We start from the raw sequence: 57,358 nt of genomic DNA, 5'->3' as shown, positions 1-57,358 counted from the left end.
AATGTAAAAGAGACTTCAGAACTTAATGGGCGGACGGTCAAGGACATTGAGGAAATCCTTGACCTGACGCCCGTTTTGACGGAAGAGCTTCTCGAGCTGTCGGACTGGCTCACGGAAAAGACGCTTTCTTATAAAATCACGGCTTTGCAAGCGATGCTTCCGGCCGCGATGAAAGCGAAATACGCGAAAGAAATCAAAGTCATCGGAGATGAGCCGCTTCCAGAGCCATTAAAGAGCATGTTCTCAGCCAAAACGGCCCTATCTTATTCAGAGGTAGAAGATCACCGAACATTAAAGCTTATTCAGCGCCAGGTGCAAGCGGGAAACCTTGAAGTGACGTACAAGGTCAAGCAAAAAACGAGCAAGAAGATGCAGCGGACAATATCGGCCCTCTGCCCGAAAGCCGAGCTGAAAGAGGCGCTTGACGGACTTTCCCCGCAGGCTGTAAAGCAAAAAGCGATCCTCGAATATTTTATAGAGGGCGGGGAAGGGCTGACAGTGCCTGCCAAAGAACTTTTGGACAAAACCGGAGGGTCGTCCGCATCCTTAAAATCACTTTTAGAAAAAGGTCTGTTAATGGAAAGCGAGCAGGAGGTTTACAGAGATCCCTATCAGGACAGAATGTTCAAAAAAACCGAGCCGCTTCCGCTGACCGAAGACCAGGCGCATGCTTATGAAGCGATTATAGAAGCGGTGGAACACAATCGTCATGACGTGTTTCTTCTTCATGGTGTAACAGGAAGCGGCAAAACGGAAATCTATCTGCAATCGATAGAAAATGTGCTGAAGGCCGGAAAGGAAGCGATCGTCCTCGTTCCGGAAATTTCTCTGACCCCGCAGATGGTCCATCGTTTTAAAGGGCGGTTCGGCTCACAGGTAGCGGTGCTCCACAGCGGTCTTTCAACCGGAGAAAAATATGATGAATGGCGGAAAATCCACCGCAAGGAAGTCCGTCTTGTCGTAGGGGCGCGGTCGGCGATTTTCGCCCCTTTTGAAAATCTGGGCATGATCATCATTGATGAGGAACATGAAACATCCTATAAACAGGAGGAAATGCCGAGATACCATGCGAAAGAAGCGGCGATTAAACGGGCCGAATACCATCGGTGTCCGGTTGTCCTCGGGAGTGCAACGCCGACGCTTGAATCATTTGCAAGAGCAAAAAAAGGCGTGTACAAGCTTCTTTCCCTCAAACAGCGCGTCAACAGCCAGGTCATGCCGGATGTGTCTCTCGTCGATATGAGAGAGGAATTGAGAAGCGGAAACCGCTCGATGTTTTCCAAAGCGTTAATGGAAGAACTTGAAAAAACGCTGGAAAAAGGCGAGCAGGCGGTTCTGTTTTTAAACAAGAGGGGCTATTCCTCCTTTGTGATGTGCAGAGACTGCGGGTACGTCATCCAATGTCCGCATTGTGAAATTTCCCTGACATACCATAGATTCGGACAGCGCTTGAAATGCCACTACTGCGGCTTTGAAACGGGAATGCCGTCAAGCTGCCCGGAATGCAGAAGCGAGCATATCCGCTATTTTGGAACAGGGACGCAGCGGGTCGAAGAAGAATTGACGAAAATCCTTCCGGCAGCAAGAGTGATCCGCATGGATGTTGACACAACATCCAGGAAAGGGGCGCATGAAAAGCTGCTGACAGCCTTTGGAAAAGGAGAAGCCGATATTTTGCTCGGCACGCAGATGATCGCCAAAGGCCTCGACTTTGAAAACGTCACGCTCGTCGGTGTGCTGAGCGCAGACACAATGCTGCACATCCCGGATTTCAGGGCCGCTGAAAAGACGTTTCAGCTGATGACACAAGTCAGCGGGAGAGCGGGCCGCCATGAGAAGCCGGGCAGGGTGATCATCCAAACGTATACACCGTCACACTACAGCATTCAGCTGACGAAAACGCATGATTATGAAGCGTTTTTTCAGCAGGAGATGCTGCACAGAAGAGAACAGGCCTATCCGCCGTATTATTATTTGGCTCTTATCACCGTGTCCCACGAAGAGGTCGCCAAAACGGCTCTCGTCACAGAAAAAATCGCCCAATATTTAAAAGCGAACATTTCCAATGACGCAAAAATCCTCGGGCCTGTCGCTTCGCCGATCGCAAGGATCAAGGATAGATATCGCTACCAATGCGTGATAAAATACAAACAGGAAAACCAGCTTACATCTTTGCTGAAAAACATCATGGATCATTACAAGCGCGATATTGAACAAAAGCAATTGACGATATCGATCGATATGAATCCTTATATGATGATGTAGAATACAACCTGATGGAGGGCTTTTAGATTGACAGTAAAACCGATCGTGACGTACCCGGCGGCTGTTCTCGAAACACCTGCCGAGCCCGTTGCGGCTTTTGATAAATCATTAAAAAAACTACTTGATAACATGTATGATACAATGCTTGAACTGGACGGCGTCGGACTCGCCGCCCCGCAAATCGGCGTCTCCAAAAGAGCGGCCGTCGTCGATATCGGCGATGAAACGGGGAGAATCGACCTCGTCAATCCCGAGGTTCTCGAGGAACGCGGCGAGCAAACGGGGCCTGAAGGCTGTTTAAGCTTTCCTGATCTGTACGGTGAGGTCACGCGGTCCGACTATGTAAAAGTCCGGGCTTTCGACCGCCGCGGCAAGCCGTTTACCATTGAAGCGGAAGGCTTTTTGGCAAGAGCGCTGCTTCATGAAATCGACCATTTGGACGGCATTTTATTTACGTCAAAAGCAACGCGCTACTATGATGCGGAAGAACTTGAGGAAATGGAAGGATGATTGGATGACAAGGATTGTTTTTATGGGAACGCCGGATTTTTCCGTTCCTGTGCTTAACACGCTGATCAAAGACGGATATGACGTGGTGGGCGTCGTCACACAGCCCGACCGTCCGAAGGGCAGAAAAAAAGTGCTGACACCCCCGCCGGTCAAAGAAGAAGCACTGCGCCACGGCATCCCCGTGCTTCAGCCGGAAAAAGTGAGAGAGGAACAGGAGACGGACAAAATTCTTGAGCTCAAGCCGGATTTGATCGTAACAGCGGCTTTCGGGCAGATCCTGCCGAAAAAGCTGTTGGATTATCCGGCATACGGCTGCATCAATGTCCATGCTTCCCTTCTGCCTGAGCTTCGCGGAGGAGCGCCGATCCACTACGCCATCCTTGAGGGCAAACAGAAAACAGGCGTGACGATTATGTACATGGTCGAAAAACTTGATGCCGGAGATATGCTTTCAAAAGTGGAAGTTGACATCGAAGAGAATGATAATGTCGGCACGCTTCACGATAAACTGAGCAAAGCAGGGGCGGCGCTTCTTTCTGAAACGGTTCCGAAAGTCTTAGACGGCTCCGTGACTCCGGAAAAACAGGATGAAGAAAAAGCGACATATGCTCCAAACATTAAGCGGGAACAAGAGCGGATCGACTGGTCAAAGCCCGGTGAGGTTCTGTACAACCAAGTCCGCGGCTTGCATCCTTGGCCTGTCGCCTACACCACCCTCGGCGGACAAATCCTGAAAGTGTGGGCCGCGCAAAAGGTTCCCGCTGCAGAACAAGCCGAGCCGGGAGAGATCATCACGATTGAAAAAGACGGCATCGTGGTTGCGTCTGGAAACGGCACTGCGCTGAAATTAACGGAAGTGCAGCCGGCCGGCAAAAAAAGAATGAAAGGCGAAGACTTCGTCAGGGGAGCGGATCTTCAAGCCGGAATGAAATTAGGTCATGACGATGAAAAAAAGTAATGTCAGGGAAACCGCGCTCGATACATTGATTAAACTCGATCAGAATCAGGCATACAGCAACCTGCTGCTCCAATCTGTCATGAAAACAAACGACCTAAACGACAAAGACAGGGGCCTCTTGACAGAATTAGTATACGGAACCCTTCAAAACAAGCTTGCCCTCGACTATATGCTGAAACCGTTCATTAAGAAGCCGGAAAAGGTAAAGCCATGGGTCATTCACCTGTTGAGAATGTCGCTGTACCAAATGGAATATCTGGAGAAAATTCCGGATCGGGCCGCACTGTTTGAAGCCGTTGAAATCGCGAAAAAACGCGGCCATAAAGGAATTTCTTCATTTGTCAATGGGGTTTTGCGTTCAATACAGCGGGAAGGCGTTCCTTCATTTGCGGAAATTGACGATCCGGTTAAGCGTCTCGCGGTTGAAACAAGCCATCCGGAGTGGCTTGTCAAAGAATGGACTGACGCCTACGGGTTTGAAGCGGCCGAACAAATTTGCCGGATTCACATGATCCCGCCAAAGCAGACGATCCGCGTCAACAAGCTGAAACACGACAGGGAAACGATGCTGCACCGCTTGCGTGAGGCTGGCATCAAGGCGGAAGAAGGCGACCTTTCCCCCGACGGCTTGAAGCTGTTAAAAGGGACCATTGCAACAAGCCCGTTTTTCAAAGAGGGAGACGTGACCATCCAGGATGAAAGCTCGATGCTCGTTGCCAGGGCGCTCGGACCAAAACCGGGGGAAACCGTGCTTGATGCGTGCGCCGCTCCCGGCGGAAAATCGACCCATATCGGCGAACTTCTTGAAAACACCGGAAAAGTCGTTTCCCTTGATCTGCACCGCCATAAAGTGAAGCTGATCCAGGAAGCGGCCGGCCGTCTGGGACTTACCAATATTGACACCCGGGCAATGGATGCCAGGAAAGCGGCTGAAGCGTTTCAGCCGGAGCAATTTGACCGGATACTCGTTGACGCGCCATGCTCAGGGTTTGGCGTTATTCGCAGAAAGCCGGATCTCAAATACAGCAAAACACCAGAAGACAGCGCCCGCCTTGCCGGCATCCAGCTCGCGATTTTAAAAGAGATCGCGCCTTTGCTGAAAAAAGGCGGCACACTGGTCTACAGCACTTGCACGATGGACCGGACGGAAAATGAACAAGTCATGCGGGCTTTTTTAGAAGAACATGATGAATTTGAAGCTGACACGACGATACGAGAGCGGCTGCCGGAAAAAGCGGCGCCTTATGTGCAAGGCGGAAGCATTCAAATTCTTCCCCATTATTTCGGTACAGACGGCTTCTTTATCTGCAGCATGAGAAAGAGGGATCCCAATGATTGAATCAAAACGAAAAATAAGAAAAGAATTGCGGACTGAGAAACCGTCCATTTATTCTTTTGAAATAGATGACATCAAAAACTGGCTTGAAGAAAACGGTGAAAAGCCTTTCCGCGCAACACAAATATTTGAATGGCTTTATGACAAAAGAATCTCCTCATTTGATGAGATGACAAATCTTTCAAAAGAGCTTCGCACCAAGCTGAAAGAGCAGTTTGTCCTGACTACGCTGAAAACGGCCGTCAAGCAGACATCCCAGGACGGAACGATGAAATTTTTATTTGAACTTCATGACGGCTATACGATCGAAACCGTTTTAATGAGACATGATTATGGCAATTCTGTTTGTGTAACCACACAGGTCGGCTGCCGCATCGGCTGTACGTTTTGCGCGTCGACGCTCGGAGGTCTGAAACGGAACCTGGAAGCAGGGGAAATCGTCGCACAGGTTGTCAAAGTGCAGCAGGCCCTTGATGAAACAGATGAACGCGTCAGCTCAATCGTCATCATGGGAATCGGCGAACCGTTCGATAATTTCCAGGAGATGCTCGCATTTTTAAAAATCGTCAACCATGATAAAGGACTGAATATCGGCGCACGCCATATTACGGTTTCAACGAGCGGCATCATTCCGAAAATCTACGAATTCGCAGATGAAAAGCTGCAAATCAACTTCGCGATTTCGCTGCATGCGCCAAACACCGAAATCAGAAGCCGGCTGATGCCGATCAACAGGGCCTACAAGCTGCCTGAGCTGATGAAGGCTGTCGAATACTACATCAAGAAAACCGGCAGAAGGGTCACCTTTGAATACGGGCTTTTCGGCGGAGTCAATGACCAGGTTGAACACGCGGAAGAGCTCGCCGAACTGTTAAAAGGAATCAAATGTCACGTCAATTTAATTCCGGTCAACTATGTACCTGAACGAGACTATGTCAGAACACCTAAAGACCAGATTTTCGCCTTTGAAAAAACATTAAAGTCTCACGGAGTGAATGTTACGATCAGAAGAGAGCAAGGCCATGATATTGACGCTGCCTGCGGACAGCTTCGTGCAAAGGAGCGAAAAGAAGAGACGAGGTGAATCAAGGTTGAAGACAGCCTTAAAAACAGACAGGGGAAAAATACGCCAGCACAATGAAGATGATGCCGGCATTTTTACAGAAAAAGAGGATCGGGTGCTGGCTGTTGTTTGCGACGGGATGGGAGGCCATCTTGCCGGCGATGTGGCCAGCAGGATGGCGGTCTCCGCCCTTCGAGCCGTCTGGGAGCAGACGAAAGATATTCCGGCTTTGCCCGCTGAAAGCGAAGCATGGCTAAAGGAGCAGATTACCGCCGTCAACCAGAAAATTTTCGACCATTCCAGGGCGCATGAAGAATGTCAGGGAATGGGGACGACGGTCGTCTGTGCCTTATATACGGGGAAAACGCTGACGGTCGCCCATATCGGAGACAGCCGCTGCTATTTATTGCATAACGAAAGCTTCACACAGCTGACCGAAGATCATTCGCTTGTCAATGAACTTGTGCGGACGGGAGGGATTTCAAAAGAAGACGCCGAACATCATCCGCGGAAAAACGTGCTGACAAAAGCGCTCGGCACTGATCCAGAAGTGGCGGTTGAGGCCCATTCTTTTGAAATAGAGCCCGGGGACAAAGTCTTATTATGTTCTGACGGCCTGACGAACAAGGTGGATGATGAGAAGCTGAAAGAAATGCTTCAATCTGCATCTTCCCTGGAGGAAAAGGCGGAGCAGCTTGTTCAGATGGCAAATGACAACGGCGGCGAAGACAACATTACAGTTGCATTGTTGGAGCTCCCTTCTCACATTGAAGAAGGTGAAGACAAGTGCTAATCGGCAAACGGATCAGCGGACGTTACCAAATCCTGCGCGCCATCGGCGGAGGGGGAATGGCTAACGTTTATTTAGCTGAGGACATCATACTCGATCGGGAAGTCGCGATTAAAGTGCTGCGGTTTGACTTCGTTCATGACGCCGATTTTATCAGGCGCTTCAGAAGGGAAGCCCAGTCCGCTGCCAGTCTTGACCATCCGAATATCGTCAGCATCTATGATGTCGGAGAAGAAGATGACATCTATTATATTGTGATGGAGTACGTAGAGGGGATGACCCTGAAAGAATACATAAACAAATGCGGCCCCCTTCATCCAAAGGAAGCGGTCCAGATTATGGAACAGATCGTTTCCGCCATTGCGCACGCCCATGATAATCAAATTGTTCACCGGGATATTAAGCCGCACAATATCCTGATTGACCATATGGGACATATTAAAGTCACCGATTTCGGCATCGCCATGGCTTTAAGCTCAACGACCATCACACATACCAACTCTGTTTTGGGCTCTGTTCATTACCTCTCGCCTGAGCAGGCGAGAGGCGGCTTGTCTACGAAAAAATCGGATATTTATTCACTCGGCATCGTGCTGTTTGAGCTATTAACCGCACGGACGCCGTTTGAAGGAGAGTCCGCGGTCAGCATCGCGCTCAAACATTTGCAATCGGAAACGCCTTCAGTGAAAAGGTGGAATCCGGCCGTTCCGCAAAGCCTGGAAAACATCGTGCTGAAAGCGATGGCCAAAGATCCGTTTCACCGCTATGAGGCGGCTGAAGATATGGAAAGCGATCTGAAGACGGCTTTTGATCCGGACAGAGTGACTGAAAAGAAATTTACGATACCGTCGGATGATGAAATGACAAAGGCGGTTCCCGTCATCAGAGATCTGCCGGACAATGGCGCCGGTCAGCACGATGCAGACGGGGCGGACGAGCCGGGCGAAGGCCCGGTTTTAACGAAAAAAGAAAAAAAGAAAAAAGCAAAAGCGGACAAGAAGAAAAAAAGAAAGAAATGGCCGATCGTTTTATTGACGCTGTTTTTCATCCTTGTCACGTCCATGGTCCTGGCGGTCACGGTGTTTCCTTCGCTATTTATGCCAAAAGACGTGAAGGTTCCCGATGTAGCCGGCCTTGAGTACGAAGAAGCTGTCACCCTCCTTGAAGGAGACGGATTCGCAGTTGATCCGAATGCCGAAGACATTGCCGACGAAAAAATCGAAGAAGGGCTGATCGTCAAATCCGATCCGGCAGCCGGCGAAGTTGTCAAGGAAGGCGCGACAGTCAAGCTTTATAAAAGTTCGGGCAAGGAGAAAAAAGAGGTGGATGATGTCGTCGGCCAGAACATCGACGCCGCCAAAACGCTGCTTGAACAAAAAGGCTTTAAACATGTCACAACCGAAGAGGTTCATGACGACGAGGAAGCGGGGACTGTCATCGAGCAGCAGCCGTCAGCGGGAACGGAAATCGTTCCTGGCGATGATGAGGTGAAATTAAAGGTCAGTCTCGGTCCTGAGGATATTGCTTTACGGGATTTAAAAACATACAGCAAACAGGCGGCTTCAGGTTATCTCGATGATCATCAGCTGGTCCTGGTGGAAAAGGAGGAACATTCTGACGAGGTTCCCGAAGGCCAGGTCATTAAGCAGAAACCGGCGGCCGGGACGTCCGTCAAGCCCGGAGATAAAATCGAGGTCACGTTTTCTCTTGGACCTGAAAAAAAACCGGTCAAAACAGTGACCGAAAAAATCGATATTCCTTATGAGCCGGATACACCGGGGGAAGAGCTGGATGTCCAGATCTCGATCGATGATGCGGAACACAGCATCTCAGACTCCTATGAAAACTTTAAAATCACGGCGCCTGCCGAGCGAACGATCAAATTCAAGATTGAACCCGGCCAAAAAGGGTATTATCAAGTGACGGTGAACGATAAAGTAGTCAGGTCAAAAACGATTGAATATCCTGATGATGAATAAGGGAGGTGCAATATGCCTGAGGGCAAAATCATTAAAGCATTAAGCGGCTTTTATTATGTGCTGGACGGAGACAGCGTCATTCAGTGCAGGGGGAGAGGGATTTTCAGAAAAAACAAAGTCACTCCGCTGGTCGGCGATGATGTCGTCTACCAGGCTGACAACGATAAGGAAGGCTACCTTCTCGAGATTAAGGAAAGAATCAATGAATTGGTACGGCCGCCCATCAGCAATGTCGATCAGGCTGTCCTTGTATTTTCAGCAAAAGAGCCGAATTTCAGTACGTCGTTGCTGGATCGTTTCCTGGTGCTTGTCGAGGCAAAGGACATTCAACCGATCATCTGCATTACGAAAATGGATTTGGCTGAGGGTGAGATAGAAGACCAGATCCGGCGCTATGCCGAAGATTATCGGAAGATCGGCTACCATGTTTATTTAACATCAACCAAACACGGAAGCGGCATAGAAGAGATTATTCCTCATTTTAAAGACAGCATTACCGTTTTTGCCGGCCAGTCCGGCGTGGGGAAATCTTCCCTTTTGAATGCGATCAGCCCGGACTTGGAATTGAAAACCGCCGGCATTTCCGCCTACCTTGGAAGAGGAAAGCATACGACGCGCCATGTCGAACTGATTCATACGGGCGGCGGTCTTGTTGCAGATACGCCGGGCTTCAGTTCACTCGAGTTTACGGGAATTGAAGCCGAAGATCTGGGATATACATTTTTGGAAATCGGCGAAAAGAGCGCAGAATGCAAATTCCGCGGGTGCCTGCATATAAAAGAGCCGAATTGCGCCGTTAAAAAAGCGGTGGAAAGCGGAGACATCCCTTCATACCGCTATGACCATTATGTTGAATTTTTAACAGAGATAAAAGATAGAAAGCCGAGGTATTAAGATATGGTATATGTTGCTCCTTCGATTCTTTCAGCTGACTTTGCCCGTTTAGGAGAAGAAATTAAAGATGTCGATCAAGGCGGCGCTGATTTCATCCATATTGATGTGATGGACGGACATTTTGTTCCAAACCTGACGATCGGCCCGCTCGTTGTCGAAGCGGTTCGTCCGATCACAAAACTGCCGCTCGATGTCCACTTGATGATTGAACAGCCTGATCGTTATATTCCCGCCTTTGCAAAAGCGGGTGCAGACATTCTTTCCGTTCATGTTGAAGCCTGTCCCCATCTCCATCGGACGATCCAGCTGATCAAGGAACAAGGCGTCAAAGCGGGAGTCGTGTTAAATCCTCATACGCCTGTTCAACAGATTGAACATGTGCTGGAGGACCTTGACCTTGTATTATTGATGACGGTCAATCCGGGCTTTGGCGGACAATCGTTCATATCTTCGGTTGTTCCGAAAATCAGGCAAGTCAAGGAACTTGCCGAAGAGAAAGAGCTTTCCGGGCTTTTGATCGAGGTTGACGGCGGCGTCAACAAAAAGACGGCGGCGCAATGTATCGAAGCGGGCGCGAACCTGCTTGTGGCAGGCTCTGCAATATACAATGAAAAAGACCGGAAAAAAGCTATTTCCGAAATAAAAGGAGCGCTTGACTAAAAATGTTCGGGCGCATTCAGCCAAAAAAAGAGCCGGCCATTCGCTGTGCTCTTTTTTAGAACGGGCTAAAGAAAGGATACACCCATCATGAACATCAATATTGTGGCCGGAGGGCCCGAGCATCTCATCCCGGATTTGTCTCGGTACCGCGAAAAGGATGCATTTTGGATCGGCGTCGACAGGGGCGCTGTGACACTTTTGGATAGAGGAATCATTCCGGATGAAGCATTCGGCGATTTTGACAGCATCACACCGGAGCAAAAGCAAGCCATTGAAGAAGCCGCACCCCGCCTCCATATCTATCAAGCCGAGAAGGACAAGACGGATTTGGATCTGGCTCTCAGCTGGGCTGTCAAGCAGGAACCGGCATTCATCAGGATGTTCGGCATCTCGGGAGGCAGAGCCGATCATTTTCTCGGAAATCTGCAGCTGCTTCATCAAGCGGCAGAGAGCAGGATCAACGCGGTGATGATCGACCGCCAAAACACGATCAGCTTGTTTCCCCCCGGTTCTTATACCGTTACACGCGATCAGACGAAGCCTTATATTTCATTCCTGCCGTTTACAGAAACGGTCAAAAACCTTTCTCTCGAAGGATTTAAGTATTCTTTAAATAAGTGTCATATTGCACTTGGTTCTACACTATGTATTAGTAACGAACTCATCCGATCACAAGGTGCTTTTTCGTTTACAGAAGGCATATTAATAATGATAAGAAGCACTGATTAAAATATCCTGGCTGCCCGCTTGAGCGGATGCTTAGGGATCCGGTTGTCAGAAAAGACCTGGCGATACATGCGGTTTGCGGGACTCTTGAGGAGGGAACGGAATGAAATTTTATACGATTAAATTACCGAAATTTTTGGGGGGAATTGTCCGGGCAATGCTGGGCTCGTTTCGCAAAGATTGACATTCGCCCAGGTTCCCGGACCAAAAAAGAATGTAAAAACGCCTGCCCTAAACAACAAAGTCGCTTTGGGCAGGCGTTTATTTTGTCTTATACACGCTCAACTTTTCCAGATTTCAAAGCTCGAGCAGATACATATACTTTTTTAGGCTTGCCGTTCACAAGAATACGCACTTTTTGAACGTTGGCGCCCCAAGTGCGTTTAGAAGCGTTCATTGCGTGAGAACGAGCATTGCCAGAACGTGTTTTTCTGCCTGTAACAACGCATTTACGTGCCATTTGTTTCCCTCCTAACTCTCAAAAAAACATCATCATTCTTTATCATTTGATCATTTGTGATGCTTCAGATACTTTAATAATTTAACACAGCTGAAAACCGTTTGCAACTATTGATTACTCTCCTTTCAAGAATAATTCCTTGACAACTTGAAAAATTACCCCCGCTGTAGTATAAGTAGGGTTGGGTCTAGAGGGAAGCTTACCTGTTCTTTAAAAAAGAAGGTCCTTATAGTAGAATGATGATAACTCGGTCAAAGAGACTCAAAAAGGAGGAACCGACGTGTCCATTGAATTTCGAACAAAATACGGACAGATTGATATATCAAATGAAGTCATCGCCATGGTTGCCGGAGGGGCGGCGATTGACTGCTACGGGATCGTAGGTATGGCATCCAAGAACCAAATTAAAGACGGGCTGACTGAAATCCTCAGAAAAGAGAACTTCAGCCGGGGCGTTATTGTTCGTCAGGAAGAAGACCGCATTCACATTGACATGTACATCATCGTCAGCTACGGAACAAAAATTTCTGAAGTGGCGCACAATGTTCAAACAAAAGTCAAATACACGCTGGATCAGACAACAGATCTCGCAGTTGATTCCGTAAACATTTATGTACAAGGAGTACGAGTGACGAACCCGTAGTTAGGAGGAAAACAAGAGTGTCTATACGAAACTTAGATGGGAAGGCCTTTGCAGAAATGGTTCTGTACGGAGCGCGCCATCTGTCCCAAAACGCAAATGTGGTTGATGCGTTAAACGTTTTTCCTGTTCCGGACGGAGATACAGGAACAAATATGAATTTATCGATGACATCCGGTGCAAAAGAAGTGGAGCAAATCGATACGGAAAATATCGGCAAAGTGGCTGCAAGCCTTGCAAAAGGGCTGCTGATGGGAGCGCGTGGAAATTCGGGCGTTATTTTATCGCAGCTGTTCAGAGGTTTTGGAAAGTCGATCGAACAGAAAAGCAAAATCGACGCAAAGGAATTTGCCGCTGCGTTTCAGGCCGGAGTCGACACCGCCTATAAAGCGGTCATGAAACCTGTAGAAGGTACGATTTTGACGGTTGCGAAAGACGCTGCCAAAAAAGCTGTGGACACCGCTCAAACTGAAACCGATATCATCGCTGTCATGGAAGCCGTTGTCCGCGAAGCGGAGGCTTCACTGGAGCGGACGCCGGAGCTTCTGCCTGTTTTGAAGGAAGTCGGCGTTGTTGACAGCGGGGGCAAAGGACTGCTGTTTGTATATGAAGGATTTCTTGCTTCTTTAAAAGGAGAAAAGCTTTCAGAAAAGGTGGCGCTTCCATCGCTGGACGACCTCGTCAGCGCCGAACATCATAAAAACGCTCAAAGCCATATGAACACGGAGGACATCGAATTCGGCTATTGCACGGAATTCATGGTAAAGCTTGATCAGGACAAAAAAAGCTTTAAAGAAGACGCATTCCGCCAGGATTTAAGCCGCTTCGGAGATTCGCTGCTCGTCGTTTCCGACGAGAACCTTGCAAAAGTGCACATTCATGCTGAATATCCGGGAGAAGTCCTGACGTATGCGCAAAAGTACGGCAGTCTGATCAATATGAAAATCGAAAATATGAGAGAACAGCACAGCGCGATTCTCAGCCAGTCCAAGCAAGAAGCCGTCAAGGCCCCTGCTGAAAAACAGCCGTACGGCATTGTCACCGTGGCGATGGGCGAAGGAATTGCCGAACTTTTCAAAAGCATTGGCGCCACAGCCGTGATAGAGGGCGGCCAGACGATGAATCCGAGCACAGAAGACATCGTGCAGGCGATCCGGGATGCCAATGCGGATACAGTCGTGATTCTGCCGAATAATTCAAACATCGTCATGGCGGCCAACCAGGCGGCTGATGTCGCCGATCAAAACGTGATCGTCGTCCCGACAAAGACCGTTCCCCAAGGAATGGCCGCATTGCTTGCATTTAATCCGGCCGCAAACGCGGAAGAAAATGAAGCAAATATGCTTGAAGCGACCACTCATGTCAAAAGCGGACAAATCACATACGCCGTCAGAGATACGAACATCGACGGCATCGACATCAAAAAAGGCGACTTTATGGGCATTTTAAATGGAAAGATCGTTGAAACCGCGGCCGAACAATTAACGGCAGCGAAAAAGCTGATAGCGGAAATGGTCGATGAGGACACTGAAATCGTAACGATCATTAAGGGAGAAGATGCTTCAGAAGAAGAAGCCGAAGAGCTCGCCGGCCATATCAGCGAAGCATTTGAAGATGTTGAAGTGGAAATTCACGACGGAAAACAGCCGCTGTATTCGTATATTTTGGCTGCGGAATAATGATTGAGCAGAAGGGTGTTTTGAAAAGCCCTTCTCTTCTTTTGGCTTTTTTTAAGAGTATTCGCGCTGCTTGCCAATTGATGATTGATCGATTAGTCTAAAAAAAACGGCTGTTTTCTGCCGCGCATCACGGTGAAATCTGTGAAACATAAAAGGGGGATACGGATGAAGTACAGAAGTGTGTTTGATATTATCGGGCCCGTCATGATCGGTCCGTCAAGCTCGCATACGGCCGGCGCTGCCAGAATCGGCAGGGTCGCCAGAAGCGTATTTGGAAGAGAGCCGAAAAAAATCGTCGTTTCATTATACGGTTCTTTTGCCGAAACATATAAAGGCCATGGAACAGATGTGGCGATCATCGGCGGACTTTTAGATTTTGATACATTTGATGAAAGAATTAAAGACTCCATCCGCCTTGCCGAGGAAAAGGGAATTGACATCGAGTTCCGTGAAGAGGAAGCGGTACCCAAACATCCGAATACAGCCCGCCTTCTTATTTCCGATGATCAAGGTTCCCTTGAACTTGCAGGTATTTCGATCGGCGGGGGAAAAATAGAAATTATCGAGCTTAACGGCTTTGAGCTCAGATTGTCGGGAAATCATCCCGCCATTTTAGTCGTCCATAATGACCGGTACGGAACGATTGCAGGCGTTGCCAATGTACTGGCGAAATTTGCAATAAACATCGGCCATATGGAAGTGGCCCGCAAAGATATCGGCCAGGAAGCGCTGATGACAATCGAGGTCGACCAAGCGATCGATCCGGCCGTATTTGAAGAACTGAGAGCGCTGCCGAATATCATCGAAGTGACGCAGATCGCTGACTAAAAGGACAGGGAAGAGGGAGATTACATGTTTCGAAATGTGAAAGAATTGATTCAGCTGACAAAAGAGAAAAACGTCTCCATCTCAGAAATCATGATTACCCAGGAAATCGCGGTGTCAGGCCGGACGAGGGAAGAGATTTTCAAACAGATGGAGGCTAACTTGGACGTGATGGAAGCTGCTGTGCAAAAGGGCATCAGCGGCGTTCAGTCTCATTCCGGTTTAACAGGCGGGGACGCCGTCAAGCTGCATGCGTATCTTACATCAGGTAAAGGGCTGTCCGGAGATGTGATTTTAGATGCCGTCAGCAAAGCGGTTGCAACCAACGAAGTCAATGCGGCTATGGGGACGATTTGTGCGACGCCGACGGCAGGATCCGCAGGCGTCGTTCCGGGGACCCTGTTCGCTGTCAAAGACAAGCTTCATCCGACAAAGGAACAGATGGTCCGCTTTTTATTCACCTCGGGCGCGTTCGGATTTGTCGTTGCCAACAATGCGAGCATCTCGGGAGCAGCCGGCGGGTGCCAGGCTGAAGTCGGGTCGGCCTCCGGAATGGCGGCGGCGGCCATCGTCGAAATGGCGGGAGGAACGCCTGAACAGTGCGCCGAAGCGATGGCGATCGCTTTGAAAAACGTGCTCGGCCTTGTTTGCGATCCTGTCGCCGGCCTTGTCGAGGTTCCATGTGTCAAACGAAATGCGATGGGAGCGGCGAATGCAATGGTTGCCGCAGATATGGCGCTTGCCGGTATCACAAGCCGCATTCCGTGTGATGAAGTCATTGATGCGATGTATAAAATCGGCCAAACGATGCCGACGGCCTTGAGAGAGACGGGCCGGGGCGGACTCGCCGCAACCCCGACAGGAAAAGAATTGGAGAAAAAAATATTCGGAGGGGCGTCATCTGCACGTGAAAAACAATCTGCAAAATAGTATATCTGTTATAAAAGGAATCGGGACGGAAACGGAAAAAACGCTGAATGAGCTTGGGATCTACGATATTTCCGATCTTTTGAACTACTTCCCGTACCGATATGACGATTATGAATTGCGCGATTTGGAAGAAGTGGCACATGAGGAAAGAGTGACGGTCGAAGGGAAGGTTCACAGCGAGCCTTCTCTTACCTATTACGGGAAAAAGCGGAGCCGTCTCACCTTTCGGCTTTTAGTCGGAAACTATTTAATCACGGCGGTCTGCTTTAACCGGCCGTATTTGAAAAAGAAGCTGGCCATCGGTTCGGTGGTCACCGTTTCAGGAAAATGGGACAAGCACAGGCAGTCCGTGATGGTCCAGGAACTGAAAAACGGCCCCCACAAGGAAGATCAGACGATAGAACCCGTCTATTCGGTAAAAGAAAACATAACGGTGAAGACGATGCGGAAATTGATTCAGGAAGCCGTCCGCACCCACCTGCAGCATGCCGAAGACCCACTCCCTGAAAAGCTCAGGCTCGCCTATAAGCTCCCCTCCTATCAGGATGCAGTCAAAGCGATCCACAAGCCGGAAACGAGGGAAGCGTTAAAGCAGGCGCGCCGCCGCTTTGTATATGAAGAATTTTTGCTGTTTCAGCTGAAAATGCAGGCGTTGCGAAAGTTTGAACGGGAGCAGTCCGACGGGATCAGGCATACTTTTAAACGTGAAGACGTAGATGCGTTTGTCAACAGCCTTCCATTTACATTGACGAACGCACAAGCGAAAGCCTTAAGCGAAATATTGAAAGATATGGCTTCCGATTACAAAATGAACCGGCTTTTGCAAGGTGACGTCGGTTCAGGCAAAACGGCCGTCGCCGCCATCGCCTTATATGCGTCCATATTGTCCGGCTTTCAGGGGGCGCTGATGGTGCCGACAGAAATACTGGCCGAACAGCATGCGGACTCATTGGTCTCCCTGTTTGAAAACCTGGATGTCAATGTCGCGCTTTTGACAAGCTCTGTGAAAGGGAAAAGAAGACGGGAGCTATTGGCAAGATTACAAGAAGGCGAGATTGATATTTTGGTGGGGACGCATGCCCTGATCCAGGATGATGTGCATTTTAAACAGCTCGGCCTCGTCATTACGGACGAGCAGCATCGTTTTGGCGTCGAACAGCGAAAAAAATTGAGAAGCAAAGGAAAGGACCCGGACGTTCTGTTTATGACGGCGACGCCGATTCCAAGAACATTGGCGATCACCGTGTTTGGAGAAATGGATGTGTCGATCATTGATGAAATGCCGGCCGGACGCAAGCGGATTGAGACATACTGGGTAAAGCACGACATGCTGGAGCGGATTCTCGCTTTTATTGAAAAAGAATTGAAAAAAGGCAGGCAGGCGTATGTCATCTGTCCGCTTATCGAAGAATCCGACAAGCTCGACGTGCAAAATGCAATCGATGTCCACAGCATGCTGACCCATGCGTTTAGAGGAAAATGGCAGATCGGGCTGATGCACGGGAAGCTGTCCAATGATGAAAAAGAACATGTGATGAGGCAGTTCAGCAGCAATAAATGCCAGATTCTTGTTTCGACAACCGTTGTTGAAGTCGGTGTCAACGTTCCGAATGCGACCGTCATGCTGATTTATGATGCAGACCGCTTCGGGCTGTCCCAGCTTCACCAGCTTCGCGGCCGGGTCGGGCGCGGCGACCATCAATCCTACTGCATCCTGATGGCCGATCCAAAATCCGAGACGGGCAAAGAGCGGATGAGCATCATGTCTGAAACGACGGATGGCTTTGAGCTTTCTGAAAAGGATTTGGAGCTGAGAGGTCCGGGTGATTTCTTCGGCAAAAAGCAAAGCGGGATGCCGGAGTTTAAAGTCGCCGATATGGTCCATGATTACCGCGCCCTTGAGACAGCCAGAAAAGACGCGGCAGAACTCGTCTCATCCCAGGCGTTCTGGACGGATGCCGAATACGCGGGGCTGCGGGAGCATTTGCAAAAAAGCGGAGTCATGGACGGGGAAAAGCTGAGCTGATGCGAAAACTTGTCGTGAACAGGTAAAGAAAGATTGCATTCCAATCTATGAAATTATATACTACTATTAGTACCTAGTCACAAATGTGCGGATGGTGTTTATAATATGAGAAAAAGTAAAAGAGAACGCCAAGAATTGCTGCAGCAGACGATAAAAATGACCCCGTTCATTACAGACGAAGAGTTGGCGGAGAAATTTAAAGTCAGCATTCAGACGATTCGTTTAGACCGTTTGGAACTTTCAATCCCCGAACTGAGGGAAAGAATTAAAAGTGTTGCCGAAAAATCCCTCGAAGACGAAGTGAAGTCGCTTCCGCTCGACGAGGTCATCGGGGAAATCATCGACCTTGAGCTTGATGAGCATGCGATTTCAATTCTTGAAATCAGAAGAGAACACGTATTCAGCCGCAACCAAATTGCCAGGGGGCATCATTTGTTTGCCCAGGCCAACTCGCTTGCCGTTGCCGTCATTGATGATGAGCTCGCATTAACCGCGAAGGCGGACATCCGCTTCACGAGGCAGGTCAAGCAGGGGGAGCGGGTTGTTGCAAAAGCGAAAGTCGTTAAACTTGATAAAGAAAAAGGCAGAACGGTTGTCGGCGTGAACAGCTATGTTGCCGATGAGCCTGTATTTTCAGGCGAATTTGTCATGTATCGTTCAAAACAATCATAGAAGGTGGCGCATTTGTCATGAGAATTGCTGTAGATGCTATGGGAGGCGACAATGCTCCCAAAGCGGTCATCGACGGAGTGATGCAGGCGGTCAAGGATTTCCAGGACCTCGAGATCACGCTTATCGGAGACCGGGAAAAAATAGCCGCCCATTTAACAGAACACGGGCGGATTACCGTCAAACATGCGGAAGAGGTTATTGAAGCGACCGACGAACCTGTCAGGGCCGTCAGAAGAAAGAAAAACTCTTCAATGGTTCTGATGGCTGCGGAAGTTGCAGAGGGCAGAGCCGATGCCTGCATTTCCGCGGGGAACACAGGCGCCTTAATGACGGCCGGACTTTTTATCGTCGGCAGAATCGAAGGAATCGAAAGGCCGGCATTGGCGCCGACTTTGCCGACGGTTTCAGGGGAAGGCTTTCTTCTTCTTGATGTCGGAGCAAATGTAGATGCGAAGCCGGAGCACCTCGTCCAATACGCGATTATGGGTTCTGTTTACGGAGAGCAGGTGCTCGGAGTGAAAAATCCGAGAATCGGACTTTTGAATGTCGGTACAGAAGACAAAAAAGGAAACGAACTTGCAAAACAGACCTTCCAAAAGCTGAAAGAGACCAATTTGAATTTTATCGGCAATGTGGAAGCGAGAGACATGCTGGATGGAGTGGCCGATGTCATCGTGACTGACGGTTTTACCGGAAACGTTGCCTTAAAGACGGTTGAGGGTGCGGCATTGTCTATCTTTAAAATGCTGAGAAGCACGCTGACTTCGAGCTTTACCGCCAAATTGGCTGCTTCGGCGCTGAAGCCGAAACTGAAGGAAATGAAAACGAAGATGGACTACTCTGAATATGGCGGAGCCGGGCTTTTCGGTTTAAAGGCACCGGTCATCAAAGCGCACGGTTCCTCTGACGGTCGTGCCGTCTATCATGCGATCCGCCAGGCGAGAGAGATGGTCAGCCAAAATGTCGCAGCTTTTATTGAAGAAAAAATCCAACAAAAAGCGGATGAATAGTCTGGAGGTTTTACATCATGGGTAAGATTGCTTTTCTATTCCCGGGCCAGGGATCTCAGCATATCGGCATGGGCCGGGAGCTGTATGAGAAAGAGCCGAAAGCGAGACGGATATTTGAAGAAGCTGATGAAACGCTTGAAGCAAATTTGAGCGCTCTTATGTTTGAAGGAGACGCAAAAGAATTGACCCTTACATACAATGCGCAGCCGAGCCTTTTAACGGCCAGCATCGCCGCTCTCGAAAAGTTAAAGGAGTACGGCATTGAAGCCGATTTTGCGGCGGGCCACAGTCTCGGCGAATACACGGCTTTAGTTGCGGCCGGGGCGATGTCGTTTAAAGACGCCGTCTACGCCGTCAGAAAGCGCGGCGAATTTATGAATGAAGCAGTTCCTGCCGGCGAAGGAGCGATGGCCGCCATTCTCGGCATGGACGGCAAAGCATTGGAAGAAGTGACCGACAAAGTGTCAGAAGAAGGGAACCTTGTTCAGCTGGCTAATTTGAACTGTCCTGGACAAATCGTCATCTCAGGGACAGCAAAGGGCGTAGAGCTCGCGTCAGAGCTTGCAAAGGAAAACGGCGCGAAACGCGCGATTCCGCTTGAAGTCAGCGGTCCGTTTCATTCCGAGCTGATGAAGCCTGCCGCTGAAAAGCTGCGCGAAGTCCTTGACGCATGCAGCATTAAGGATGCGTCCATCCCGGTGATCTCAAATGTGACCGCCGACATTGTGACAGACAAAGATGAAATTAAACATAAACTGATTGAACAGCTCTACTCACCTGTCCGCTTTGAAGAATCGATCAGCAGGCTCATCGACGAAGGTGTGACGACATTCATCGAGATCGGGCCTGGAAAAGTGCTGTCAGGTCTCGTCAAAAAAGTGAACCGCAGAGTCAAAACGATTGCTGTATCCGACCCGGATACGATTGAACTCGCTGTTCAAACATTGAAGGAGGAAAACGACCATGCTTGAGAATAAAACAGCCGTTGTTACCGGAGCTTCAAGAGGAATCGGCCGCGCGATCGCGCTGGATCTTGCGAAAAACGGCGCGAACGTCGTCGTCAATTATGCGGGGAATGAAGCGAAAGCGAATGAAGTCGTCGATGAAATCAAAGCGCTCGGCCGCGATGCGTTTGCGATCAAGGCCGATGTTTCCAATGCGGATGAGGTTCAGGCGATGATGAAGCAGGCGATCGAGCGTTTCGGCTCCATTGACATCCTCGTCAACAATGCCGGCATTACAAAAGACAATCTTTTCATGAGAATGAAAGAAAGTGAATGGGACGATGTCATTAACATAAACTTAAAAGGTGTATTCAACTGTGCCAAAGCCGTGACAAGACAGATGATGAAGCAAAGAAGCGGCCGGATCATCAATGTGGCGTCCGTTGTCGGCGTCGTTGGAAACGCCGGACAGGCCAACTATGTCGCGGCGAAATCAGGCGTGATCGGCTTGACGAAAACATTGGCAAAAGAGCTTGCTTCCAGAAACATTACCGTCAATGCGATCGCACCGGGATTCATTTCAACGGAAATGACGGACAAGCTGACAAGTGACATTCAAGACGAAATGCTGAAGCAGATTCCGCTTGCCCGCTTTGGCGAGCCTTCAGATATCAGCAGCGTCGTTGTCTTCCTTGCTTCCGACCAATCACGCTATATGACCGGTCAGACGCTGAATATCGACGGCGGAATGGTCATGGTATAAACAAAGCCAAAAATTGAATTATCTATGGTTTTTTTAAAACGAATCAACTATAATACTTGAGGGGAGGTGAATAGCTATGGCAGACGCATTAGAGCGTGTAACAAAAATCATCGTAGACCGCCTTGGCGTAGATGAAGCTGACGTCACTCTTGAAGCTTCTTTTAAAGAGGATTTAGGCGCTGATTCCCTGGATGTAGTTGAGCTTGTCATGGAACTTGAAGACGAGTTTGATATGGAAATTTCTGACGAAGATGCTGAAAAGATTGCAACAGTCGGTGACGCTGTGAACTACATAAATAGTAAGCAGTAAGCTCATTTAAAGTCCCGTTTAAAGACGGGGCTTTATCCCTTTATACATGCGGCTTTAGTTTAATGTTTTGCCGAATGAAATACGAGCCTGCCTTTTTCTAATAGGAGGTGAGGTGAACCTGATGTGCCCATATGGAGGTTGCTATGTCAAAACATTCACATTTCAGAGACAGGAAAATGGTTCAAAAGAAAGCGGAGCAGTTTAAAAAGTTTCAAGAACGGATTTCGGTTCAATTTCAAAATGAAAAGCTTTTATATCAAGCATTTACACATTCATCTTATGTGAATGAGCATCGGAAGAAGCCGTATGAAGATAATGAAAGGCTTGAATTTTTAGGAGACGCTGTATTGGAGCTGACGATTTCTCAATTTTTGTATGCCAAATACCCGGCGATGAGCGAGGGCGATTTGACAAAATTGAGAGCGGCGATCGTTTGCGAGCCTTCTTTGGTTTCTCTCGCCCATGAGCTGTCTTTCGGAGAGCTTGTTCTTCTTGGAAAAGGGGAAGAAATGACGGGCGGAAGAAAGCGGCCGGCCCTTTTGGCAGACGTGTTTGAAGCCTTTATCGGCGCGCTGTATCTCGATCAGGGGCTTGACTCTGTTGTAGCCTTTCTGAAAGCGTACGTTTTCCCTAAAATCGATGATGGTGCTTTTTCTCATGTGATGGATTTTAAAAGTCAGCTGCAGGAATTTGTACAGCGCGATGGACGGGGCACTTTGGAATACAAGATCCTTCAGGAAAAAGGTCCGGCGCACAACCGCGAATTTGAAGCAAACGTATCGCTAAAAGGAGAAGTGCTTGGGGTGGGAAGCGGCCGTTCCAAAAAAGAAGCTGAACAGCATGCCGCTCAGGAAGCACTTGCAAAGCTGCAAAAACACCATATGAAACAGTAAATCCCCCTTGCCGATTTCAGGGGGATTTCGATATATTTACGCCTTTTATCTGAGGTATGATAGAATTGTAATACTTTAATACATAAGGAGGATCAGGATGTTCCTCAAACGTCTGGACGTAATAGGATTTAAATCGTTCGCAGAACGAATTTCTGTAGATTTTGTTAAGGGTGTGACAGCCGTCGTCGGCCCGAATGGAAGCGGAAAGAGCAACATTACGGATGCGATCCGCTGGGTGCTGGGGGAGCAGTCCGCCAAATCGCTGCGGGGCGGCAAAATGGAAGATATCATATTTGCCGGAAGCGACTCGCGTAAAAAGCTGAACCTTGCCGAAGTGACGCTGACGCTTGATAATGACGACCGCTTTCTGCCGATCGACTTTCATGAGGTCAGTGTGACGCGGAGGGTATACAGGTCAGGGGAAAGCGAATTTCTTATCAATAATCAATCGTGCCGCCTGAAAGATATCATCGATCTTTTTATGGATTCAGGTCTTGGCAAAGAAGCGTTTTCGATCATCAGCCAAGGGAAGGTCGAAGAGATTTTAAGCAGCAAGGCTGAAGAACGGAGAAGCATCTTTGAGGAAGCGGCCGGTGTTTTAAAATATAAAACGAGAAAGAAAAAAGCGGAAAACAAGCTGTTTGAAACACAGGACAATTTGAACCGTGTCGAAGACATCCTCCATGAGCTTGAAGGGCAGGTCGAGCCGCTGAAGATGCAGGCGTCGATCGCCAGGGATTACCTTGAAAAAAAGGACGAGCTTGAAAAAATTGAAATCGCTTTGACGGCGTTTGATATTGAAGAGCTTCACCAAAAATGGGAGGCGCTCAGTCAAAAGGTCGAAAAAGCGAAAGACGAGGAAATGGCCGCTTCATCGGCTATCCAGGCAAAGGAAGCCAAAATTGAAGACACAAGGGATAAAATCCAGGCCCTCGACGAGTCGGTTGATGAGCTTCAGCAGGTCCTCCTTTTGACAAGCGAAGAGCTGGAAAAGCTTGAGGGCAGGAAAGAAGTGCTGAAAGAGCGGAAAAAGAACGCAAGCCAAAACAGGGCCCAGCTTGAAGATACAATCGCCCAGCGCGGAGAAAAGGAAAAAACCTTAAAAGAAAACATCGCCGCGCAAAAGCTCGTATTTGAAAAACTGCAGGGCGAAGTAAAGGATCTCGCAAAGCGGCTCAAGGAAAAAACACAGGCGCTTTCGGTCTACAGCGAAAATGTAGAAGAGGAAATCGAACAGCTGAAAAGCGATTATTTTGAACTCCTGAATGAACAGGCATCACTCCGAAATGAGCTTCAGTTTTTGGAGGATCAAATGTCCCAATCCGCGGCTGTGCAGAAACGCCTTGCGGAAAACAATGAAAAATACTTAAGCGAACGCCGGGAGCTCGACGAACAAAAGGCAAAAGCCGAACACGAATTCAGCCTGTTCGAGGAGCGCCTCGAACACCAAATCAAAGCATACCGGGATGCGCAAAGAAACTATGAACTGAAGAAAAACGAATACGAGAAGAAAGAATCGGCCCTTTACCAGGCTTATCAATACGTGCAGCAGGCGCGATCGAAAAAAGAGATGCTTGAAGCGATGCAGGAGGATTTTTCCGGGTTTTACCAAGGCGTCAAAGAAGTATTAAAAGCCAGAAGCGAACTGCCGGGCATTCACGGGGCAATCGCCGAACTGATCAAGACGGACGAAAGGTATGAGACGGCGATTGAGATCGCGTTGGGCGCTTCTGCCCAGCATATCGTGACTGAAAACGAAGATGCGGCTAGACGGGCGATTCAGTATTTGAAGCAGCATTCGTCAGGCCGGGCGACATTTCTTCCCCTTTCCGTCATCAAAGAGCGGAGCATTCAGCCCCGCGACATCGAGGCGGCAAAGGAAAACCCGTCCTATATCGGGATTGCAAGCGAGCTTGTTTCATTTGACCCGGCGTACAGGACGGCTGTGCAAAATCTGCTGGGGACCGTGCTGATCACAGAGCACTTAAAAGGAGCCAATGATCTTGCCAAACGGCTTGGCCACAGATACCGAATCGTTACGCTTGAAGGGGATGTCGTCAATCCGGGCGGATCGATGACAGGCGGAGCCGTCAAAAAGAAGAACAGTTCGCTTTTAGGCCGGAACAGAGAGCTTGAAGCTGTCACAGAACGCCTTCAGGTAATGGAAGACAAGACAGAAGCGCTCGAGAGCGAAGTCAAAAGCTTAAAACAAGCGATTCAGAAGCTTGAAAGAGAGCTTCAGGCACTGCGTGAAGACGGGGAGCGTTTAAGAGCGGAACAGCAGGAGATAAAAGGGCGCCTGTATGAGCTCGAGCTCGCCGAGAAAAACGTCAACAGCCATCTGGAGATTTACGATCAGGAAAAATCGGCTCTCCTCAAAGAGGACGAGGAAAAGAAACAAAGAAAAAAAGAGCTCGAAGAAAAGCTTGCCGCCATTTCTGAAAACTTAAAAGCGCTGGACGGCGAAATCGAGAGTCTGACGGAAAGAAAACAGACGCAAACCTCGACAAAGGAGACGCTGCAAAGCGAGCTCACCGATCTGAAGGTCGTCCTGGCCAAAACCGAGCAGTCCTGTGCAAACGAACGGGAGAAGCTCGCCAGATTGGAAGAAGAGTTTGCCGAAAATGACGAAGCGCTGAAGATTGCAAAAGAAGATCTCTCCTTTTTGACAAATGAGATGTCATCGAATTCAAGCGGCGAGGAAAAGCTAGAAGAAGCCGCCAAACAGAAGCTGAACGATAAAAATAAAACGGCAGAGCTCATCGCATCAAGAAGGGAGCAGCGGATGAAGCTGCAAAAAGGTCTTGAAACCGAAGAGCTGGAGCTGAAAGAAATGAAGCGCCTGTATAAACAAATGGCAGGCCTCTTAAAAGACGAGGAAGTCAAGCTCGGCCGCATGGAAGTAGAGCTTGACAATCTGCTTTCATTCCTGCGGGAGGAATACGGCCTGTCATTTGAAGGAGCCAAAGAAAAATATCCGCTTGAGCTCGCCCCTGAGGAAGCGAGAAAACGGGTCAAGCTGATCAAGCTGGCGATCGAAGAACTGGGCACCGTCAACCTCGGCAGCATTGAAGAATATGAAAGGGTCAATGAACGCTATACGTTCCTGACCGAGCAGAAAGACGACTTGCTAGAAGCGAAAAATACGCTATTTCAAGTTATCGAGGAAATGGATGAGGAGATGACGAAGCGCTTCTCAGAAACGTTTGCACAAATCAGCTCCCATTTCGAGGATGTCTTCCGCGCGCTGTTTGGCGGGGGCAGAGCCGAACTGAGGCTGACCGATCCGAACGATCTGCTTCAGTCAGGCGTCGATATTATCGCACAGCCGCCAGGGAAAAAGCTGCAAAACTTAAGCCTTCTTTCCGGCGGAGAACGGGCGTTGACGGCGATCGCCCTCTTATTTTCGATCCTCAAGGTCAGACCGGTTCCGTTCTGCGTGCTGGATGAGGTTGAGGCTGCGCTTGATGAAGCGAACGTGTTCCGCTTTGCTCAGTATTTGAAAAAATACAGCGATGAAACACAATTTATCGTCATTACGCACAGAAAAGGAACAATGGAAGAAGCCGATGTTCTCTACGGTGTGACGATGCAGGAATCAGGCGTTTCCAAGCTTGTCTCCGTCAAGCTTGAAGAAACGAAAGAATTAGTTCAATAAAGCGAGGTTACCAGTCATGAGCTTTTTTAAAAAATTGAAAGAGAAAATCACAAAGCAGACCGATTCAGTCTCAGGAAAATTTAAAGAAGGGCTCGCCAAAACGAGAAACTCGTTTCAAGAGCGCGTCAATGAACTTGTTTCCCGCTACCGGAAAGTGGATGAAGACTTTTTCGAGGAGCTTGAAGAAGTCCTGATCGGGGCAGATGTCGGCGTGTCAACGGTGATGGAGCTGATTGACGAGCTGAAGCGCGAGGTCAAACTGAGAAACATTCAGGATCCGAAAGAGGTTCAGTCCGTCATTTCGGAAAAGCTTGTCGACATTTATGAAGGCGGGGAGCAGGAAGTTTCCGAGCTCCATGTAGAAGACGGCCGTTTGAACATCATCCTGTTTGTCGGCGTCAACGGCGTCGGTAAAACGACGACGATCGGCAAGCTCGCCCATAAGTTTGTAAAGGAAGGCAAAAACGTTGTCCTTGCGGCCGGGGACACGTTCCGCGCCGGTGCGATCGATCAGCTTGAAGTGTGGGGAGAGCGGGTCGGCGCCCATGTGGTCAAGCAGGCTGAAGGCTCAGATCCCGCGGCCGTCATCTATGATGCCGTCCAAGCCGCCAAAGCGCGCGGCGCCGATGTCCTGCTGTGCGATACGGCGGGGCGTCTGCAAAACAAGGTGAACCTGATGAAGGAGCTTGAAAAAGTAAAGCGGGTCATACAGCGCGAGGTGCCTGATGCGCCTCATGAAGTGCTGCTCGTTTTGGATGCCACAACAGGCCAAAACGCGATGACACAGGCGAAGGAGTTTTCCAAGGCGACGGATGTATCAGGGATTGTTCTGACAAAGCTTGATGGAACGGCAAAAGGCGGAATCGTCCTTGCCATACGCCACGAACTGCGGATTCCCGTCAAGTTTGTCGGCCTCGGAGAAAAAATGGACGACCTCCAGCCGTTTAAAGCCGAGTCATATGTATACGGCCTGTTTTCCGATTTGATCGAGAAAGCCGAGTAGCGTTCCCCCCTCTTCAAAAGAGGGGTCTTTTAAAAAGAGCAGCAAGAAATCATGACAAGATAAAAACTTGACAGATGAAAAAAATCAGCGTAAACTAATGTATCGTAAAGGGATTTGACTTAACAAAGGGGAGAGTCTCATGACGCTTGAAAAAACAACGCGAATGAATTACTTATTTGATTTCTATCAGTCGTTGTTGACATCAAAACAAAAAAGCTACATGTCGCTTTACTATTTGGACGATTTCTCCCTTGGCGAAATAGCTGAAGAATATCATGTCTCAAGACAGGCGGTCTATGATAACATTAAACGGACGGAAGCCATGCTTGAGCAATATGAAGAAAAGCTACTTTTGTTTAAAAAATTTCAAGAGCGCAAAAAGATTTTCGAGCAGCTCAGAGAGCTGACTTCCGGTCAGCCTGAAGCGGCGCAGCTCATAGACGCGCTTGAGAAATTAGATTAGGAGGCGGCACTGAAAAATGGCATTCGAAGGATTAGCCGACCGACTGCAGAAAACGATTTCTAAAATCCGCGGAAAAGGAAAAGTAACGGAACAAGACGTCAAAGAAATGATGCGCGAAGTCCGTTTGGCGCTCCTTGAAGCGGACGTCAACTTTAAAGTCGTCAAAGATTTTGTGAAAAAGGTGAGCGAACGGGCCGTCGGACAGGATGTCATGAAAAGCCTGACGCCCGGACAGCAGGTCATTAAAGTCGTCAAAGAAGAACTGACCGAACTGATGGGCGGCGAAGAAAGCAAAATCGCCGCTGCAAAACGCCCGCCTACCGTCATCATGATGGTCGGTTTGCAAGGGGCCGGTAAAACGACGACGACAGGCAAGCTTGCCAACCTGCTGCGCAAAAAACATAACCGCAACCCGCTGCTCGTGGCGGCGGATATATACCGCCCGGCTGCGATCAAACAGCTGGAAACGCTCGGCAGGCAGCTCGATATGCCGGTGTTCTCGCTCGGAGACCAGGTCAGCCCTGTCGATATTGCCAAGCAGGCGATCGAAAAGGCGAAAGAAGACCACCACGACTATGTGATCATCGACACGGCGGGACGTCTTCATATTGATGAAGAGCTGATGGATGAGCTGAAAAAGGTAAAAGAAACAAGTCAGCCGGACGAAATTTTCCTTGTCGTCGATTCCATGACGGGGCAAGATGCGGTAAACGTCGCCAAAAGCTTCAACGAGCAGCTTGGTGTGACAGGCGTCATCCTCACAAAGCTGGACGGCGATACGAGAGGCGGAGCGGCCTTGTCGATCCGCGCCGTGACAAATACGCCGATCAAATTTGCCGGTCTCGGCGAAAAGCTTGACGCGCTTGAGCCGTTCCATCCAGAGCGGATGGCTTCGAGGATTCTCGGAATGGGCGATGTGCTCACTCTGATCGAAAAAGCCCAGGCCAATGTGGATGAAGAAAAGGCGAAAGAGCTTGAGCAAAAAATGAAAACGATGAGCTTCACCCTTGACGACTTTTTGGAACAGCTCGGGCAAGTCCGCAATATGGGACCGCTTGATGAACTGATCCAAATGATGCCAGGCGCAGGCAAAATGAAAGGCTTAAAAAACGTCAAGGTTGACGAAAAACAGCTCAGCCACGTGGAAGCGATCATCAAATCGATGACAGGAAAAGAAAAAGAGCAGCCTGAAATCATCAATGCCAGCAGGCGCAAGCGGATTGCGAAAGGAAGCGGAACATCCGTCCAGGAAGTCAACCGTCTTTTAAAGCAATTTGAAGAAATGAAAAAAATGATGAAGCAAATGACAAACATGACAAAAGGGAAGAAAAAAGGATTTAAATTGCCCTTCATGTAAACCTGTTTTCACATGATAAAACCGTTGTTAAGAAAAAACACTTTACAAACACTTTTATCATTGTTAATATACTATCTTGTTGAAATATTTTCGGAGGTGCTAGTAAAATGGCAGTAAAAATTCGTTTAAAACGTATGGGAGCTAAAAAATCTCCTTTCTATCGTATTGTTGTAGCAGATTCTCGTTCACCGCGTGACGGCCGTTTCATCGAAACAGTCGGAACTTACAACCCGGTGGCAAAACCGGCTGAAGTGAAAATCGATGAAGAGCTTGCGCTGAAATGGCTTCAAACAGGGGCTAAACCGTCTGACACGGTTCGCAACCTTTTCTCAAAAGAAGGCATTATGGAAAAATTCCACAACGCTAAACAAAGCAAGTAATGAGTGATCTGCACTTGGAAGAACTGATTGTATCATTGGTCAAACCGCTTGTGGATCACCCGGATGATATCCAGGTATTAAAAGAAGAAAATGATCAGCGGATCATGTTCCGCCTTTCTGTCAACAGAGAGGATACCGGTAAAGTCATCGGAAAAAAAGGGCGGACTGCAAGAGCGATACGTTCCGTCGTATTTGCGGCCGGCGCACAGTCTTCTAAGAAAGTTCAACTAGAGATCGCAGACTAAGGGGAGAGGGTGAAAACCTCCCCCTTTTTTATCATGAGAGAAAAATAGAAACAGATGAACGATTCCGGATGGCCGGCTAAACGCCATGCCGCCAGATGTCAGGGAAGGAAAAATCACGGGACAGTAGGTGATGATGCCATGCAGATTATCCAACGTGTTACCGTCATGCAGGTTTTAACCGAAAACAGCAAAAAAAAGCTGTTGGCTTCTTTTGAAGAAAGAAAAGAAATCCTTGAGCGCGAATGCAATCAGCTTTATTTTCAGCTCAGAAAACACGAAAAAGAGCACCACAATCCGGCGGCAACCGAATCATTCAAAAAAGAGATTGAAAAGCGCCAGGATAAAATCAAAATGATCGCATTTCAAATCAATCAGATCCATACGCTCCCGCTTGGCAGCGAAGTGAAAGAAAAAGAGATTGAAGCTTTAATGGACATTGAAGTTGGCGACAATTGGCATGATGTGACAGCAGGTAAAACAATTGTGATTAAAGACGGAATCGTCATTGAAATTCGTCCGAGGTGAAGAAATGCAGAAACAATGGTTTAATGTAGGGAAAATTGTTAATACTCATGGAGTAAAAGGTGAAGTTCGCGTGATTTCCAAAACCGACTTTCCCGAAGAACGGTACAAGCCGGGAAACACGCTCTATTTGTTCATGGAAGGAAAGGATGAGCCCGTTCAGGTGACCGTCGGCTCGCACAGGCTTCACAAACAGTTTCATCTTTTGCAATTCAAAGAGATCTCCACTTTAACGGAAGCCGAAACATTAAAAAACGCTTTGATTAAAGTTCCCGAAGACCAATTAAGCCCATTGGCGGAAGACGAATATTACTTTCATGAAATCATCGGCTGTGACGTTTTCTCAGAAGAAGGAGATCCAATCGGCAAAGTCAAAGAAATTTTAACCCCCGGTGCAAACGATGTCTGGGTCGTGGGGCGCCCGGGGAAAAAAGACGCGCTGATCCCTTATATCGACGCCGTCGTCAAAAACATCAACATCAAAGACAAAACGATCAAGATTCATATCATGGAAGGATTACTTGACGAATGAGAATTGATTTTTTAACGCTTTTTCCGGAGATGTTTGAAGGTGTGCTGGGCTCATCCATTCTGCAGAAAGCCCAGGAAAAGAACGCCGTCCGTTTTCATGTGGTGAATTTTCGGGCGTATTCCCACAATAAGCATCAAACGGTCGACGATTATCCATACGGCGGAGGTGCGGGGATGGTGTTGAAGCCGCAGCCCGTTTTTGATGCGGTCGAAAAGCTGACCGCCGAAGCCGGAACATCCCCGAGAATCGTCCTTGTCTGCCCCCAAGGCGAGCGCTATACGCAGAAAAAGGCGGAAGAGCTCGCAAAAGAGGATCATTTAATGTTTATTTGCGGCCATTATGAAGGGTATGATGAACGGATCAGAGAGCACATTGCCACAGACGAGATTTCAATCGGAGACTTCGTTCTGACGGGCGGAGAGCTGCCGGCTATGATGATAGCCGACAGCGTCGTCAGGCTGCTGCCGGGAGTGCTTGGCAAGGAAGAGTCGCACCTTGAGGATTCTTTCAGCACAGGGCTGCTCGAACACCCGCATTACACGCGGCCGGCGGATTATAAAGGATGGAAGGTCCCGGAGGTCCTCACATCAGGAAATCACGCAAAAATAAAAGAGTGGAGGCGGAAAGAGTCTCTCAAACGGACATTTTTGCGGCGACCTGACCTTCTCGAGCATTATCCATTGTCAGATGAAGAAAGAAAATGGATTTCAGAATGGGAAAACAGCTAGATTCTATTGCATGGCGGGAAAAGGTATGGTATGATACTACTTGTGACTTGAACGGGGTTTCCGTTTGAGTTTGAAAACGATGTTCCGCTGTGCCGATATGAGCCCAAGAGCATCTGTTGGAAGGAGTTGAAGACGATGCAAAAATTGATTGAAGAAATCACAAAAGAACAATTGCGCACTGATTTGCCTGCGTTCCGTCCTGGCGACACTCTCCGTGTACACGTGAAAGTTGTCGAGGGTAACCGTGAGCGTATTCAGGTTTTTGAAGGTGTTGTGATTAAGCGTCGTGGTGGCGGAATCAGCGAAACTTTCACAGTTCGTAAGATTTCTTACGGTGTCGGAGTTGAGCGTACATTCCCATTACACACACCAAAAATCGCGAAAATCGAAGTTGTCCGTCATGGTAAAGTACGCCGTGCGAAACTTTATTACTTGCGTGAACTTCGTGGAAAAGCGGCTCGTATTAAAGAAATCAGACGATAATGATAACGAACGAAAAGAGCTTGTTAACCATAACAAGCTCTTTTTTTGTAAAAGAAGTATAAAATCATTCTGCCTTTTAAAAGATAGCAGTAACAGAAGGAAGGTGTCCGTCACATGGTAATTCAATGGTTTCCCGGGCATATGGCCAAGGCAAGGCGGGAAGTAACGGAAAAGCTTAAACTGATCGACATTGTATATGAACTGGTAGACGCCAGAATCCCGATGTCTTCGAGGAATCCGATGATTGAGGACATCCTCAAAAACAAACCGAGAATCATGCTGCTCAATAAAGCGGATAAAGCGGATTCCGCGGTGACAAACGAGTGGAAAAAACATTTTGAGGCCGACGGGATTCCCTCGCTTGCGATCAACTCTGTCAACGGACAGGGCTTAAATCAAATTTTGCCGGCCTCAAAAGAGCTGCTCAAAGAAAAATTTGATAAAATGAAAGCAAAAGGCGTGAAACCACGGGCGATCCGGGCATTGATCGTCGGCATTCCAAACGTCGGAAAATCGACTTTGATCAACCGGCTCGCAAAAAAAAATATTGCGAAAACCGGCGACAGGCCCGGAGTGACGACTGCACAGCAATGGGTAAAAGTCGGAAAAGAGCTTGAGCTCCTCGATACGCCGGGTATTTTATGGCCGAAGTTTGAGGACGAGCTCGTCGGATTAAAACTGGCGGCAACGGGCGCGATAAAAGATTCGATCATCAATTTGCAGGATGTCGCGGTTTTCGGCTTGCGCTTTTTGGAAGAGCACTATCCCGAACGCTTAAAAAAGCGCTATGATTTAGCGGAAATTCCGGAAGAGATCGTAGAGCTGTTTGATGAGATCGGCAAAAAACGCGGCTGTCTCATGGCAGGCGGCGAGATTAATTACGATAAAACGACAGAAGTCATCATCAGGGATATCCGCACTGAAAAATTCGGCCCGCTCTCTTTTGAAAAGCCTGCAGACTAAAAAGGCGCGCTTTAAAAGAGGCGGGTCTTTATTTTTATAGGAGAAGCGCCGATAAGAAACATAGGGGAGAAGTGAAAGTGAAAACATTAACCGTAAAGGAAATTAAAGAACATCTTCAATCGGTGAAAGATGAATACGACCCTTTTATCGAGCAGTGCAAACAAGATGAGCGGAAAAGCGTTCAGGCGCTCATCAACGCATGGCTGAAGAAAAACCAAAGGCTTTCGGCCATGCGGGAAGCATGGCAAGCGATGACGGCATTTGAGCGGTCGCTGAAGGCAGAGGGCTATCGGTATATTGCGGGGATCGACGAAGCCGGCAGGGGCCCTTTGGCAGGACCGGTCGTGGCCGCCGCCGTCATCTTAAAAGAAGACTGCGAGATATTGGGTTTGACGGATTCCAAGAAACTGTCAAAGCAGAAAAGGGAAGATTACTATTCGTTCATAATGGAAGAAGCGCTTGCTGTCGGCGTCGGAATAGCGGATGCAGCCAGGATTGATGAAGTGAATATTTACGAGGCATCAAAGCTGGCGATGATAAAAGCTGTTCAAGCGCTGTCCGCAGCTCCCGATTATTTGTTAATAGACGCGATGTCACTTCCTTTGGAAACAAAGCAGTCATCGATTATAAAAGGAGACGCGAAAAGCGCATCGATCGCTGCCGGCGCATGCATTGCCAAAGTGACGAGGGACAGGCTTATGGAGGAATATGCTGCAAAATATCCGCTGTACGGATTTGAAAACCATAAAGGCTACGGCACGAAGGAACACCTTGCAGCCCTTGCCAAATATGGACCGTCGCCCATTCACCGAAGATCGTTCGCCCCTGTTCAAGCCTATTTATAAATCCGAAAAGGGGGCAGGATGCTGATGATGCTGAACGACATACATAACAGCTTGATTAAACAATTTGAAAAGTCGGATTCTCTCCAGCGGATGACTGGGACAGAGACGGACCAGAAACGGCTGATGCTCGGCAAAGTTCTCCGTTTCATCAGCGGGGAGTTCGCCGAAATCCAAATCGGCAATACGAAATGGCAGGGAAAACTGGAAACACCGCTTGCCGCAAATACATACTACTGGTTTTCCTATGAGAAGAAGCCGGGTGAACAGACAGGCAGGCTCCAGGTCGTCGAGGCTTTTGACAAAAATCCGAAGACAATGCAGGAAGCAGCTGTAAAGCTGTTAAACGGTCTCTCATTGAAAAGAACGAAGGAAGCCCTATTCCTGGTCGGATCGCTGCTGAAAGAGCAGCAGCCCATCAGGGAAAACGATTTAAAGGCCGCTGTCAAATGGCTTGAAAATCTGCCGAAAGCAGAGGCGCAAAAAGGCGCGGACGCCGTTATGTTCGCGCTGAAACGCGAGCTCCCGATCCATCCGGGCGTGCTGAATTCGATCTTGGCCGTGAAAGAACCGGTTCCCCTGCACAACCAGATCGCCAAAGCCTTTGACATGATCAGCAGAGAACCGCAGCAGACGGCTGGTTTGGAGAAGCTGAAACAAGCGCTGTTGTCGATTATACAAGCGGAGACCGATGTTCAGGGTGAAAAGGTTGTTCAGGCGTTGAGAGAGCTGGCGGGAGCGGCGGCGAAAGAACCGCAGCAGACCGCCCAGCCTCTCCGGCCGGCTGTTGCAGCCGAACGGGATTTCCCTCAGCAAATGCCGCCGTTCAAACCGGCGGGAGCTGAAACGGCAGCGGTTCAGCCGAAATCGCAGGGGCCGGAAGCCGCTGCGGCAGAAGGACTGCTCGCGAAACTGGCCGCTCAGGCTGAACAGAACGGGACACACGCCGTCAAAGAAGCGGTGAACTGGATCAAAGCAGCTGAAGCGAAACAGCCTTTGCGGCTTCCGGCCGGCCTGGGCGCATTGTCGGAAAAAGAGGCGGAAATATTGCAGAATATTATCAGGGATACAGCGCCTTCTTTGACGAATAAAGCGGATGTGCTCTCCCTTCTCATTAAAACGAAAGACCTTTTCGGCGTCAAAGATGAGCTGACGCTTATGAAAGCGATTGAAAACGGAGGAGCATTAAAGGATCAAGGTTTGCATTCGCTGAAAATGGTACTGAATGAGGCGAGGCATTCGCAGGAGCTTTCTGCGCCTCTCAAACAGGAAGCTGAGCAGATGTTTCACCGCTTGAACGGCCAGCTGTTTCTGCAGCAGGACCAGTCAGCGCAAAGCCAGCTTTTTCTTTCGTATCCTCTCTTTTCAAAGCACGGTGTTCAGGACTTGACGGTTTTCTTAAAGGGAAAAAAGAAGGATGACGGAAAAATCGACCCTTCCCAATGCCGCCTCATGTTTTATCTGCAATTGGAGGGGCTGAAGGAAACGGTTGTCGATTGCTTTATCCAGCAAAACGTCATGACGGTGTCAATTGAGACCGGGTTTGATTTGGAGCCGCTCATTGAACCTCTCATCCCCCGTCTGAAAGAAAATCTGAAAGAGCTTGGCTACAGCTTGTCAAGCGTTACGGCGAAAAAGCGGGAGAGCCTTGAACTCGCGCCGTTTTTGGAACGTGAGTTTGAACAGGCTGCAGAAGGCGTACTGGATGTGAAAATATGAAGGAATCTCTATTGAGAAGGGCTGTCGCGCTTCACTATGATGAAATGAAAGACAAGGCTCCGAAAGTGGTTGCCAAAGGATCGGGTCTTACGGCCGAAAAGATCATTGAAGAAGCGAAAAAAGCCGGTGTTCCGATTCAGGAGGATCCGACGCTTGTCGAATTGATGCGCCATTTGGAGCTTGACGATCATATCCCGGAAGAGCTTTATGAAATCGTTGCCGAGATCTTTTCGTTCATCTATACATTGGATGAAAAAATGAAAAAGAGGGAATGACCTTTGCGAAAAAGGCATTCCCTTTATTAATTTTTATATTTTCAATAAAATAAAAGTTTGAATGTTTAGAAGGATTTTACGATTTCTCATCGAAACCTAGACAATCGTTCTATGATTATATAAAATGAAAGCGCAGTCTATTTTTATTTTTGCTACATAAGTTAGGAGGATGGGAAATGAATATCCATGAGTACCAAGGGAAAGAGGTCCTCAGAAAATACGGAGTGGCTGTTCCGGAAGGTAAAGTGGCATTTACAGCTGATGAAGCGGTCAAAGCAGCAGAATCACTGTCAAGCTCGGTTTATGTCGTGAAAGCTCAAATTCACGCAGGCGGCCGCGGCAAGGCAGGCGGGGTAAAAATTGCAAAATCAAAAGACGAAGTAAAGGCCTATGCGGATGAGTTATTGGGGAAAACGCTTGTCACGCATCAGACAGGTCCTGATGGCCAAGAAATAAAACGCTTACTTATTGAAGAAGGCTGCGATATTAAAAAGGAATACTATGTCGGGCTTGTTCTTGACAGAGCGACATCGCGCATCGTGCTGATGGCTTCTGAAGAAGGCGGAACAGAGATCGAGGAAGTCGCCGAAAAAACGCCGGAAAAAATCGTCAAGACGGTCATTGATCCGGCTGTCGGACTGCAAAGCTACCAGGCGAGAAAAATCGCTTTCGCCATCAATATTCCAAAAGAACTGGTCGGCCAGGCGGTTAAATTCATGATGGGCCTGTACCGGGCTTTTGTTGAAAAAGACTGTTCCATTGCCGAAATCAATCCGCTCGTTGTAACGGGTGACGGGAAAGTCATGGCGCTTGACGCCAAGCTTAATTTCGACAGCAATGCCCTATACAGGCAAAAAGACATATTGGAATACAGGGATCTTGATGAAGAAGATCCAAAGGAAATAGAAGCATCAAAATATGACTTAAGCTATATTTCACTCGATGGAAACATCGGCTGCATGGTCAACGGAGCGGGACTTGCGATGTCGACCATGGACATCATTAAACACTATGGAGGAGAACCGGCAAACTTTCTTGACGTAGGAGGCGGCGCAACAGCCGAAAAGGTAACCGAGGCATTCAAAATCATTTTGTCTGATCAAAATGTCAAAGGGATCTTCGTCAATATTTTCGGCGGCATCATGAAGTGCGACGTGATTGCCGAAGGTGTTGTGGAAGCGACAAAACAAGTCGGGCTGACATTGCCGCTTGTCGTTCGTTTGGAAGGAACGAATGTGGATCTCGGCAAGAAGATCCTCGATGATTCAGGGCTCAACATTACGTCTGCGGAATCAATGGCTGACGGCGCGCAGAAAATCGTATCCTTAGTGAAGTAAGAAAGGCAGGGGACCAAAATGAGTGTATTTATTAATAAAGACACAAAAGTCATCGTTCAGGGGATTACAGGTTCAACCGCTTTGTTTCATACAAAGCAGATGCTTGAATACGGAACGAAAATTGTCGGCGGCGTAACGCCGGGCAAAGGCGGAACAGAAGTTGAAGGAGTGCCTGTGTTCAATACGGTGGAAGACGCGGTAAAAGCAACGGGAGCGACTGCATCTGTTATTTATGTGCCGGCGGCTTTTGCGGCAGATGCGATTATGGAAGCCGTGGACGCGGAGCTGGAGCTTGTCATCTGCATCACCGAACACATTCCGGTGCTTGACATGGTAAAAGTGAAGCGGGTTATGGAAGGCAAAAAAACACGGCTGATCGGACCGAACTGTCCGGGTGTCATCACGCCTGAGGAATGCAAAATCGGCATCATGCCGGGGTATATCCATAAAAAAGGCCATGTCGGCGTTGTGTCGCGGTCTGGAACGCTTACATATGAAGCGGTTCATCAGCTTTCCGAAGCCGGCATCGGCCAGTCGACGGCAGTCGGCATCGGCGGAGACCCTGTAAACGGCACGAACTTCATCGATGTGTTAAAAGCATTTAATGAAGATCCTGAAACACATGCCGTGATCATGATCGGGGAAATCGGCGGAACGGCTGAAGAAGAAGCGGCTGAATGGGTGAAGGCAAACATGACCAAACCTGTCGTCGGCTTTATCGGCGGAAAAACGGCGCCTCCAGGAAAGCGTATGGGCCATGCCGGCGCGATCATTTCAGGAGGAAAAGGCACGGCTGACGAAAAGATCAAAACGATGAACGCCTGCGGAATCGAAGTTGCGGAAACACCTTCAGTCATGGGCGAGACGCTCATTAAAGTGTTAAAGGAAAAAGGCCTTTACGAGACCTGCAAGACTCATTGACGGCCGATATCGCGGGAATAGTCCGAATGGTCTATTCCTGCTTTTTTCATCATGGAGATATCGTATGATACTTTCAAAAAACAGAATTATTTTTCTGAAAAATCAAGCTGGAGGTTTTTGAATGAATGATCAGAGCGAGCTGTTGATTTTGCTCCGCCTGTACGGAATCCTTTCGCCTTCCCTGTTATCCAAATGGTGGAAGGAAGATCCTTCTTTATCGCTTTCAGAAGAAACATCCCATCCTCTAAAAAAGCTGTCAAATGAAAAGATCAGTGCAAGCTCCATCCGTAAGCTCGCCGAAAAAGAGCTTCCAAAAGCAAAACGGCTGATAAAAACCTACAGCGATAACGGAATCGGCATGATCGCGATTTCGTCCCCTGACTATCCAGCCTGTCTGAAAACGATTCACGATCCGCCCCCCGTTCTTTTTTTAAAAGGAAAGAAAACGTTTCTTAATGAAAACCGCCTTATCGGTATCGTGGGTACCCGAGATCCTTCATCATACGGAAAAAGCGTTGTCCGCCACCTTGCCGGGGAGCTCAGCAATAAAGACTGGACGATCGTCAGCGGGCTCGCAAAAGGGATTGACGGTCTTGCCCACAAGGAGACCATCCGTACAAACGGAAAAACGATCGGCGTCATCGCCGGCGGATTCGACCACATATATCCCCGTGAAAACCGTCTTCTTGCCCGGCACATGGCGGAAAGTCATTTGCTGGTGTCAGAGCACCTTCCCCATATAAAACCTCAAAAATGGCACTTTCCGATGAGAAATCGGCTGATCAGCGGCTTAACCGAAGGAATCGTTGTCATTCAAGGCAAAGAAAGAAGCGGCTCGCTCATTACCGCCTATCAGGCGCTGGAACAGGGAAGAGAGGTATTTGCGGTGCCGGGTTCAATTTTTGACCAGAACTCCCAAGGCCCGGCCAGATTGATCCAGGAAGGGGCGAAACTTGTAGCCGGCATTGATGACATTCTCGACGAACTTCCGGGTTTTAAAGTGCAATATACGGATCCTGTTTAGAATTATCGTTTGACAAACCGTATACGAATATTTAATAATAGTGAGGATTTCAAGTTTAAACGCTTTAATCGGCGTTCATCATATAGAAGGATAAAAATCAGACACTTTCATTAACAATAAAGACTATATAAACGACGATTATGCTGAATACAATAAAAAGGCTAAATTGAAAAGAGAGAGAACACCTCTTGAGGGGGATAATGTTATGTCCGAATACTTAGTCATCGTGGAATCGCCTGCAAAGGCAAAAACGATTGAACGATACTTAGGAAAAAAATACAAAGTGAAAGCATCGATGGGGCATGTCAGAGATCTGCCGAAAAGCCAAATGGGAGTTGACATCGAGCGGAACTTTGAACCAAAATACATTACGATTCGCGGAAAAGGTCCGGTTCTGAAGGAATTAAAGACGGCTGCGAAAAAAGCGAAAAAAGTCTATCTCGCAGCCGACCCCGACAGGGAAGGGGAAGCCATTGCATGGCACCTTGCCCACAGTCTTGATTTAGATTTAAATTCAGACTGCCGCGTCGTATTTAATGAAATCACAAAAGACGCGATCAAAGATTCGTTTAAGCATCCGCGCATGATCAATATGGATCTTGTTGATGCACAGCAGGCGAGAAGGGTCCTTGACCGTCTTGTCGGCTATAAAATCAGTCCGATTTTATGGAAAAAGGTCAAAAAAGGTTTAAGCGCCGGACGCGTTCAGTCTGTCGCGCTCCGCTTGATCATTGACCGCGAAAAAGAAATCAACGAATTTAAGCCTGAAGAGTACTGGACGATTGAAGGCTCTTTCCTAAAAGGAAAAGAAACATTTGAAGCCAGCTTCTTCGGAATACGGGGCGAGAAGCATCCGCTCAAAAGCGAAGATGATGTAAAACAAATCCTTTCACAGATCAAAGGGAACAAATTTGCAGTCACAAAGGTTACGAAAAAAGAGCGGAAACGAAACCCGGCTCTGCCGTTTACGACTTCAACCTTGCAGCAGGAAGCTGCGCGCAAGCTGAATTTCCGGGCGAAGAAAACGATGATGATCGCCCAGCAGTTATATGAAGGAATCGATCTCGGCAAAGAGGGAACGGTCGGGTTAATCACTTATATGAGAACGGATTCAACCCGGATCTCAAATACTGCTCAAGAAGAAGCAGCTTCTTTTATCGGCAAAAACTACGGAAAAGAATTTTTGGGAAGCAAACGAAAGCCTGCCAAAAAAAATGAAAACGCCCAGGATGCCCATGAAGCCATCAGACCGACTTCAGTGCTGAGGAAACCTGCTGATCTGAAAGCTGTATTGGGCAGAGACCAGCTTCGCCTTTATAAGCTGATCTGGGAGCGCTTTGTTGCAAGCCAAATGGCCCCGGCCACTTTGGATACGATGAGCGTAGACCTTGAAAACAACGGATTGACATTTCGGGCGAACGGCAGTAAAGTCAAATTTTCAGGTTTTATGAAGGTGTATGTTGAAGGCAAAGATGATCAAATGGAGGAAAAGAACAAAATGCTCCCTGATTTAACTGAAGGGGATACCGTTCTTTCCAAGGACATTGAGCCTGAACAGCACTTCACACAGCCGCCTCCGCGCTATACGGAAGCAAGGCTCGTCAAAACCCTTGAAGAGCTGGGCATCGGGCGTCCGTCGACTTACGCGCCTACGCTGGACACCATACAAAAACGGGGATATGTGGCGCTCGATAATAAACGCTTTTTGCCGACGGAGCTCGGTGAAATCGTACTCGAACTGATCATGGAGTTTTTCCCGGAAATCATCAACGTCGAGTTCACGGCCAAAATGGAAAAAGAGCTTGACGATGTCGAAGACGGGAACATCCAATGGGTGCAAATCATCGATTCCTTTTACAAGGACTTTGAAAAGCGTGTGGAAAAAGCGGAAGCCGAGATGCAGGAAGTCGAAATCGAACCCGAATATGCGGGCGTCGACTGTGAGAATTGCGGCCACCCGATGGTGTATAAAATGGGCCGCTACGGCAAATTCATGGCCTGCTCCAATTTCCCCGACTGCCGCAATACGAAGCCGATCGTCAAAGAAATCGGCGTCAAATGCCCGTCCTGCAAAACCGGAAACATCGTTGAGCGGAAATCGAAAAAACGCCGCATCTTTTACGGCTGTGACCGTTACCCTGAATGCGAATTCGTGTCATGGGATAAACCGCTTGAGCGCAAATGTCCGAAATGCGGGGACATGCTTGTTGAGAAAAAGCTCAAAAAAGGCGTTCAGGTGCAATGCGCGGGCTGCGATTATAAGGAAGAACAACAAAAGTAGCGGTGAGCAGGGCTTTGCTCACCTTCTTTGTTGTGTTAAAAGAACAATTCAATTCATAAATTAGGAGATGTAAACAATGAATCAAACAGTTAATGTCATAGGAGCCGGACTTGCCGGAAGCGAAGCGGCATGGCAGCTGGCCAAACGGGGAATCAACGTCCGTCTTTATGAAATGAGGCCTGTAAAACAGACGCCGGCGCATCATACCGATAAATTTGCAGAGCTTGTCTGCAGCAACTCCCTTCGCGCCAATTCTTTAACGAATGCAGTAGGAGTATTAAAGGAAGAAATGCGGATTCTCGACTCGGCGATTATCGCCGCGGCTGATGAGTGTTCAGTACCTGCCGGCGGAGCGCTTGCCGTTGACAGACATGAGTTTGCCGCGAACGTGACGGAAAGGGTGAAAAATCATCCGAATGTTACAGTCATCAATGAAGAGGTGACATCAATCCCTGAAGGACCGACGATCATCGCGACAGGCCCGCTGACGTCCGAGGCGCTGTCAGAGCAGCTGCGGCGGCTGACCGGCGAAGATTATCTGTATTTTTATGATGCTGCTGCACCGATAGTCGAAAAGGACAGCCTTGATATGGATAAAGTATATTTAAAATCACGTTATGACAAAGGCGAAGCCGCTTATCTGAACTGCCCGATGACAGAGGAGGAATTCGACCGGTTCTATGACGCGCTCGTATCAGCTGAAACCGTTCCATTGAAAGAGTTTGAAAAAGAGATCTTTTTTGAAGGATGCATGCCGATCGAAGTCATGGCCAAACGGGGCAAAAAAACGATGCTTTTCGGACCGATGAAGCCTGTGGGCCTTGAAGACCCCAAAACGGGAAAACGTCCGTATGCGGTCGTGCAGCTGAGACAGGATGATGCCGCAGGCACCCTCTATAATATCGTCGGCTTTCAAACGCACCTGAAATGGGGCGATCAAAAAGAGGTGCTCCGTCTGATCCCTGGATTGGAACAGGCCGAAATCGTCCGCTACGGCGTGATGCACAGAAATACCTTCATCAACTCACCGAGCCTTTTAAAGCCGACATATCAGTTTAAACAGCGGGACGATCTGTTCTTTGCGGGGCAAATGACAGGTGTTGAAGGCTATGTGGAATCAGCAGCGTCAGGGCTTGTCGCCGGCATCAATGCCGCGCATCTCATCATGGGTAAAGAACTGGTCGAGTTTTCGAATGAAACAGCAATCGGCAGCATGGCCCACTACATTACGGAAACAAACAAGAAAAACTTTCAGCCGATGAATGCGAATTTCGGGCTGTTAAAGGATCTTGGCGTTAAAATTAAAAATAAACAGGAACGAAATGAGCAGTACGCTTTGCGTGCCTTGGAAACGATTCGGAATATTGCGAAAACACTATAGTTATTCATTGCCAGATCATCTTGTTATGTGATAACATTTAAAAGCCCTTTTCGGCGAGGTGGAGTCATGGCAAATGTTAAGAATTTTTTAACTTTATTCATTGAATATTTACAAATAGAAAAGAATTATTCAAAATATACAATTGTGGGTTATATTTCGTCGATTGAGGAATTTGAAACCTTTTTAAAAGTTCAGGGAATAAAAGGTTTTGAGGACGTCACCTATCCGGACGTAAGAATCTTTTTGACGGAGGCACATGAGAAAGGGCTCACACGCAGAACGATCAGCAAGAAAATATCCGCTCTGCGTAGCTTCTATAAATTTTTATTAAGGGAAAAATTAGTAAAAGACAACCCGTTTCAGCTTGTCAGTCTTCCGAAACAGGATAAACGGATTCCGAAGTTTTTGTATGAAAAAGAACTTGAAGAACTGTTTCGAATTTCTGATTTGGACACACCGCTTGGCCAAAGAAACCAGGCGCTGTTGGAACTTCTTTATGCAACAGGGATGCGGGTGAGCGAACTTTGCAGCTTAAAGGAATCTGAAGTCGATCTGTTTTTGGATACGGTACTGGTTCACGGAAAAGGGAGAAAGCAGAGGTATATTCCATTTGGTTCCTATGCCCGCGAGGCTTTGGATCTATATTTTCAAAATGGAAGACGTATCCTCCTCTCAAAAGCAAAGGAGCCCAACCCTTTTGTCTTTTTGAATCAAAGGGGCGGCCCCCTCACTCCAAGGGGGGTCCGCTATATTTTGGAAGAGCTGGTTAAGAAGACTTCAGGTACGTTACATATACATCCGCACATGCTTCGCCACACATTTGCCACTCATTTATTAAATGAGGGGGCCGATTTGCGAAGTGTACAGGAATTGCTGGGACATTCCAATCTTTCTTCCACCCAGGTGTATACACATGTATCGAAAGACATGCTCAGAAAGACTTATATGTCTCATCACCCCCGGGCTCATAAAGGGAAATAAAGGAGGTTCTTTTATGTCATCATTTCATGCAACAACGATATTTGCCATCCGCCATAACGGAAAATGCGCCATGGCGGGAGACGGCCAGGTCACGTTCGGCCAGGCCGTCGTCATGAAGCATACGGCAAGAAAGGTGAGGAAGCTGTTCAACGGAAAAGTGATCGCCGGATTTGCGGGATCTGTTGCAGACGCTTTCACTCTTTTTGAAATGTTTGAAGCGAAGCTTGAGGAGTACAACGGCAATCTGCAGCGGGCGGCGGTGGAGCTTGCGAAGGAATGGCGCAGCGATAAAATTCTCAGAAAGCTTGAAGCGATGCTGATCGTGATGAATGCCGACAGCCTTCTGCTCGTTTCCGGAACGGGCGAAGTGATCGAACCTGATGACGGGATTCTTGCGATTGGCTCCGGCGGGAACTACGCCCTTGCCGCAGGCCGGGCGTTAAAACGTCATGCCGCCGGGATGTCTGCGAGAGAGATTGCAAGAGCATCACTCGAAACTGCGGGCGAAATCTGTGTGTATACGAACGATCAGATCATTGTAGAAGAACTTGAATAGAAAGGATATGAGGCATATGGAAAAAAAGCCGCTGACGCCGAGACAGATTGTTGAACGGCTTGACCAGTACATCATCGGCCAGCTCGATGCGAAAAAAGCGGTCGCCGTCGCTTTGAGAAACCGATACAGAAGAAGTCTTCTTGATGAAAAGCTGCGCGAAGAAATCGTTCCTAAAAACATATTAATGATGGGCCCGACGGGTGTTGGAAAAACCGAGATTGCAAGGCGGATCGCAAAGCTTGTCGGCGCACCGTTCGTTAAAATCGAAGCGACGAAATTCACGGAAGTCGGCTATGTCGGCCGGGATGTTGAATCCATGGTCAGAGACCTTGTAGAAACATCCGTCCGTCTTGTCAAAGAAGAAAAAATGAATGAAGTAAAAGGCATTGCCGAAGAAAATGCGAATAAACGGCTCGTGCGCCTGCTTGTCCCCGGAAGGAAAAAACAGACGGGCGCCAAAAATCCTTTTGAAATGCTGTTTGGCGGAAATCAGGATCAGCAAAACGACGATGCGGAAATGCAGGAAGAGTCTGATATTGAAAACAAGCGGAAGCGGATTGCCCATCAGCTTGCTCTGGGCGAACTGGAGGACCATTATGTCACGGTCGAGGTTGAGGAGCAGCAGCCATCGATGTTTGATATGCTTCAAGGCTCGGGTATGGAACAGATGGGCATGAACATGCAGGATGCGCTCAGCAGCCTGATGCCGAAAAAGAAAAAACGCCGCAAACTCACCGTCAGAGAAGCGAGAAAGGTGCTGACGAACGAAGAAGCGGCAAAGCTTATCGATATGGACGAAGCGGCTCAGGAAGCAGTAATAAGAGCCGAACAGTCAGGGATCATTTTCATAGATGAAATCGATAAAATCGCCAAAAAAAGCGGTGCCTCATCTTCGGCGGACGTATCAAGGGAAGGCGTGCAGCGCGACATTCTCCCGATCGTTGAAGGATCGACTGTCATGACTAAGTATGGCGCGGTTAAAACCGACCATGTGCTGTTTATTGCGGCGGGCGCATTCCACATGGCGAAGCCGTCTGATTTAATTCCTGAGCTTCAGGGCCGTTTCCCGATCCGCGTTGAACTGAAAAAGCTGAGCATTGATGACTTTGTCAAGATTTTAACTGAACCTGATAACGCGCTTCTTAAGCAATACAAAGCTTTATTAAAGACTGAAGGTATATCTCTTGAATTTTCTGACGATGCTATTCGTAAGATTGCAGAAGTGGCTTATCATGTGAACCAGGACACAGATAACATCGGAGCGAGAAGGCTGCATACGATTTTGGAACGGCTGTTGGAAGAGCTCTCATTCGAGGCTCCGGATGTGACGATGGAACATGTGGTGATCACGCCGCAGTATGTCGAAGAAAAGCTAGGTTCGATCGCCAAGAATAAGGATTTAAGCCAGTTTATTTTATAAAAAACAATTAAATACGAGTAATTTAGGAGGATTATTTATTATGGCTTTATTACAAAAAACAAGAAAGATTAATGCAATGCTGCAAAATGCGGCAGGGAAGCCGGTTAATTTCAAAGAAATGGCCGAAACGCTCCGCGACGTCATCGATTCAAACATTTTCGTTGTCAGCCGCAGAGGTAAGCTCCTCGGCTTCTCAATTAACCAGCAGATCGAAAATGACCGGATGAAAAAAATGCTTGAAGAACGCCAGTTTCCTGAAGATTACACAAAAAGCCTGTTCAACATTCCGGAAACGTCATCAAACCTGGATATTAACAGCGAATATACGGCGTTCCCTGTTGAAAACCGCGATCTTTTCCAAGCGGGACTGACGACGATCGTACCGATTATCGGAGGAGGCGAAAGACTGGGAACATTGATTCTTTCACGCCTTCAGGAGAAATTTGAAGATGATGATTTGATCCTTGCCGAATACGGCGCAACTGTTGTCGGAATGGAGATTCTCAGAGAAAAGGCCGAGGAAATCGAAGAGGAAGCCCGCAGCAAAGCGGTTGTTCAAATGGCGATCAGCTCATTATCATACAGTGAGCTTGAAGCGATTGAACATATCTTTGAAGAGCTTGACGGAAACGAAGGCCTGCTTGTCGCGAGTAAAATCGCCGACCGAGTCGGCATTACGCGCTCCGTCATCGTGAATGCCTTGCGAAAACTCGAGAGCGCCGGTGTTATTGAATCCAGATCATTAGGGATGAAAGGCACATATATTAAAGTGCTCAACAACAAATTCCTCATGGAGCTTGAAAAACTGAAGTCTCATTAAATGTAAAGGGTGCAGAACGAAATGTTCTGCACCCTTTTTTTGTTTTCTCTTAAATGTTATACTGTTGTAATTTTTTTGTGCGGAAAAATCGATATTACCACAAATTTCAGTTCGAAAATAATATACAAGTATATTATTTAGACGCCTCCATTTCCTCACCAAAACATAGTTCTTATAATCTAGGTCAAAATACCTATTCGTAAAATAGATATATATTACGATTTTTTTTTGCTCCCAGATCATAGACTTTAAGCCTATTATTTCTTACAATAGGCTTATGGTTTTTACAATTCTCGACAAGAATTTAAGACAGATGGAAAAAGATTGGAGGTTTTTGGCGGTGGATATATTTTCAGGAACTATACATACACTTGAAGGAGCCTTGCAAAGAGCAAACGTTAAGCAAAAAGTCATAACCAATAATATCGCCAATGTAGATACACCGAACTATAAGGCGAAAAAAGTTTCCTTTAAAAGCATGTTGAATGAGGAATCCTCACGAATCAACCCGATAAAAACTGACTATAGGCATATTGACTTCAAAGGCAGTGAGTCTAATTATTCAATTGCCTCTAGTAAGCAAACATCATATCAGCAAAACGGAAACAACGTAGATATCGATCGGGAAATGAGCGAAATGGCCCAAAATCAAATTCAATACCAAGCACTTGTTGAAAGAGTAAGCGGGAAATTCAATTCACTGAAAACCGCGATTACGGGAGGTAAATGATGGGGATATTCAATAGCATTAATACCTCGGCTTCTGCGCTGACTGCTCAGCGGGTGAGAATGGATACTGTTTCCTCCAACCTGGCGAACATGGACACTACAAGGGCCAAAAGAGTAAACGGGGAATGGCAGCCCTACAGAAGAAAGCTCGTGTCGACGTCTCCGAAAGGCGAATCCTTCTCATCTGTTCTTCAGTCATCAATGAATGCGTCAAACAGAATCGGCGAAGGAGTAAAAGTAACGAAAATCAGCGAAGATGAAACACCTTTTAAGCTTGTTTATGATCCGACACACCCTGACGCAAATGAAGACGGCTACGTTCAGATGCCAAACGTCGATCCCCTCAAGGAAATGGTCGACCTGATGAGCAGCACCAGATCTTATGAAGCGAATGTCACAGCGATGAATGCGACAAAAGGAATGCTCATGAAAGCATTAGAAATCGGAAAGTAGGGTGATGAACTGATGATCAATGGAATTTCTCCGTTTCAGGTTCAATCCGCACAGGCGGGGACAGATGTAACGAATCAAATCAATAACAAGCAAGCGGGTTCCGGAAACGAAACCAGCTTTTCAAATGTGCTGAAAGATTCTATCAATGCTCTGAATCAATCTCAAAATGACTCTGATAAGCTGACAAACGCGTTGGCGCTCGGCCAAAATGTCAATCTTGACGAGGTTATGATCGCGGCTCAAAAAGCAAACGTGACATTAACCGCAGCGACTGAGTTCCGCAATAAAGCGGTTGAGGCTTATCAGGAAATCATGAGAATGCAAATGTAGGAAAGGAGTCTGAAAGCGAAGAGAATTAGTGTAACTACCGGGGGAGTAAGATGAATCGTACTTTATTGCAAATCAAAACGAAAATAACTGATTTTTGGAACAACAGATCGAAGCTGCAAAAAATATTGATGATCGGCGGCTTTGCAGCGGCCATCATCCTGACCATCATCATCGCTATTTTCGCCTCGTCTGAGAAGATGGTTCCTCTTTATAAAGATTTATCTGCCGAAGAAGCAGGCCAGATTAAAAAAGTGCTTGATGAGAAGGGCGTGCCTACCGAACTTGCGGATAACGGCACCGTCATCAAGGTCCCTGAAGAAAAAGTGGATTCGCTGAAAGTGGATCTGGCTGCCGAAGGCCTGCCGAAAAGCGGAAGCATTGATTATTCATTCTTCAGCCAAAATGCCAGTTTCGGCATGACGGACAATGAGTTTGACGTCTTAAAAGCTGAGGCGACGCAGACGGAACTGTCCAACTTAATCAAAGGCATGGAAGGCATCAAGGACGCGAAGGTGATGATCAACCTCCCGAAAGAATCCGTCTTTATCGGAGAGGAAAAGCCGGAAGCTTCTGCGTCAATCGTACTGCAAATCAAGCCTGGCTATACGCCTGATAAAAGCCAGATTACCGGCCTCTATCATCTAGTATCGAAAAGCGTGCCGAATCTTGATCCTAAAAACATTGTCATCATGGACCAAAATTCAAATTACTATGATCAAAACAGCGGGAACTCGGGGAATTCGTCGGGAGACACCTACGCTTCTCAGCGGGAGATCAAGACGCAAATCGAAAAAGACCTGCAAAGACAGGTGCAAAGCCTGCTCGGCACTATGATGGGGCAGGATAAAGTCGCAGTATCTGTTACAACAGACATCGACTTTACACAGGAAAAAAGAAAAGAAGACCTCGTTGAGCCGGTCGATAAAGAAAATATGGCTGGAATCGTCGTGAGCTCGGAAAAAATCAGCGAGACTTATGCGGGAGACGGGGCGCAGGCCGGCGGAGTCAACGGCACAGGTGATCAGGATGTCACGAATTACGCCGAAACAGAAGACGGCAATCAGAACGGCAATTACGAAAAAAGCGAAGACCGTCTCAATTACGAAGTCAACCGGATTCATAAAGAAATCGCAGAAAGCCCTTATAAGGTCAGAGATTTAGGCATTCAAGTATTGGTTGAGCCGCCAGATCCGAAAAATCCGACTTCTTTGACACAGGAAAGACAGGACGATATTAAAAACATTCTTTCTACAATCGTCCGGACATCCATTGACAAATCCGAGAATCAAAACCTGTCAGACGAAGATCTTCAAAATAAAATCGTCGTATCCGTCGAAAAATTCGATGGAAAAGCAACGTTTGATACTGAGAAGGAGACCGGCGGCATACCGCTTTGGGCCTATATTGCAGGCGGAGTGCTCTTGGTTGCGCTGATCGGCTTCATTTTCTGGCTTGTAAGAAGACGCAAAAATGACGATGAAGAATATGAAGAAGAATGGTATGAAATGCCTCAGGAACCGGTGAGAGTGGCAGACGTGAACGATGAAAAAGAAACAGAAGAATCTGTAAGGCGGAAACAGCTTGAAAAAATGGCGAAAGATAAACCGGAAGAATTCGCGAAATTATTACGCAGCTGGCTGACCGAGGATTAGGAGGAGTATTGAAATGGCAAATATGAAACAAGACAAGCTTACAGGCAAACAAAAAGCGGCCATTCTCATGATATCCTTAGGGCTTGATGTGTCGGCTTCCGTTTACAAGCATCTAACAGATGAAGAGATTGAAAGGCTGACGCTGGAAATATCGAATGTCAGATCTGTTTCGCCTCAGAAAAAAGATGAAATTATTCAAGAATTTCATGAAACGGCCATTGCCCAGGAATACATTTCCCAAGGCGGCATTCACTATGCCAAACAGGTGTTGGACAAGGCCCTTGGTGAGGAAAAAGCGTCCAGCATCATCAACAGGCTCACATCATCCTTGCAGGTCAGACCGTTTGATTTTGCCAGAAAAGCCGATCCTGAACAAATTCTGAACTTTATTCAGCACGAGCATCCGCAGACGATCGCTTTGATTCTATCCTACCTCGATCCTGTGCAATCCGGACAGATCTTGTCTGAACTGAATCAGGATGTGCAGGCCGAGGTCGCAAGACGGATCGCCGTCATGGACCGGACGTCTCCGGAGATCATTAACGAAGTGGAACAGATTTTAGAGCAGAAGCTCTCATCCACCTTCACTCAGGATTACACACAAACCGGCGGCATAGAAGCGGTTGTGGAAGTATTAAACGGGGTTGACAGGGGGACCGAAAAAACGATACTTGACGCCTTGGAAATCCAGGATCCGGAGCTTGCTGACGAAATTAAGAAGCGGATGTTTGTCTTTGAAGATATTGTCACGCTTGACAACCGTGCGATTCAAAGGGTTATCCGCGATGTTGAAAACGACGATCTGCTCCTGTCCTTAAAGGTGGCCAGCGAAGAGGTCAAAGACATTGTGTTCAGCAATATGTCACAGCGTATGGCTGAAACCTTCAAAGAGGAAATGGAGTTTATGGGCCCTGTACGACTGCGTGATGTCGAAGAAGCTCAGTCCAGAATCGTAAGCGTCATCCGGAGACTGGAAGAAGCGGGTGAAATCGTAATCGCCAGAGGCGGAGGAGATGATATCATTGTCTAACATTATTAAACAGCGATTATCATCTATTCCGGATAAGAAAAGGCGGACGATTTCATTAAAAGAAGTGAAGCTCCCTGAAAGCGGAGCTGACCTTCTTGAAACGCCCGATCCCGAACATCTGATCAACCAGGCGCATCAGGAAGCAAGCAAAATATATGAAAAGGCGAATGTGGAACTCGAACATGTCCGCAGGCAAATCGAAGAGGAACGAAAGGCATGGGATAGAGAGCGCGAGGCCTTGATTGAACAGGCCGAAAAAGAAGGTTTCGAGGCAGGGTTTGAGCTGGGAAAGGCTGAGGCGGAGCAAGCTTATGCATCTCAGTTGGAACATGCCAACGCGATCGTCAAAACGGCAAGACAAGACTATGAAGAAAAAATCGAACGCTCTGCCGAAGAAATCATCGCGCTTGCCGTTTCCCTGGCCAAAAAAGTATGGAACCAAAAGCCTGATGACAAGGAAGCCTTCAAGGATCTTGTGAAACAGGTGCTGTCTGAAATGAAAGAGTTTGACGAGATATCCATATATGTCGACCCTGAATACTACATAGAGGTTCAAAGTCATAAAAAAGAGCTGGAAGAGCTGCTTCAATACGGTGCGCACCTTGCGATCTACGCTGATGAAAAAGCGGCGAAGGGCACCTGCTATATAGAAACGGCCTTCGGAAGAATCGATGCGGGCATTGACACCCAATTGCAGCAGCTCAAGCAAAAACTGCTCGACATGCTTGAAACGGCGGGTGAAAGCCAGTGATGCTGAAACAGCTGCTGGAATGTATTGAAACGGCAGATTCTTATAAACGCTATGGAAAAGTAAAACAGGCCGTCGGTTTAATGATTGAGTCCAAAGGGCCGGAAAGCTCGATCGGTGATGTCTGCAAGATCTATACAAAAGGAGACAGCCGAAAGATCATTAAAGCTGAAGTCGTCGGCTTCAAAGATCAAAATATCCTTCTTATGCCGTATCTTGAAGCATCAAATATTGCGCCGGGCAGCATTGTTGAAGCCACGGGCGAATCATTGAGGGTCAAAGTGGGCGCCGGCCTGATCGGACAGGTTGTCGATGCGTTTGGAAACCCGCTCGACGGCAGTATGCTCCCAAAAGGTCTGACTCCGGTTTCTACAGAGCAAGCGCCGCCGAATCCGATGAAAAGGCCTCCGATCGGAGAAAAAATGGAAGTCGGGGTCAGGTCGATTGACAGCCTTTTAACCGTCGGAAAAGGACAGAGGGTCGGAATTTTCGCGGGCAGCGGTGTAGGAAAAAGCACCCTGATGGGAATGATTGCAAGACAGACGGCAGCGGATTTGAATGTCATCGCCCTTGTCGGTGAGCGCGGCCGCGAAGTGCGCGAGTTTATCGAAAAAGACCTTGGAGAAGAGGGATTGAAGCGCTCGATCGTCGTTGTCGCGACATCCGACCAGCCGGCTTTGATGAGGCTGAAAGCTGCATATACGGCGACGGCCATCGCCGAATACTTCCGCGACAAAGGCCAAAATGTGATGTTTATGATGGATTCGGTGACACGGGTCGCCATGGCGCAGAGGGAAATCGGCTTAGCGGCGGGAGAACCGCCGACAACAAAAGGTTATACACCTTCAGTGTTCGCTATTTTACCTAGGCTCTTAGAACGAACAGGCGCAAATGAAAACGGCTCAATCACGGCATTTTATACGGTGCTTGTCGACGGCGACGATATGAACGAACCGATCGCCGATACTGTAAGGGGGATTCTGGACGGCCATATCGTCCTTGACAGGAATCTCGCCAATAAAGGCCAGTTTCCGGCGATCAATATTTTAAAAAGCATCAGCAGGGTCATGGGAAACATCTCTGAGAAAGAACATACCAATGCTGCAAACCGCTTCAGAGAGCTTCTATCAACTTATCAAAACTCAGAGGATTTAATCAGCATTGGCGCTTATAAAAAAGGATCCTCAAGAGAAATTGATGAAGCAATCCAGTTTCATCCTAAGCTGATCAGTTTTCTCAAACAGGATGTTGATGAAGCGGCATCCATGGAAGACAGCATTTCCTTCTTAAAGAGTCTTACAGGAAGAGAGGGATAGAATGGCTTATTCATTTAAATTTCAGAAGCTATTGGAGCTTAAGGAAAATGAAAAAGACCAATCATTCGCGGAATATCAGCAATCGGTATCCGAATTTGAAAAGGTTGCAGAAAAGCTGTATGAAAGCATGAACCAAAAAGAAACGCTTGAAAAAAATAAAGAAATCAAGCTGCAGACGGGAATGAGCGTTCAAGAAATGAGGCATTACCAGCAATTTGTCACAAATCTTGAAAACACCATTCACCATTATCAAAAACTTGTCATCATGAAAAGAAACGAAATGAACGAAAAGCAAAACGATTTGACTGAAAAAAACATTGAACTCAAAAAGTTTGAAAAAATGAAAGAAAAACAGCTTGAAATGTTTTTAATACGAAACAAAGCAAATGAAATAAAGGAGATGGATGATATATCCATCACCCAATTTACGACTCATGGAAATTAGGAGTAGAAACAATGACCGAAGAAAAAAAAGCCGGTAAATTTCAGACGTTTTTGTTTTTGATTGTCATTCCGTTCATTTTCTTAATCATTTTGGCATGTGTCGGATTGTGGCTCTCCGGTGTCGGAGTGAAAGATGTCGCTTCCCATATTCCTTTCGTGAAGGACTTCGTTCAAGATGACAAGCAGGAGGCGGCTTCTGCGGACAAAACGAAAGACGGCCAAACCGAAGAGCTTCAGAAAACGATCAAAGAACAAAAAACGAAAATTGATACGCTGACAAGCGATCTAAAAACAAGCGATGAAGAGATTAAAAGACTGAACCAAAAGGTCCGCTCGTTTGAAAAACTCGAGAAAGATGCCAAAAAAGACGGCAAGAACAAAGCAAGCTCTGATACCGACAGCGATGAACAAGCGCAAAAAGTCGTGAAAATCTACCAGAGCATGGACAGCGGCAAGGCCGCCAAAATCTTAAGCCAGCTGAATGAAAAGGAAGCGGTCAAAATTCTGAATGCCTTGAACAAGCAGAAGATCAGCGAAATTCTTGCGAAAATGTCGCCTGATAAAGCCGCCGGATTAACGGAGCAGCTGTCAAAACTTAAGGATCGTTAAGAAAGGGGGGAATCAGTTGAAGCTGTTGGATATGATCTCTATTGAGAGTGCGCCGCCGGTGCAAACGATAGGGAAAAATGGGAATACGACCGCGGGTATGTTGTTTCAAAATGTGCTGCAAAAAGAAAGCCTCACGTCAAACGGGAACAGTGAAGGAACGTCCCGACAGGCTGAAAGTGCGAATGAGCTTTTGCAAACCATTGAGAATTGGCTGTCGGGAAAGTCAGGCGTCCAGTTCGATGAAAATTGGCTCAAGGCGCTTCAGGATCTTGCTGGTCAGGGGACAAAAGACCCGGAGACAGTAGCATTGGCTGAAGAGCTGCTGAAGAAAATCGAGTCTTTGCTGCAGCCTGCCGCTGAAGAGGGCGCCGCTCCTGCAGACGGAAAGCTGTTGGAACATCCAGCTGAAGAGCGGCTAAGCGGAAATGACGGAGATAAGATAAAAGGCGATGATCCGCCTGATGAGACAGTTCTCACAAGCATTCAGCATCTTCTCTACACGCTCGTGTATGAGCAACAGCCGCTCGAAAAATCGACGCAGATCGCATCCATTTTAGAAAAAGGGCCGGCCTTTCTCGAGATGCTGCAGGACAAAGGAGCTTCGCCTGAGCTTGTTGATGAGCTGAGGCGCCAAATATTCACGAAAGATCCTGACCAGTCCAAACTGCTGTCCATGTCAAAGGCAGAGCTGAAAAGCTTTCAAAGTGTCATCGACCAGATGATGAAAAACACCGCGGAAACGGGAGCAAAGGAATGGAAGATGGCCGAAAGCGAACTGAAAGCCTTTCTTCTGGGCAAAAAAACGGATGTACAGGTTTCAGAGAAGCAGTACTTCGTCCTTCCTAAAGACAATCAGCCTAAAGCTGAGCAAAAACCGGTTCTTTTGCACCAAAGCTTTACCGGCCATCAGAAATCCGAATCATTGCCTGTGAACACATTCCAGGCCGCGACTGCAGGTGATCAAACATCTTCCCAGTCAAAGACATTCACGGATCAGATACTCGGCTCATGGAAGCAGATGAAATATACGCCGTTCGGGAAATCGACAGGCAGCTTTACCATTCGTCTCAATCCTGAAAATCTGGGGTTTATCACCGTCAAACTGATCAAACAGCATGGGATGTTCTCAAGCAAGATCATTGCTTCGACCCAATCCGCGAAAGAGCTTTTGGAACACAACCTGGCCCAGCTGAAGCAGGCGCTTCCGACGATGTCTGTACAGATCGACCGCTTCAGCGTTCCGCTTCAAACAGGAGACCAGCCGTTCGGCCAGCCGGCAGATGATCAGCAAAAGCATCACCAGCCGCCGAAACAAGATCAGCAAAAAGAACAGGAAAACGAAGATTTTCAGGAATTTTTGGATGAACTGATTGAAAGCAGAGTGCAGGATCACGAGGAGGAGATCTAATGTCTGAAACAACAGCTGCCGCAAGAACCCAAATCACCGCGGCCGCAAATGCAAATTCGACAGCGTCTTCGGAAAAAAAGACGGCATCCGGCAGCTCCAACCTGGGCAAGGATGACTTTTTGAAATTGCTGGTAAAACAGCTGCAGTACCAAGATCCTTTAAATCCGATGGAAGACCGCGAATTCATCGCGCAAATGGCAACTTTTTCAAGCCTTGAACAGTTGACCAACTTAAATACAACGATGTCAACGTTCGTCGGCCTTCAAGATCCGATGTCCATGTATGTCGACTGGATTGGGAAAGAAGTCACTTATGAAAATGAAAACAGAGAAGAAAAAACCGCGCTCGTCAAATCAATAAAAAGCTCAGACGGCCAATATAAGCTCGTCCTTGACGACGGCACCGAAGTGAGCCCGTGGAATGTGACCGCGGTAGGCGTATCTGCCAAATAAAAACAGATCATACAGGGAGGAATACTCAATGTTACGTTCACTTTATTCAGGAATCAGCGGCATGAAAAACTTCCAGACAAAGCTTGATGTCGTCGCAAACAATATCTCAAACGTCAATACTTCAGGATTTAAGAAAAGCAGGGTCACCTTTAAAGACATCGTCAGCCAGCAGCTTTCAGGGGCGTCTGCCTCAACTGCCAACAGGGGATCAGTAAACGGCATGCAAGTCGGGCTCGGTTCAACAGTCGGATCAATCGACACCATTCATACAAATGCCGCACCTTCGACAACCGGCCGCCAGCTGGATATCGCGATCACTGGTGATGGTTATTTCCGGGTCGGCACGGGGAATGAGATCAGCTATACAAGATACGGTAACTTCAAGCTGTCTGATGAAGGCGATTTAATAACTGCAGACGGACTGTTTGTCTTAACGGCCGACAATCAGAAAATCAATATCCCTGCGGACGAGGCGAAAAGCTTCGCCATTGCACCAGACGGAACGGTGACATATGTAGATCAAAATAACAACAGCGTCAAGGCCGGACAAATCTCGCTTGCGACGTTCAGCAATCCGGACGGCTTAATGAAAATGGGCGACAACCTCTACAGTGAATCATTGAGCTCAGGGGCCGCACAGATTGTCGCACCTGGCGAAGGTTCATCAGGCAAACTGCAAACAAGCGCGCTTGAAATGTCAAACGTCGACCTTTCGGAAGAATTTTCCGAAATGATTATCGCGCAGCGCGGCTTCCAGTCCAACGCGAAAATCATTACAACCTCTGATGAGATCCTTCAGGAGCTCGTCAATCTGAAGCGATAAGGAGGGAGGCGGGCGCCTCATAGGGCGCCTGCTGCAAAACGATGATTAAGGTTACGCGATTAAACGGACAACCCTTTATTCTGAATGCAATATTAATCGAACAAATTGAATGTTTTCCCGACACGACAATTACGCTGTCAAACGGAAAGAAATTTGTTGTCAAAGAAGATGAAGATACTGTTGTAGAAAGCATCGTGTCATTCTATCAAAAAATCCAAATACTTTCTTGTGACCAAAGAATTGAGGAATCAGAATGAATAAAAAACTTCTAGCAATCATGATGATTATTATTCTGGCGATTGCCGCACTGGGGCTGGCTGCCTTTTTTGTCATCAAAGGAAATGCAAGCGGAAAGGATGCCAAACAGGAACCGACCATTGACGAAGTGGTGGAATCGTCCGTGGAAATCGCTGAAATCACGACAAACCTGAAATCGGACAACTATGTCCGGCTGTCGATCAAGCTTGAAACCGATTCGAAAGAAGCGAAGGAAGAGCTTGAAAAACGCGATTTCCAAATCAAAGATACAGTCATTTCCCTGTTGGCGAACACTACGGCTAAAGAAATGGAAGGACAAAAAGGGAGAGACCGTTTTAAAGAGCAGCTGAAAGAAAAGCTCAACTCGGACTACATGAAAGAGGGCAAAGTAAAAACAGTATATATTACCTCCTTTAATCTGCAGTAGGAACGATATTCGACAGGACCACGGAGGTGAAAAATAAGATGGCAGGAGAAGTGCTCTCCCAAAATGAAATCGATGCATTGCTTTCAGCGATATCGACCGGAGAAATGGACGCCGATGAGCTGAAAAAGGAAGAGACCGTTAAAAAAGTAAAAGTATACGATTTTAAACGGGCGCTCCGCTTTTCAAAGGATCAGATCCGCAGTTTGACAAGGATTCACGATAACTTTGCGAGGCTTTTAACAACCTATTTTTCGGCGCAGCTGAGAACATACATCCAAATCTCGGTAAGCTCGGTTGACCAGGTTCCATATGAGGAATTCATCAGATCCATTCCAAACATGACGATCCTCAATCTGTTTGAGGTTCATCCCCTTGAAGGAAGAATCATGATGGAGATCAACCCGACCATCGCCTATACGATGATGGACAGGGTCATGGGCGGTATCGGCTCGAGC

General features: G+C 47.7%; 61 protein-coding genes (1 of these 61 cut by a window edge). 60 read left to right on the top strand and 1 reads right to left on the bottom strand.

Features of this window, described 5'->3' with window-relative positions:
• The 11 genes from priA to spoVM all read left to right on the top strand — a co-directional run.
• A protein-coding gene (priA, locus tag BTR1S_RS02990; protein ID WP_029418519.1) for a primosomal protein N' crosses the window boundary here: on the top strand, nt 1-2,265 show its 3' portion. 153 nt of this gene lie to the left of the window's left edge; the window shows 2,265 of its 2,418 coding nt (coding positions 154-2,418); its start codon lies off the left edge, out of view; its stop codon occupies nt 2,263-2,265.
• Between the two features lie 27 nt (nt 2,266-2,292).
• Nucleotides 2,293-2,775 (top strand): peptide deformylase, encoded by a 483-nt coding sequence (gene def, locus BTR1S_RS02985; RefSeq protein ID WP_006638221.1) that lies wholly within the window; start codon nt 2,293-2,295, stop codon nt 2,773-2,775.
• Nucleotides 2,776-2,779: 4 nt separating this feature from the next.
• Entirely contained in the window at nt 2,780-3,733 is a 954-nt protein-coding gene (gene fmt / locus BTR1S_RS02980; RefSeq protein WP_006638220.1) for a methionyl-tRNA formyltransferase, read from the top strand.
• Entirely contained in the window at nt 3,720-5,072 is a 1,353-nt protein-coding gene (gene rsmB / locus BTR1S_RS02975; RefSeq protein ID WP_029418518.1) for a 16S rRNA (cytosine(967)-C(5))-methyltransferase RsmB, read from the top strand. Before fmt ends, rsmB begins: the two co-directional genes overlap by 14 nt.
• Nucleotides 5,065-6,153 (top strand): dual-specificity RNA methyltransferase RlmN, encoded by a 1,089-nt coding sequence (rlmN, locus tag BTR1S_RS02970; RefSeq protein ID WP_006638218.1) that lies wholly within the window; start codon nt 5,065-5,067, stop codon nt 6,151-6,153. Before rsmB ends, rlmN begins: the two co-directional genes overlap by 8 nt.
• A 7-nt stretch (nt 6,154-6,160) precedes the next feature.
• Nucleotides 6,161-6,925: a protein-serine/threonine phosphatase PrpC gene (gene prpC / locus BTR1S_RS02965; protein WP_006638217.1), complete on the top strand. Its 765-nt coding sequence runs from the start codon at nt 6,161-6,163 to the stop codon at nt 6,923-6,925.
• Nucleotides 6,919-8,901 carry a Stk1 family PASTA domain-containing Ser/Thr kinase gene (gene pknB, locus BTR1S_RS02960; RefSeq protein ID WP_006638216.1) on the top strand — a complete coding sequence of 661 codons (1,983 nt, stop codon included), beginning with the start codon at nt 6,919-6,921 and terminating at the stop codon, nt 8,899-8,901. Before prpC ends, pknB begins: the two co-directional genes overlap by 7 nt.
• A gap of 12 nt (nt 8,902-8,913) precedes the next feature.
• Nucleotides 8,914-9,795, top strand: a complete 882-nt coding sequence (rsgA, locus tag BTR1S_RS02955) for a ribosome small subunit-dependent GTPase A (RefSeq protein WP_006638215.1) — start codon at nt 8,914-8,916, stop codon at nt 9,793-9,795.
• 3 nt (nt 9,796-9,798) lie between these two features.
• Entirely contained in the window at nt 9,799-10,455 is a 657-nt protein-coding gene (rpe, locus tag BTR1S_RS02950) for a ribulose-phosphate 3-epimerase (RefSeq protein ID WP_029418517.1), read from the top strand.
• A gap of 84 nt (nt 10,456-10,539) precedes the next feature.
• Nucleotides 10,540-11,184: a thiamine diphosphokinase gene (locus BTR1S_RS02945; RefSeq protein ID WP_087962513.1), complete on the top strand. Its 645-nt coding sequence runs from the start codon at nt 10,540-10,542 to the stop codon at nt 11,182-11,184.
• 100 nt (nt 11,185-11,284) lie between these two features.
• A complete protein-coding gene (spoVM, locus tag BTR1S_RS02940; RefSeq protein WP_003221545.1) occupies nt 11,285-11,365 on the top strand; it encodes a stage V sporulation protein SpoVM in 81 nt (26 codons plus the stop codon).
• 87 nt (nt 11,366-11,452) lie between these two features.
• On the opposite strand, the gene rpmB is transcribed toward spoVM, so the two are convergent.
• Nucleotides 11,453-11,641 carry a 50S ribosomal protein L28 gene (rpmB, locus tag BTR1S_RS02935; RefSeq protein WP_006638212.1) on the bottom strand — a complete coding sequence of 63 codons (189 nt, stop codon included), beginning with the start codon at nt 11,639-11,641 and terminating at the stop codon, nt 11,453-11,455.
• A gap of 280 nt (nt 11,642-11,921) precedes the next feature.
• On the opposite strand from rpmB, the gene BTR1S_RS02930 reads away from it, so the two are divergent.
• The 49 genes from BTR1S_RS02930 to BTR1S_RS02690 form a co-directional block, all read left to right on the top strand.
• The gene (locus BTR1S_RS02930; RefSeq protein ID WP_029418516.1) at nt 11,922-12,284 is read left to right on the top strand and encodes an Asp23/Gls24 family envelope stress response protein; all 363 of its coding nucleotides are present in this window, start codon (nt 11,922-11,924) and stop codon (nt 12,282-12,284) included.
• Nucleotides 12,285-12,301: 17 nt separating this feature from the next.
• Nucleotides 12,302-13,960, top strand: a complete 1,659-nt coding sequence (locus BTR1S_RS02925; RefSeq protein ID WP_006638210.1) for a DAK2 domain-containing protein — start codon at nt 12,302-12,304, stop codon at nt 13,958-13,960.
• Between the two features lie 165 nt (nt 13,961-14,125).
• Nucleotides 14,126-14,788: an L-serine ammonia-lyase, iron-sulfur-dependent subunit beta gene (gene sdaAB / locus BTR1S_RS02920; RefSeq protein ID WP_006638209.1), complete on the top strand. Its 663-nt coding sequence runs from the start codon at nt 14,126-14,128 to the stop codon at nt 14,786-14,788.
• Nucleotides 14,789-14,812: 24 nt separating this feature from the next.
• Complete coding sequence (gene sdaAA, locus BTR1S_RS02915) at nt 14,813-15,715, top strand: L-serine ammonia-lyase, iron-sulfur-dependent, subunit alpha (RefSeq protein WP_006638208.1); 903 nt, start codon at nt 14,813-14,815, stop codon at nt 15,713-15,715.
• Nucleotides 15,693-17,741, top strand: a complete 2,049-nt coding sequence (recG, locus tag BTR1S_RS02910; protein WP_006638207.1) for an ATP-dependent DNA helicase RecG — start codon at nt 15,693-15,695, stop codon at nt 17,739-17,741. The genes sdaAA and recG overlap by 23 nt, the downstream gene beginning before the upstream one ends.
• A gap of 105 nt (nt 17,742-17,846) precedes the next feature.
• Complete coding sequence (gene fapR, locus BTR1S_RS02905; RefSeq protein WP_006638206.1) at nt 17,847-18,413, top strand: transcription factor FapR; 567 nt, start codon at nt 17,847-17,849, stop codon at nt 18,411-18,413.
• 17 nt (nt 18,414-18,430) lie between these two features.
• A complete protein-coding gene (plsX, locus tag BTR1S_RS02900) occupies nt 18,431-19,423 on the top strand; it encodes a phosphate acyltransferase PlsX (protein ID WP_006638205.1) in 993 nt (330 codons plus the stop codon).
• 17 nt (nt 19,424-19,440) lie between these two features.
• Nucleotides 19,441-20,394, top strand: coding sequence for an ACP S-malonyltransferase (gene fabD, locus BTR1S_RS02895; protein ID WP_029418515.1), 954 nt, complete (start codon nt 19,441-19,443; stop codon nt 20,392-20,394).
• Nucleotides 20,387-21,130: a 3-oxoacyl-[acyl-carrier-protein] reductase gene (gene fabG, locus BTR1S_RS02890; protein WP_029418514.1), complete on the top strand. Its 744-nt coding sequence runs from the start codon at nt 20,387-20,389 to the stop codon at nt 21,128-21,130. The genes fabD and fabG overlap by 8 nt, the downstream gene beginning before the upstream one ends.
• A 76-nt stretch (nt 21,131-21,206) precedes the next feature.
• Nucleotides 21,207-21,440 carry an acyl carrier protein gene (gene acpP, locus BTR1S_RS02885; RefSeq protein ID WP_003181706.1) on the top strand — a complete coding sequence of 78 codons (234 nt, stop codon included), beginning with the start codon at nt 21,207-21,209 and terminating at the stop codon, nt 21,438-21,440.
• Nucleotides 21,441-21,583: 143 nt separating this feature from the next.
• Nucleotides 21,584-22,333 carry a ribonuclease III gene (gene rnc / locus BTR1S_RS02880; RefSeq protein ID WP_006638202.1) on the top strand — a complete coding sequence of 250 codons (750 nt, stop codon included), beginning with the start codon at nt 21,584-21,586 and terminating at the stop codon, nt 22,331-22,333.
• A gap of 97 nt (nt 22,334-22,430) precedes the next feature.
• Nucleotides 22,431-25,991: a chromosome segregation protein SMC gene (smc, locus tag BTR1S_RS02875; RefSeq protein WP_006638201.1), complete on the top strand. Its 3,561-nt coding sequence runs from the start codon at nt 22,431-22,433 to the stop codon at nt 25,989-25,991.
• 16 nt (nt 25,992-26,007) lie between these two features.
• On the top strand, nt 26,008-26,994 hold the full coding sequence (gene ftsY / locus BTR1S_RS02870; protein WP_006638200.1) for a signal recognition particle-docking protein FtsY: 987 nt from the start codon (nt 26,008-26,010) through the stop codon (nt 26,992-26,994).
• Between the two features lie 139 nt (nt 26,995-27,133).
• The gene (locus tag BTR1S_RS02865) at nt 27,134-27,457 is read left to right on the top strand and encodes a putative DNA-binding protein (protein WP_006638199.1); all 324 of its coding nucleotides are present in this window, start codon (nt 27,134-27,136) and stop codon (nt 27,455-27,457) included.
• 16 nt (nt 27,458-27,473) lie between these two features.
• Nucleotides 27,474-28,814: a signal recognition particle protein gene (gene ffh, locus BTR1S_RS02860; protein ID WP_006638198.1), complete on the top strand. Its 1,341-nt coding sequence runs from the start codon at nt 27,474-27,476 to the stop codon at nt 28,812-28,814.
• A gap of 107 nt (nt 28,815-28,921) precedes the next feature.
• Nucleotides 28,922-29,194, top strand: coding sequence for a 30S ribosomal protein S16 (gene rpsP / locus BTR1S_RS02855; RefSeq protein ID WP_006638197.1), 273 nt, complete (start codon nt 28,922-28,924; stop codon nt 29,192-29,194).
• Nucleotides 29,194-29,439: a KH domain-containing protein gene (locus BTR1S_RS02850; protein WP_034325770.1), complete on the top strand. Its 246-nt coding sequence runs from the start codon at nt 29,194-29,196 to the stop codon at nt 29,437-29,439. Before rpsP ends, BTR1S_RS02850 begins: the two co-directional genes overlap by 1 nt.
• 138 nt (nt 29,440-29,577) lie before the next feature.
• Nucleotides 29,578-29,964: a YlqD family protein gene (locus BTR1S_RS02845; RefSeq protein ID WP_006638195.1), complete on the top strand. Its 387-nt coding sequence runs from the start codon at nt 29,578-29,580 to the stop codon at nt 29,962-29,964.
• Nucleotides 29,965-29,968: 4 nt separating this feature from the next.
• Nucleotides 29,969-30,493: a ribosome maturation factor RimM gene (gene rimM, locus BTR1S_RS02840; RefSeq protein WP_006638194.1), complete on the top strand. Its 525-nt coding sequence runs from the start codon at nt 29,969-29,971 to the stop codon at nt 30,491-30,493.
• Nucleotides 30,490-31,221, top strand: coding sequence for a tRNA (guanosine(37)-N1)-methyltransferase TrmD (gene trmD / locus BTR1S_RS02835; RefSeq protein ID WP_029418513.1), 732 nt, complete (start codon nt 30,490-30,492; stop codon nt 31,219-31,221). The genes rimM and trmD overlap by 4 nt, the downstream gene beginning before the upstream one ends.
• A 135-nt stretch (nt 31,222-31,356) precedes the next feature.
• Nucleotides 31,357-31,704 carry a 50S ribosomal protein L19 gene (rplS, locus tag BTR1S_RS02830; protein ID WP_003181728.1) on the top strand — a complete coding sequence of 116 codons (348 nt, stop codon included), beginning with the start codon at nt 31,357-31,359 and terminating at the stop codon, nt 31,702-31,704.
• A gap of 114 nt (nt 31,705-31,818) precedes the next feature.
• Nucleotides 31,819-32,667 carry a ribosome biogenesis GTPase YlqF gene (ylqF, locus tag BTR1S_RS02825; protein WP_006638192.1) on the top strand — a complete coding sequence of 283 codons (849 nt, stop codon included), beginning with the start codon at nt 31,819-31,821 and terminating at the stop codon, nt 32,665-32,667.
• A gap of 77 nt (nt 32,668-32,744) precedes the next feature.
• Nucleotides 32,745-33,512 carry a ribonuclease HII gene (gene rnhB, locus BTR1S_RS02820; protein WP_006638191.1) on the top strand — a complete coding sequence of 256 codons (768 nt, stop codon included), beginning with the start codon at nt 32,745-32,747 and terminating at the stop codon, nt 33,510-33,512.
• Nucleotides 33,513-33,539: 27 nt separating this feature from the next.
• A complete protein-coding gene (locus tag BTR1S_RS02815) occupies nt 33,540-35,228 on the top strand; it encodes a hypothetical protein (protein WP_255265700.1) in 1,689 nt (562 codons plus the stop codon).
• Nucleotides 35,225-35,503: a FlhB-like flagellar biosynthesis protein gene (locus tag BTR1S_RS02810; protein WP_006638189.1), complete on the top strand. Its 279-nt coding sequence runs from the start codon at nt 35,225-35,227 to the stop codon at nt 35,501-35,503. Before BTR1S_RS02815 ends, BTR1S_RS02810 begins: the two co-directional genes overlap by 4 nt.
• A 176-nt stretch (nt 35,504-35,679) precedes the next feature.
• Nucleotides 35,680-36,840 (top strand): ADP-forming succinate--CoA ligase subunit beta, encoded by a 1,161-nt coding sequence (sucC, locus tag BTR1S_RS02805; RefSeq protein ID WP_006638188.1) that lies wholly within the window; start codon nt 35,680-35,682, stop codon nt 36,838-36,840.
• 18 nt (nt 36,841-36,858) lie between these two features.
• Nucleotides 36,859-37,761 carry a succinate--CoA ligase subunit alpha gene (sucD, locus tag BTR1S_RS02800; protein WP_006638187.1) on the top strand — a complete coding sequence of 301 codons (903 nt, stop codon included), beginning with the start codon at nt 36,859-36,861 and terminating at the stop codon, nt 37,759-37,761.
• Nucleotides 37,762-37,882: 121 nt separating this feature from the next.
• Entirely contained in the window at nt 37,883-38,785 is a 903-nt protein-coding gene (gene dprA, locus BTR1S_RS02795) for a DNA-processing protein DprA (protein WP_006638186.1), read from the top strand.
• Nucleotides 38,786-38,990: 205 nt separating this feature from the next.
• Nucleotides 38,991-41,066, top strand: coding sequence for a type I DNA topoisomerase (topA, locus tag BTR1S_RS02790; protein ID WP_029418511.1), 2,076 nt, complete (start codon nt 38,991-38,993; stop codon nt 41,064-41,066).
• Between the two features lie 76 nt (nt 41,067-41,142).
• Nucleotides 41,143-42,447: an FADH(2)-oxidizing methylenetetrahydrofolate--tRNA-(uracil(54)-C(5))-methyltransferase TrmFO gene (trmFO, locus tag BTR1S_RS02785; protein WP_006638184.1), complete on the top strand. Its 1,305-nt coding sequence runs from the start codon at nt 41,143-41,145 to the stop codon at nt 42,445-42,447.
• A gap of 66 nt (nt 42,448-42,513) precedes the next feature.
• Nucleotides 42,514-43,428 (top strand): tyrosine recombinase XerC, encoded by a 915-nt coding sequence (gene xerC, locus BTR1S_RS02780; protein WP_006638183.1) that lies wholly within the window; start codon nt 42,514-42,516, stop codon nt 43,426-43,428.
• A gap of 13 nt (nt 43,429-43,441) precedes the next feature.
• On the top strand, nt 43,442-43,984 hold the full coding sequence (gene hslV, locus BTR1S_RS02775; RefSeq protein WP_029418510.1) for an ATP-dependent protease subunit HslV: 543 nt from the start codon (nt 43,442-43,444) through the stop codon (nt 43,982-43,984).
• Between the two features lie 16 nt (nt 43,985-44,000).
• Nucleotides 44,001-45,404: an ATP-dependent protease ATPase subunit HslU gene (hslU, locus tag BTR1S_RS02770; RefSeq protein WP_029418509.1), complete on the top strand. Its 1,404-nt coding sequence runs from the start codon at nt 44,001-44,003 to the stop codon at nt 45,402-45,404.
• 40 nt (nt 45,405-45,444) lie between these two features.
• The gene (gene codY / locus BTR1S_RS02765; RefSeq protein ID WP_006638180.1) at nt 45,445-46,224 is read left to right on the top strand and encodes a GTP-sensing pleiotropic transcriptional regulator CodY; all 780 of its coding nucleotides are present in this window, start codon (nt 45,445-45,447) and stop codon (nt 46,222-46,224) included.
• 340 nt (nt 46,225-46,564) lie between these two features.
• Nucleotides 46,565-46,954: a flagellar basal body rod protein FlgB gene (gene flgB, locus BTR1S_RS02760; protein ID WP_029418508.1), complete on the top strand. Its 390-nt coding sequence runs from the start codon at nt 46,565-46,567 to the stop codon at nt 46,952-46,954.
• Nucleotides 46,954-47,406: a flagellar basal body rod protein FlgC gene (flgC, locus tag BTR1S_RS02755; protein ID WP_006638178.1), complete on the top strand. Its 453-nt coding sequence runs from the start codon at nt 46,954-46,956 to the stop codon at nt 47,404-47,406. The genes flgB and flgC overlap by 1 nt, the downstream gene beginning before the upstream one ends.
• A gap of 12 nt (nt 47,407-47,418) precedes the next feature.
• Nucleotides 47,419-47,736, top strand: coding sequence for a flagellar hook-basal body complex protein FliE (fliE, locus tag BTR1S_RS02750; RefSeq protein WP_006638177.1), 318 nt, complete (start codon nt 47,419-47,421; stop codon nt 47,734-47,736).
• A 50-nt stretch (nt 47,737-47,786) separates the two neighbouring features.
• On the top strand, nt 47,787-49,388 hold the full coding sequence (gene fliF / locus BTR1S_RS02745) for a flagellar basal-body MS-ring/collar protein FliF (protein ID WP_006638176.1): 1,602 nt from the start codon (nt 47,787-47,789) through the stop codon (nt 49,386-49,388).
• Between the two features lie 13 nt (nt 49,389-49,401).
• Entirely contained in the window at nt 49,402-50,418 is a 1,017-nt protein-coding gene (gene fliG / locus BTR1S_RS02740) for a flagellar motor switch protein FliG (protein WP_029418507.1), read from the top strand.
• The gene (gene fliH / locus BTR1S_RS02735) at nt 50,402-51,169 is read left to right on the top strand and encodes a flagellar assembly protein FliH (RefSeq protein WP_034325767.1); all 768 of its coding nucleotides are present in this window, start codon (nt 50,402-50,404) and stop codon (nt 51,167-51,169) included. The genes fliG and fliH overlap by 17 nt, the downstream gene beginning before the upstream one ends.
• Nucleotides 51,169-52,482, top strand: coding sequence for a flagellar protein export ATPase FliI (fliI, locus tag BTR1S_RS02730; protein WP_006638173.1), 1,314 nt, complete (start codon nt 51,169-51,171; stop codon nt 52,480-52,482). The genes fliH and fliI overlap by 1 nt, the downstream gene beginning before the upstream one ends.
• Nucleotide 52,483: 1 nt before the next feature.
• Nucleotides 52,484-52,927, top strand: coding sequence for a flagellar export protein FliJ (fliJ, locus tag BTR1S_RS02725; protein ID WP_029418505.1), 444 nt, complete (start codon nt 52,484-52,486; stop codon nt 52,925-52,927).
• Between the two features lie 11 nt (nt 52,928-52,938).
• Nucleotides 52,939-53,535 (top strand): MotE family protein, encoded by a 597-nt coding sequence (locus tag BTR1S_RS02720; protein WP_029418504.1) that lies wholly within the window; start codon nt 52,939-52,941, stop codon nt 53,533-53,535.
• Nucleotides 53,536-53,551: 16 nt separating this feature from the next.
• On the top strand, nt 53,552-54,943 hold the full coding sequence (locus tag BTR1S_RS02715; protein ID WP_006638170.1) for a flagellar hook-length control protein FliK: 1,392 nt from the start codon (nt 53,552-53,554) through the stop codon (nt 54,941-54,943).
• Nucleotides 54,943-55,395 carry a flagellar hook assembly protein FlgD gene (flgD, locus tag BTR1S_RS02710; RefSeq protein WP_006638169.1) on the top strand — a complete coding sequence of 151 codons (453 nt, stop codon included), beginning with the start codon at nt 54,943-54,945 and terminating at the stop codon, nt 55,393-55,395. Before BTR1S_RS02715 ends, flgD begins: the two co-directional genes overlap by 1 nt.
• A gap of 28 nt (nt 55,396-55,423) precedes the next feature.
• The gene (flgG, locus tag BTR1S_RS02705; protein ID WP_006638168.1) at nt 55,424-56,218 is read left to right on the top strand and encodes a flagellar basal body rod protein FlgG; all 795 of its coding nucleotides are present in this window, start codon (nt 55,424-55,426) and stop codon (nt 56,216-56,218) included.
• A gap of 41 nt (nt 56,219-56,259) precedes the next feature.
• Complete coding sequence (swrD, locus tag BTR1S_RS02700; RefSeq protein WP_006638167.1) at nt 56,260-56,475, top strand: swarming motility protein SwrD; 216 nt, start codon at nt 56,260-56,262, stop codon at nt 56,473-56,475.
• Nucleotides 56,472-56,903, top strand: a complete 432-nt coding sequence (gene fliL, locus BTR1S_RS02695) for a flagellar basal body-associated protein FliL (protein WP_006638166.1) — start codon at nt 56,472-56,474, stop codon at nt 56,901-56,903. The genes swrD and fliL overlap by 4 nt, the downstream gene beginning before the upstream one ends.
• A 38-nt stretch (nt 56,904-56,941) precedes the next feature.
• A partial coding sequence (locus BTR1S_RS02690; RefSeq protein ID WP_029418503.1) for a flagellar motor switch protein FliM occupies nt 56,942-57,358 on the top strand: 417 nt, incomplete at its 3' end.

Source organism: Bacillus sonorensis NBRC 101234 = KCTC 13918, assembly GCF_001592005.1.
In the GTDB taxonomy this organism is placed as follows: Bacteria; Bacillota; Bacilli; order Bacillales; family Bacillaceae; genus Bacillus; species Bacillus sonorensis.
This window is presented reverse-complemented; position numbering and strand designations above follow the sequence as displayed.

What these genes read in the sequence shown, in the direction of transcription:
- fliH (WP_034325767.1), top strand. Translation starts at nt 50,402, where the DNA reads ATGATATCATTGTCTAACATTATTAAACAGCGATTATCATCTATTCCG.
- fmt (WP_006638220.1), top strand. Translation starts at nt 2,780, where the DNA reads ATGACAAGGATTGTTTTTATGGGAACGCCGGATTTTTCCGTTCCTGTG.
- sucC (WP_006638188.1), top strand. Translation starts at nt 35,680, where the DNA reads ATGAATATCCATGAGTACCAAGGGAAAGAGGTCCTCAGAAAATACGGA.
- ylqF (WP_006638192.1), top strand. Translation starts at nt 31,819, where the DNA reads ATGGTAATTCAATGGTTTCCCGGGCATATGGCCAAGGCAAGGCGGGAA.
- sucD (WP_006638187.1), top strand. Translation starts at nt 36,859, where the DNA reads ATGAGTGTATTTATTAATAAAGACACAAAAGTCATCGTTCAGGGGATT.
- flgD (WP_006638169.1), top strand. Translation starts at nt 54,943, where the DNA reads ATGTCTGAAACAACAGCTGCCGCAAGAACCCAAATCACCGCGGCCGCA.
- sdaAA (WP_006638208.1), top strand. Translation starts at nt 14,813, where the DNA reads ATGTTTCGAAATGTGAAAGAATTGATTCAGCTGACAAAAGAGAAAAAC.
- fliF (WP_006638176.1), top strand. Translation starts at nt 47,787, where the DNA reads ATGAATCGTACTTTATTGCAAATCAAAACGAAAATAACTGATTTTTGG.
- flgC (WP_006638178.1), top strand. Translation starts at nt 46,954, where the DNA reads ATGGGGATATTCAATAGCATTAATACCTCGGCTTCTGCGCTGACTGCT.
- dprA (WP_006638186.1), top strand. Translation starts at nt 37,883, where the DNA reads ATGAATGATCAGAGCGAGCTGTTGATTTTGCTCCGCCTGTACGGAATC.
- rpsP (WP_006638197.1), top strand. Translation starts at nt 28,922, where the DNA reads ATGGCAGTAAAAATTCGTTTAAAACGTATGGGAGCTAAAAAATCTCCT.
- rplS (WP_003181728.1), top strand. Translation starts at nt 31,357, where the DNA reads ATGCAAAAATTGATTGAAGAAATCACAAAAGAACAATTGCGCACTGAT.
- rpe (WP_029418517.1), top strand. Translation starts at nt 9,799, where the DNA reads ATGGTATATGTTGCTCCTTCGATTCTTTCAGCTGACTTTGCCCGTTTA.
- BTR1S_RS02845 (WP_006638195.1), top strand. Translation starts at nt 29,578, where the DNA reads ATGCAGATTATCCAACGTGTTACCGTCATGCAGGTTTTAACCGAAAAC.
- rimM (WP_006638194.1), top strand. Translation starts at nt 29,969, where the DNA reads ATGCAGAAACAATGGTTTAATGTAGGGAAAATTGTTAATACTCATGGA.
- fliE (WP_006638177.1), top strand. Translation starts at nt 47,419, where the DNA reads ATGATCAATGGAATTTCTCCGTTTCAGGTTCAATCCGCACAGGCGGGG.
- ffh (WP_006638198.1), top strand. Translation starts at nt 27,474, where the DNA reads ATGGCATTCGAAGGATTAGCCGACCGACTGCAGAAAACGATTTCTAAA.
- hslU (WP_029418509.1), top strand. Translation starts at nt 44,001, where the DNA reads ATGGAAAAAAAGCCGCTGACGCCGAGACAGATTGTTGAACGGCTTGAC.
- codY (WP_006638180.1), top strand. Translation starts at nt 45,445, where the DNA reads ATGGCTTTATTACAAAAAACAAGAAAGATTAATGCAATGCTGCAAAAT.
- rnc (WP_006638202.1), top strand. Translation starts at nt 21,584, where the DNA reads ATGTCAAAACATTCACATTTCAGAGACAGGAAAATGGTTCAAAAGAAA.
- xerC (WP_006638183.1), top strand. Translation starts at nt 42,514, where the DNA reads ATGGCAAATGTTAAGAATTTTTTAACTTTATTCATTGAATATTTACAA.
- BTR1S_RS02810 (WP_006638189.1), top strand. Translation starts at nt 35,225, where the DNA reads ATGAAGGAATCTCTATTGAGAAGGGCTGTCGCGCTTCACTATGATGAA.
- sdaAB (WP_006638209.1), top strand. Translation starts at nt 14,126, where the DNA reads ATGAAGTACAGAAGTGTGTTTGATATTATCGGGCCCGTCATGATCGGT.
- hslV (WP_029418510.1), top strand. Translation starts at nt 43,442, where the DNA reads ATGTCATCATTTCATGCAACAACGATATTTGCCATCCGCCATAACGGA.
- acpP (WP_003181706.1), top strand. Translation starts at nt 21,207, where the DNA reads ATGGCAGACGCATTAGAGCGTGTAACAAAAATCATCGTAGACCGCCTT.
- topA (WP_029418511.1), top strand. Translation starts at nt 38,991, where the DNA reads ATGTCCGAATACTTAGTCATCGTGGAATCGCCTGCAAAGGCAAAAACG.
- fabG (WP_029418514.1), top strand. Translation starts at nt 20,387, where the DNA reads ATGCTTGAGAATAAAACAGCCGTTGTTACCGGAGCTTCAAGAGGAATC.
- swrD (WP_006638167.1), top strand. Translation starts at nt 56,260, where the DNA reads ATGATTAAGGTTACGCGATTAAACGGACAACCCTTTATTCTGAATGCA.
- rlmN (WP_006638218.1), top strand. Translation starts at nt 5,065, where the DNA reads ATGATTGAATCAAAACGAAAAATAAGAAAAGAATTGCGGACTGAGAAA.
- rsmB (WP_029418518.1), top strand. Translation starts at nt 3,720, where the DNA reads ATGAAAAAAAGTAATGTCAGGGAAACCGCGCTCGATACATTGATTAAA.
- fliG (WP_029418507.1), top strand. Translation starts at nt 49,402, where the DNA reads ATGGCAAATATGAAACAAGACAAGCTTACAGGCAAACAAAAAGCGGCC.
- fabD (WP_029418515.1), top strand. Translation starts at nt 19,441, where the DNA reads ATGGGTAAGATTGCTTTTCTATTCCCGGGCCAGGGATCTCAGCATATC.
- fapR (WP_006638206.1), top strand. Translation starts at nt 17,847, where the DNA reads ATGAGAAAAAGTAAAAGAGAACGCCAAGAATTGCTGCAGCAGACGATA.
- BTR1S_RS02850 (WP_034325770.1), top strand. Translation starts at nt 29,194, where the DNA reads ATGAGTGATCTGCACTTGGAAGAACTGATTGTATCATTGGTCAAACCG.
- fliJ (WP_029418505.1), top strand. Translation starts at nt 52,484, where the DNA reads ATGGCTTATTCATTTAAATTTCAGAAGCTATTGGAGCTTAAGGAAAAT.
- smc (WP_006638201.1), top strand. Translation starts at nt 22,431, where the DNA reads ATGTTCCTCAAACGTCTGGACGTAATAGGATTTAAATCGTTCGCAGAA.
- ftsY (WP_006638200.1), top strand. Translation starts at nt 26,008, where the DNA reads ATGAGCTTTTTTAAAAAATTGAAAGAGAAAATCACAAAGCAGACCGAT.
- plsX (WP_006638205.1), top strand. Translation starts at nt 18,431, where the DNA reads ATGAGAATTGCTGTAGATGCTATGGGAGGCGACAATGCTCCCAAAGCG.
- BTR1S_RS02815 (WP_255265700.1), top strand. Translation starts at nt 33,540, where the DNA reads ATGCTGAACGACATACATAACAGCTTGATTAAACAATTTGAAAAGTCG.
- rsgA (WP_006638215.1), top strand. Translation starts at nt 8,914, where the DNA reads ATGCCTGAGGGCAAAATCATTAAAGCATTAAGCGGCTTTTATTATGTG.
- trmFO (WP_006638184.1), top strand. Translation starts at nt 41,143, where the DNA reads ATGAATCAAACAGTTAATGTCATAGGAGCCGGACTTGCCGGAAGCGAA.
- spoVM (WP_003221545.1), top strand. Translation starts at nt 11,285, where the DNA reads ATGAAATTTTATACGATTAAATTACCGAAATTTTTGGGGGGAATTGTC.
- flgG (WP_006638168.1), top strand. Translation starts at nt 55,424, where the DNA reads ATGTTACGTTCACTTTATTCAGGAATCAGCGGCATGAAAAACTTCCAG.
- BTR1S_RS02720 (WP_029418504.1), top strand. Translation starts at nt 52,939, where the DNA reads ATGACCGAAGAAAAAAAAGCCGGTAAATTTCAGACGTTTTTGTTTTTG.
- rpmB (WP_006638212.1), bottom strand. Translation starts at nt 11,641, where the DNA reads ATGGCACGTAAATGCGTTGTTACAGGCAGAAAAACACGTTCTGGCAAT.
- fliL (WP_006638166.1), top strand. Translation starts at nt 56,472, where the DNA reads ATGAATAAAAAACTTCTAGCAATCATGATGATTATTATTCTGGCGATT.
- trmD (WP_029418513.1), top strand. Translation starts at nt 30,490, where the DNA reads ATGAGAATTGATTTTTTAACGCTTTTTCCGGAGATGTTTGAAGGTGTG.
- fliI (WP_006638173.1), top strand. Translation starts at nt 51,169, where the DNA reads ATGCTGAAACAGCTGCTGGAATGTATTGAAACGGCAGATTCTTATAAA.
- BTR1S_RS02865 (WP_006638199.1), top strand. Translation starts at nt 27,134, where the DNA reads ATGACGCTTGAAAAAACAACGCGAATGAATTACTTATTTGATTTCTAT.